Origin of the sequence: Photobacterium indicum (assembly GCF_003026215.1) — a bacterium.
Taxonomy (GTDB): Bacteria; Pseudomonadota; Gammaproteobacteria; order Enterobacterales; family Vibrionaceae; genus Photobacterium; species Photobacterium indicum.
Window position 1 is genome coordinate 1,211,098 of sequence record NZ_PYOC01000001.1, and the last position, 54,827, is coordinate 1,265,924.

The window sequence follows — 54,827 nt, forward strand, 5'->3', positions numbered from 1 at the left end:
CCATGAAGCAGGGTGCACAGTGGGCATCTTTTGCTGTGTCGACGCAGAGTTCGATACCGGGGAAAGCGTTAAAAAATCATTTGGAATAGACTATTAATAAAATATAAAAAAGGCGCTGATAACTTTTCGATGACGAGAAAGTTATAACAGCGCCTTTTGTCATTGGTTGAATGACGAATTACTTTTTAAGTGTCGTGATTTTTGCTTTGCTTTTGATTGCTTGGCGAAGACGTACACGACGCTCTGATGAACTTTGCTGCTCACTAGGGTTGTTTGTACGACTTTTACGATCCTTAAATGCAGCTTTGGTGTTCATTTTCTGAACGAAAGCATCACGATTTGTTGGTTCATAGCCAAGAAGCTGCACACGGTGAATACGTTGGCCAATAAGTTGTTCAACTTGAACCAGTGTCAATTCTTCTTCTTTACTAACGAAAGAGATGGCATGACCTTTCAGACCTGCACGACCAGTACGACCAATACGGTGAACATAATCTTCTGCTAGGAATGGCATGTCGAAATTGACAACGTGTGGCAGGGCTTGGATATCAAGACCACGAGCCGCAACTTCAGTTGCAACCATTACACGTGCTTTACCTTCTTTGAATTCATCAAGTGCACGACGACGAGCACTTTGTGCTTTATCACCGTGACAAAGAACAGCTTTGATGCCGTCTTTTTTAAGTTCTTTTACAAGTTCGTTAGCTGTTTCTTTGTAGTTAACGAAGACAAGTACTTGCTTCCAGTTTTTCTTACCAATGAGTTCAGACAGTAACTCACGCTTACGTTCTTGATCAACAGGGTAAACAACGTGAGCAACAGTATCAGCCGTTGTATTCTCGCGATCGACCATGATGCGCTTAGGTTTACGAAGAATATCGCTTGCCAGTGCATTCATTTGTTTAGAAGACGTTGCAGAGAACATCATGATTTGAGGGTTGCTATTCACTTCACCCATTACTTTACGCATGTCAGTAATAAAGCCCATATCTAGCATACGGTCGGCTTCATCGAAAACAAGGAATTCAATGTTAGTCAGTGATACATTTTTTAGATCAACATGCTCAATCAGGCGGCCTGGTGTAGCAACAAGAATATCAACACCTTTCTCTAGCGTTCTTTCTTGAGATGACATCTTAGTGCCGCCGTAAATTGCAGCAGTCTTAAGATCGGTGTATTTCGTGTATTCTGCAATGTTCTGAGCAATTTGAGCGGCTAATTCACGTGTTGGTGCAAGAATCAGTGCGCGAACATTAAAGCGACCACGTGATTTTGGCTTATCAAGGATTTGTTGAATAATCGGCAAAGAGAATGCTGCCGTTTTACCAGTACCTGTTTGCGCATTGGCAAGGATATCCGACCCACGACGTGCGTGAGGGATTGCTTGTTGTTGAATCGGAGTTAATTTCTCGTAACCACACTCAGTAAGTGCGCGTACGATTTCTGGAGAAAAATTTTGTGATGCAAATGACATTCTTTGTTCCTAAACAGTCGGCTGATGCCGATTACATTCATAAGCCTTAACGCTTATGAATGTAACCCATTAGCCAAAAAAAAATTGGTCGCATATTATAGATTATTAATTGTAGCCTGTGGGGACTAATTTTCTATCATCGCTGATTATTTAACCTAAATGGCGTCTTTAAAGTATTTAAAGTGTAAGATTCTTGCCAAATATTATGGTTTTTCAAAGATAAAAACAGTTTTGTTTACTTCTTGCCCTGTGACCAGTAATGAAAGCCTGTATTGTGCGATTAAGAATTATTCTCGTTGATAATTCAATTGAGTATCAGATTGTATTGAAAAGGGGCTGAATCTTGGAATTTGGGTTTGATGGGATTTGTTGATGTGGCTTAACTCTCAATCTAAATAATAAAGCCGATACCCACCAAATAGGTAAATTTGGTAGGCATCGGCTTTTTGTTTTATTTCGTGCTTTTACCTTGTTTGGATATTCCTAGTAAACCAACGCCGAAAGCGGCTAACAGGCCAATAAAGGCGATGATCATATGGTGATGGTGAATCCAGTACATATTTGCTCCTTAGTAACCTGTTTTTTCAAGTTCTTTCGCTTTGTGAATCATAGGGGTAATGGTTGAGCCTTGAACAATAATCGAGAATACAACCACGGCATAAGTCATTAATACGATAATTTCTTTAACATCTATTTCTGGGCTGTACCCTGTTGCAATGCCTGATGGAATTGCCATCGCCATCGCTAGTGCTAAACCACCACGTAAGCCACCCCAAGTAAGAATTTTGACAGATTCTGGGTTATACGTGCGGTATCGATTAAAGCCTAGATAAGCTATTTTTACACTGAGGTAGCGACTGCACAGCACTAGTGGAATCGCGATAGCGACTGCAACAATATCGATATAATGAAAACTGAATGTCAGCATAATTAAACCGATTAACAGGAACAGAATGGCGTTTAGAGTTTCGTCTGCCAGTTCCCATAGGTGATTGAGTTGGTGTGATTCATCTTCAGCTATACTGTTACGTGTCCAGTTTCCAATCATGATGCCAGAAACAACCATAGCAAGCGGTGCAGACACCCCTAAGTGCTGACCGACAACATAACCACTTGTTGGAATTAGCATGGTGAGGATCAAGCGCATCATTCCGTCGTGTGGATGCTTGATTAAGTAATGAAAAACTAAACCCAGCACTAAGCCGAAAGCGATACCGCCTAATGCTTCATGAGTGAAAAGTGCAATTGTGCTAGATACCGTGGGGGCACTTTCCCCAAAAGCGACTTCAAACAAGGTCACAAAAATGACTAAGCCAATACCATCATTAAATAGTGATTCGCCTTCGATTTGAGTTGAAATGCGTTGTGGTGCATTCATCTTTTTGACAATGGCTAATACAGCGATTGGGTCGGTAGGTGAAATAAGTGCACCAAATAAACAACAATGAATAAAGGCCATGTTGATGCCGACTAACGAGAAGAGTAGCCATAACACCGTACCAATGAAAAATGTTGAAAAAAGGGTACTGGCAAGTGCAAGAATGGTAATTTCGAATTTTTGATCTTTAAGGTGCGATAACTTTATATTTAATGCACCGCCAAAAAGTAGAAATCCAAGAACACCTTTTAACAAGAAGTCATCAAATTGAATGTTTTGAATTATGTTAATCAGCTCGTGTTCTTCATTGAGCGGAATGTAATTCATATTACTTAAAAACAGTAACGCAAGTGAGATGATGACAGACCAGCCTGTAATAGCGATGGTAGTTTGAAACTTCCCCACACGGTGGTTGAACATCGAGATGAAGACGGCAACTGCAGCGATAATGCAGATGGTGTCGTAAACTGACATGTATTATGTGCTCCTAATATTCTTAGGCTTTTCGTGAATTATTATTTACCTCAATTGTGGTGAAATATAAGAGCATTGAGGCGTGGGTGCATATAATAGGCAATTTTGAATAATTCCCATCATTATGATTTTGTAAAGTAATGATGCGGAAATGGGTGTTGATGACGTGCTAGAAGTAATGTAGAAGCACGTCATTTACCCTAAAGTGGTAGGTGTTTTATATTTAGCTAAAATACGTTGGGTTTATCTGTGATGATGTTATTAACACCCCATGCTGTAAACTTGTCGACTTTCTTTGGATCGTTTAACGTCCAAATCATTAATGTTAACCCTGTTTCTTTGATCGATTTAGCTAGTTTTTCATTCAGTATGCGGTGATCAATATGAAGGCTATAAAGATCGAGTGGTTTAATCGTATCTAGCATATTGGATGGTTTGTGTTCTGTAATAAAACCGCGACGCACTTCAGGATACAAGGTTTGGCAGTGCACTAATGCATTTTTCGAGAAACTGGAAAATAGCAACTTTTCGATCGGAAAATTCAGGTGCTTAACCGTTTCCACTACCTTTTCAACCAAGGGCTTTACTTCATGTTCGTTATGAATTTTTATTTCAAGATTCATATTTAAATTATGTTCTTGGCAAGCTAAAAGGGCTTCTTCCAGTGTTGGTATCGTTTCACCTTTGAATTCATTTGAAAACCAGCTTCCTGCATCTAACACTTTTAGTTCAGCAAGCGTTAAGTCACCCACGCGACCTTTACCATTAGTGCAACGTTTCACTGTTTTATCGTGAATAATGACAGGGATTTTATCCGCACTAAGCTGCGTATCTATTTCGATCCACTTAATACCAGATTCGACTGCCTTTTGAATGCCTGCAAGCGTATTTTCTGGCGCGAGTGCTGCCGCGCCACGGTGACCTGTAATCATAATGCTATCCAGTAAATGTTCATTTAATATTTATACCTAAGTTACATCAAGATAGCTTGGTATAATAACAATTAAGTCTACTCGCTGTTAACTGCTGCTAATTGTGCTATTAAAGGTGTTAATGATTTTAACTTATTCAGAAAGCTTGGTGATGTTTTTGCCGAATTTGCTTTAAGTATTAGAGGTGTATGAAATGAATTCGGTACAAAACGAATTAACTCCTGACTGGAGTAATGTGGAATGGGTATTAACCGACGTTGATGACACACTAACATGGCAAGGTAAATTACCGCCAGAAACCTTGATTGCGTTGGCTGAATTACAGCAAGCCGGTATAAAAGTGGTAGCTGTTACAGGTGCTTGTGCAGGGTGGTGTGATCATATTGCTCAGCTATGGCCTGTTGATGCAATTTTGGGCGAAAATGGTGCTTTCATTATGGAAAAGCAGGATGGTTATTTAACTCTCCGTGCCGATCGTACAATGAATGAAATAGAGCAACAGCAAACGAAACTAAAGCAGCAAGTTCTCGCGATTTTAACTGACTATCCAGATCTTAATTTAACACTCGATCAGTCATACCGTTTATGCGAAGTCGCGATTGATATAGGGCAGAATCGCCCGCGTGTTGATGATACGATTATTGAAGAAGTGGTTGCTAAAATTCATGCGTTAGGCGCACATGCAACAGCCAGCTCGATTCATATTAATGCGTGGTATGGCGAGCATTCGAAAAAAGCGACGTCGTTACAATATTTAGCAGAGAAGGGATTATCAAAATACGAGATACTAAACCTGTCTTGTTATGTGGGTGATTCAATGAATGATCAACTTATGTTTGAGGCATTGCCTAAAACAGTTGGGGTTGCCAATATACAACATTATTGGGATAAGCTGAGTCATCACCCTTCTACAGTCATGAGCCAACCTGGTGGTTTTGGTTTTGCCGAGTTTGCCAAGCAGTTACTTGATATGAAACGTCGTTAACCGACAATCGCGCAAATTGTACGAACTATAAACGGATAGAAAAATACGCTATCCGTTTTATTGCTCTTTGTTATTTAAGTGACCGCTAGCGCTGTATTTCTATGCCAATAGGCTTTGTATATGAAGGCAGATTCCATTAGTATTCCCTTCTTGTTAGCGAGTTAGATGTTGAATTGTCAGTCTAGCTTTTATTGTCTATTGAGCTCATTTCAATGGCAGCTACGCTTATCTTTGAAACAAGGAACCTTGAATGAAACTCTCTGTGCTTGAACAACCCCTTTATGACCACCTTTACCGTGACATTCATGAGTTTCGCAGTACTTTCGATTTAGATATTGAATCGCCAGAAACAATGAACGACAAAAGCGATACCTTGCACACATCATTGGCCGTTGAAGAGCTAACTGAATTAGCAGAAGCTGATTCATTGGTTGAGCAAGCAGATGCGATTGTTGATTCAATCTATGTATTAATGGGGCGTTTAGTTCATCTTGGCGAAAAGAAAGTAGAAGACAATATTGGTATTAGCTACCTTATTGATTTACTTCTTCAAGTTGCAGAACGTTTAGAGATCGATTTTGTCGCATGTTGGGATGAAGTGCATTCAAGCAACATGAGCAAAGTGTGCCGGAATGAATCTGAATTTACAGATACTCAAAAACATTACGCGACGCAAGGTGTAGAGATTACGGGCAGCCAGAAAGGCGCATACATCATTGCTAAATGTGCAAAAGACATTGATTTAAATGGTAAAATCATTCGTCAGGGTAAAGTGTTAAAATCTGTTTACTATCGCCCAGCGGATCTCGTTAAGTTAGTTGTTCGTTAATTCAACGATTAAATAACGCTGCTATTTCCTTCTACTTACTCATTTTGATGATAAGTAGAAGGCGTTTCTCTTTTATTTCTTCTTTAGGTATTTCTTCAAACCCCGTAAACTACCCAGCTAATTCTTCCCCAGTAATAAAACCATGTATTCACAAACGGTATCATCAGCGCCAATCTCTCAGTCTGAACTTGCTCGTCAGCTATTTAAAATGACATGGCCAATGCTATTTGGCGTACTTTCGTTGTTGAGTTTTCAGCTTGTTGATAGTGCGTTTATCGGTCAGCTCGGTGTACTACCTCTTGCAGCTCAAGGTTTTACCTTACCGATGCAAATGGTGATTATTGGTCTTCAAGTCGGTTTAGGTATTGCAACAACTTCACTGATTTCTCGGGTGTTAGGAGCCAATGAACCAGAACGAGCCAAACAACTAGGTGGGTTAGTTGTGATAACGGGTGGTATTGGTGTATTTGCCATTTGCTGGCTTATTTGGTTACTTCGTGGTCCAGTATTAAGCCTGCTTGATGCCCCTTTGAATGTTTACCCTGTTATTGATGCTTATTGGCCAGTATGGCTAGGCAGCTCTTGGACTGGGGCGATGCTTTATTTTGCTTACAGCCTGTGCCGTGCTAATGGCAATACCATGCTACCTGGCATAATGATGGTGGTAACCAGTATTTTGAATATGCTGCTGGATCCTCTGTTTATATTCACCTTTGATATGGGTTTAGTGGGGGCTGCATGGGCTACGATTGTTGCATTTGGTATTGGAATGCTAGCCGTTTTCCCCTTAGTCATTAAACGCCATTGGATGAGCTTTCAATTTGAAGGGCTCGATATTCCCGCATCAATAAAAGAGCTGGGTAATATAATGGCACCTGCAATGTTAAGTCAGCTATTACCACCACTGTCTTCGATGTTTGCGACGAAATTAGTCGCCAGCTTTGGTGCGGCAACGGTTGCCGCATGGGCTCTAGGCTCGCGGTTAGAGTTCTTTTCCATTGTTGTGGTGTTAGCTCTCACTATGTCGATGCCCCCAATGGTCGGTCGAATGCTCGGCGAAAAAGACATTCATCGAATTAAAGCGTTGGTTAACATTAGTATTAAGTTTCTATTGGGCTGGCAGTTGGCCGTTGCAGCGGTATTGTTTATTGCTTCACCTTATTTAGCAGAGCTGCTTACAAGTGAGGAATCAGTGAGAAGTGTGTTGCTCATACATCTGACTTGGGTGCCTATCAGCTTAGGCTCATTGGGTATTTGTATGTTGATGGTATCGATTTGTAATGCACTTGCATTGCCAATGCGTGCTTTATTGATATCAGGTTTACGCCTATTTGTTTGTTTCTTACCCTTACTGTGGCTTGGAACGCAATTGTTGGGGCTTAATGGCTTATTCATCGGTGCTATGGTGGGCAACTTTGCTGCTGGCATTATGGCATGGGTTCTTTACCAACAAGGTATTAATGTCGCTATACGTAAGTACTGTACAGAATAATGTTTGAAGATTATTAATTAGAGAACCGATGAGTTTTTTACTGTTGAGCTGCTAGTATGTGCTTAAAATAAATAACAAAATGACAAGAAAAAGGATTAGCTAATGAATACGTTCACTATTGACACCCAAACCATGCATTATGTGGATATAGGTGAAGGTCCTGTTCTGGTTTTAGGTCATAGTTATTTGTGGGATAACGAAATGTGGGCACCTCAGTTAGAGGTATTGAGCCTGCATTATCGTTGCATTGTTCCAGATCTATGGAGCCATGGTCGCTCAGATGCAGCACCACAAAAAACACAAAACTTACAAGATTATGCCCGCGATGTGTTAAGTTTACTTGATCACCTTCAGATTGATTCATTTTCAATTATAGGCTTGTCTGTTGGCGGTATGTGGGGGGCAGAATTAGCGCTTATTGCACCAGAGCGTACCAAGTCATTAGTATTAATGGATACTTTTATTGGTTTTGAGCCAGAAGTGATGCATGCGAAATATTTCGCTATGTTAGATACTATTGCTCAGGTTCAACATGTTCCAGAACCAATGATCGATGTAATTACGCCAATGTTTTTTGCACGTAATGCTGAACAAGCAAATCCAGCGCTGGTGGCAAAATTCCGTGAGCACTTATCATCAATCAAAGGTCAACAGGCTGTTGATGTAACCAATATTGGTCGTATGGTGTTTGGCCGTCGTGATACGTTTGATGATGTTGAGCAATTAACCTTACCAACGCTTGTTGTGGTTGGTGTACAAGATATGCCACGTCCTCCACTAGAAGCTCAGCTTATGCATGATGCGATTGATGGCAGCCAGTTCTTTGTTGTACAAGATGCGGGGCATATTTGTAACTTAGAACAGCCAGCTGTTGTTACTGAGAAGCTATTAAGCTTTATGAATGATGTGCATGCCTAGTTTTCTGTAAACGTCTAAAGCACATATAAGAGATAAGCAAGCGCAGCGACTAGTTATCGCTGCGTTTTTATTCTGGTTATGCTGATTGGGTGTGATTAGGCTTATTTCGAATCAGAAAGCGGGATAAAGAAGGCAAAGACCCACGCTGGACCAATTAATAAAAATTGTAAATCTTCGAAAAACGACGGTTTTTTCCCTTCAATTTTGTGCCCAATAAACTGTAAAATCCACAAAGCAATAAATAGGCCTAAGCTAAGGCTTAATATATTGATGTTCAGCTGGAAAAGTATCTCTATACCGATCACACAAGCAAGAGTAAACAAAGACATGATGGTAAATACTTTCCGTGATAATCCGTAGTAGAAGAAAAGAACAGGCATCAGTATTAACCATAGCCACTCAAGGTCTACGCCAGAAAACCGGAATGACGGTAAGCACCATATTCAGTGAACCATTGTTCAAGTGTTTTCATTCATTCCCTATTTAGCAAGCTATTCGCATATAACGAGATTATATACCCAAGTTATCGAAAGGTGGATGTTTCTGGTTAGTGGTCTTTAATTAGAGGAAGGCTTTTTCTGGGAGAGCGACAATGATACGGGCATTATTTATCACCTTACTGTTTTTACTACCTTTTACAACGCAAGCGACAACAAGCAGTACTAAGGCTCAAATTGAAAAATGTGAAACGAAATACAAATCAGATACAAAAAAGAAAACTGATTGTATTAATAGCGTAAAGAAAAAAGCGAAAGAGACCGCAAAAAAAGACGATGTAACCAAACACAAAACGGCTAATAATGATTCAAGGCAAAACACCAGTACCAAGATGCACGGTAATACTGAAAGCCGCCAATTAGAAGATGCACAGAAAAAAAGTGCAGTAACCAAAAACTTAAAAGCCGTTAATGTTAATTCGGCATCTGCGAAAGATCTGGCAGCTTCACTACCCGGCATTGGAGATGCGAAAGCTAAAGCAATTGTTGATTATCGTAAAAATAATGGGAAGTTTAAATCAGCAAGTGATTTAGCTAAAGTACCTGGGTTAGGTGATAAAAGCGTGGGTAATATGAAGAAATATCTGAAGTACTAATACTTGGGTATAGTAGTTTAGAATGAAAAACGCATCAGATTATAAGTAACCTAATGCGTTTCATTCAATTAGCTAAGCGGAGCCGTGTTGGGTGCATACGATATTACGTGGCTACCTTTAATTTTCTTGTATACGTGTTTTTATAATACTTGCACACGGTCTACTTCGATTTCAGGGGTATTTCCACCTTCGTATTCACCAAACAATCGTACTTTTGTCGTTGCATCAATTACTTGTGGTAAATGAATATCATCATCTAGTTCAACTTGAATTTCTTTCGTGCCATCACTGAAAATGAATGTATCGGCATTGATTTGCTTAATCAACTTACCTTCAACAACTGCATTTCGCTCTGTAAACATGCTTGTGCTGTCGAGTAGTTCGGCAACTGTTACCGTATCAATCGGGCCTGAGTAAGAAATAACAGCGCCTTTCTGTTCATTATGATCGCCTGCAAAAGCGAGTGTTGGAACTAAGATCATTGCAGATGCGATTGCGATAACAGTATTTTTTACAGAAATTAATTTAGTCATGAGTTCGTCTCCTTGTTTTGATGTTGCTATTAAACAACACTTCAACTGAACCATTCGTGAGGCGGTTATTCAGATTTCGTTCATATACTCATTATTTAGATATTATTTGCTAATGGGTAGGTGAAAAATAATAAATGCACCATGTTAAAACCAAAGTGAATAGCAATCGCGTAACTTAACTTTCCTGACCAGTAATAGGTCAAACCATAAAGAAGACTGGCTAAACTCGCGACAACAATGAATAGTGGGCCACCTGCGAAATGTGCAGCACCAAATAAGAGGCTTGCGATGCCAATACCAACAAGAGGATTGAAACGTTGAGTCAGTAATCGCTGAATGTAGCCACGAAAGAGTGCTTCTTCTGCAACACAAGTGAATAGCAGGTTGTTTAATGCAAATACCCACCACCAACTAGGCACTGATAATTCAGGTTTTACTAAACTTAATACGAGTGGAACCACTGGCAACAAAATGAAGCTAATAGCTAATATCGATATTTGTTTTGAAGAAAGTATGTTTCGTTTTCCCAACATAGTTGGTACTAACAGTAATAAACCAAAGAAGATCATTGGTTTATCTAAGTTTAAATAAAGCGTAAATGGAATACTTTCGGGGCCTGTAATCACCTTATCAAGTACTAATAGGTTGTTGAAGCCAGGTATAAGATGTAATACCAAGGCTAGACACCACATAACAACCAAGCAGTGGCATGCTACTTTCCATTTTCCCTTAGCTTCTTTTGCTAGTGCAGAAACTATTAAACCAGCGCTAATGGCTAATACACCCACGAAATTTACGTTATTGAAATATAAGGCACTGGCAAAAGTGATAACAAGAAGGTGTAGCCAGTATCGAGGTTGAATAAACGCAGTAATAACCGTTGCTCCAAGCAGCAACCAAGTTATAGCTTCTGGTAATAAGTTGTTGGGAAAAGTCATAGTTAATCAATGTGTTAGTGTAAGAATACAAATGATAACAATTTTATGTCTGATGTGAAGCGTTTAGTGCCGATAAACCGTTGAATTGTTTGAATCAAAATCTCCGCTTTAGAAAAATAGGGTCATTTAATAACGAGGTTCGCTGCTAACAGAGCATACATTTTTGAGCTAAACAGATAATATATTGATGCGTTTAGCAATGAGACAATATACCAGTGAGTATTCAAGATAATTTTCAAGGAATAGAACTTATATTAGGTGGTGCTAGGTCGGGCAAAAGTAGCCTTGCTGAGGCTCTTGCGGAATCATCAGGCCTCACTGTTACTTATGTTGCGACAGCAACTGCGGGTGATGATGAAATGACGGCTCGAATTGAACAGCATAAAGAGCAGCGCCCTCACCAATGGCCAGTAATAGAAGAGCCATTATATTTGGCTGAGGTTATTCGTACCCACAGTAAAAAGGGCACATGTTTATTAATCGATTGTTTAACACTCTGGTTAACGAATTGCCTATTTGGCACTGTTGAACAATCTGAGCATAACGATCACCATAAGAACGCTGGCTGGTCTGATCGAAAGGAAGGCTTTTTAAAGGCACTGATTGAAGCTGAAGGGCGTGTTATTCTGGTCAGTAATGAAGTAGGACAAGGCATAGTGCCGCTTGGTGAAGTATCAAGGCGCTTTGTCGATGAGAGTGGTTGGTTACATCAAGCCATCGCAAAACAAGTTGATCGTGTTGTATTTGTGACTGCTGGTTTACCTCAAGTGTTGAAAGGTCCTGCGTTAAATTAGCTTTCTAGTATTCACAGAGTTTGTGCAGGAATAAGTGCGATGTAGTTATAGTCGTTAAGGAGATGTAGAAGATGACAACACAGCAAACACGGATTGATATATTACGTCATGGGTTGCCAGAAGGAGATGGCTGCCTAAGAGGGCATACAGATTTTCCAATTACCTCGACAGGTTTAAGTCAAATGGCGACGGCAATCGCTGATCTTGATAGTGTAGATGTGGTCGTTACTTCTTCGTTGCAACGGTGTAGTAATTTTGCTCAATTAACGGCCAATCAGCACTCTGTTCCTCTTCATCAGCTCGATTGCTGGAAAGAAATGGATTTTGGTGACTGGGACGGACAATTACAGAAAACGTTATGGCAAGAACATAAGGAAGTCTTAACTCGCTATTGGCAAAACCCTTGGTTAGAAACCCCACACGGTGGTGAAGCATTAGTGGATTTTGACAAACGGATTCATCAAGCTTGGTTAGATTTAGTTGAACAGCACAAAGGTAAAAAAATACTGCTGGTATCGCATTCAGGTGTAATGCGACAGCTGATGCGTATTTTATTAGAAATGCCAGAGAATGCGAGTTATCTACACCGAATACAATTGCCTTATGCTGCACGTTACCGTGTCACTATTTTTCATGATGAACAAGGAAAAGATTGGCCTCAGATCCAATGGCCAACACAGCAGCAATTTTAGATTTTCAGTATTGTGTACCCATTTACTACTCGTATTAACGAGCGCTTTCATTATATATGCTGAAAATAAACCTTAAATATTAAACGAATACATAATGAGAAACAGATGCAACTAACCACGCAAGCTTTAATGGTTCAGGGAACAACATCAGACGCAGGTAAAAGTGTACTTACAGCGGGTTTATGCCGTGTACTTGCGCGAAAATGTATAAAGGTAGCGCCATTCAAGTCTCAAAATGTGGCGGCTGTATCTATTGCATTGCATCGAACACCATTTAGTTATAATTATTGCTAAGTTATGCCTTAAATAACAGTGGCTTATGAAATATTTTTTGATTTTATAATGACAGTAAGTACCAATTTGTAATACCCTAAAACAACGAGATTTAAACAAGAAAGTGTACCAAGTGTGTACCAAATCTTGATGTGTTTTAGGGGTGGCAATGAATATCACAGATGCTTTTTTGAGAAATGCTGTAGGTAAACCATATAGCGGTGCACCACAAATTGCGTATGGGAAAGGGCTATCTATTCGCATTAGTCCTAAAGGTAAAATTACTTGGGTTCTTAGATATAACTTCAATGGTGCCCCTGCTCGGGTGAAGCTGGGGGAGTATCCAGCCATGAAGATCAAAGAAGCTCAAGACCAACGTGATGAATACAAGGCTTTAGTTTCTAAAGGCATCGACCCGAGAAGCGATCACATCAAACTTGGTGTTAACTCACCCAAAACCATATCGGCACTTATTGAGTATTATGTCGAACACTCACTGATGGAAACTAATAAACAATGGCAAAGTATAAATAGTTTGCTACAACGCTCTGTTGTTCCTCATATTGGTGATTACAAGGCTGGTGACATTGAGCTTTCTGATTATGTGCGTATGTTTCAGATCGAGAGAGAAAGAGCAGGGGCAAAACATGCTACTCGTTTGCTGTACCGCCTAAAGAGTGTTTTGAATTACGGTATTCGACATGGTTTTCTCAAGCAAAATCACTTAAACCATTTAAAGGGACGTGATGTTGGAGAAATAAGTAAACCAGTGAAGCGTAAACTTACCGAAGTTGAAATTGGTGCCATGTGGGTTTGTATTGATACGCTTCCGTATCATGAGACAATGAAAAACTTATTAAAACTCACTATGATTTTTGGTTCTCGAATTAGTGAGCTAAGACTGTCTGAAAAGTCACATTTCGATTTTGATAAAATGGTTTGGACGGTCCCAGTTATTAATAACAAGATGGGGAGTAAGCTAGAAGCTGAAATAACTCGTCCTATCCCTAAAATGGCAGAGTCGATCATTAGGCAGCAAATAGATATAGCTCCTGATTTTAAATATATGTTCCCTCGCTATTATATTGTTGCTGATAAGCCTATTGATCAAAAAACGCCATATAGACCATCATTGGTATTGGGCCAAATGATGTCAGGTTTAGGTTACACAGAAACTCGTAATCATGACATGCGTAGAACAGCGAGAAATGCATGGGAACAACTCAGGTTTCCGCCCTACGTAAGTGAAACAATGCTAGGTCATAAAGTCCACAAAGGTGTTATGGCGCATTATGTGGATTATGATTATTTAGAAGAACAGCGTGAATGCTATGACATATGGTGTGAATATATCCAAAAGAAAGTAAGTGATTTTTTAAGTAACCAAAGACACATTTCACAGCTAGGATCTGCATCATAACTCTCTAATAAATAGTGAAGCGGATTAATTGAGTTTTAACCTGTCAGGGTTTGACTAAACCTGACAGGTTACATGCACTCGCACAAACAGGTTTATGCCCCTTTTGAAGTTATCTAGATTTTACTGTTTAGTTAGCCAAATCATCATTTGACCCACTCTCCCTTATAATAAGGTATTTATTAGAACGAGAGAGCATCAAATGTTAATTTGCTCTAGTAACAGATAAAACGTTGTCATTATTTGTTTTGATAATATACTTTATCGCATTAATGGTAATTATATTATTGATATTTAATACATTTCATCTTATTCGAGAGTGATTTGTTAGATCTTTGTGTATGATTATTGAGACATAAGGTGTTATTCTATCGCGTGTAAGGATATATGAGCTAATATCTTATGACAGGTATTAATAGATATGACTCACATGAACGATACTAGTGAAAAAGCAACTGATGTAACTGTTCCAGATGAAAAAAGAAAGTACTCAATTGAAGAAAGTAGAATAAATTTTTTATTTTTCATTTCATTTGTGCTTTTTTTGATTATTTCTCTGCTTTTATTATTTGTGACAAATGTTTATAAGGAAGAATTTAATAGAAATGTATTTGAGCCAATCGGGGTTTTACTTTTGGGCGTTTCTGTTTGTGGTATGCTTACCATTATGTTTGCAAATTATATGAATTCATATGGTCACCTTGAGTCACATGGTGCATATATTAAAGGTGCACTAGCAATGTTCGTTATTTTATTTTTTTCAATTGGTTCATCATATTACCTTCTTTCAGAAGATGTAAAAAATACCGAAGAAGAAATAAACAAAAAGGTTAATGAGATTGTTAATGAAAAGATTGATGAGAACCATGAAAAAGTTATAGGACAGCTCAAGGAGGTCATACCTAATCTAGGAAAGATCGGTAATTTATACTTTGTTACTCAGTGTAGTAAGTTGCCAACTGACAAAATAACATATGAATCAATTTCATTTGATAATAAGGAGGATGATATTGTCTCGACATCTAAGGGGATTCAAGTGAAAGCTAACACAAAAATTAATAAAGATATTTTAATTAGCGCTAAATCTTTACTTGATGATGGCTCATTACTTTTTCAGATTATATATAATACTGCTGAAAGCTTGGTTATAATAAAATTCAATGATGTTGAAGAGCTTTTAAATATATGTCAAAAACAAAGAGCTACCTCAGGTAAAGTCACGCAAAGTGTAACACCAACCCCTTAAAGGTAATAAGTACGATGAATATAATTAAGCAAATATTCACGCTGTGTTCTCTAGCTTTGGCTTATAATGTACAAGCTGAAGATGTAATAGATTTATGTTTGTTACCACAAAATATAATTAGATGTGAAGAATTAGCTAACACTGAGCCTTATGATAAAAATAGCTTTTTAAAAGCGTATAAATTTATAGAACTTGTATCAATAAAAGGGATTGAAAAAATTTCAAGTGAAAATAAAATAACTGAAAAACATTTGATTAGAGTTATATATATACTGGATGAATATATTAATAATTACCCTGGGCTTATGGATGATGCAAGTAAGATAAGTTTAACAAACGAATCGAGTAAAAATGAGATAATTGAGAAGATCGATATATATAAGAATGTCATCAATGAAATCCCTTATAGTAGAAGTGCGGTAATTTCTATACTTGGTGTGGTTTTTTATAATTTATCTTTGTGTGAGTATCAAGAAAGGAAAAATTGTGACTCATATCTTAAGGAGGCTAGGGAGTATTTAAATGAAGTTAATAGTGTCGATTCTAGTTTGTTAAATAAATCTAAGTTTTCATGGAGATGGTATAATGACATTCTTGTGATGGAGTTTATTTTGAATTTATATTTGAATGATAGTAATGAGGCGGTTCTAAGTAAGTTAAAAGAATACAGTAATAAGAGTGTGGTTGATTTTTTCCCTACTGCAATTAACTCAGAGGGGTATATTAATGATGATTATATCGATCAAATATGGATTGGTACTGTTTTGCCTAGAGGTGGTGTAAATAAAGGATATTATACAAATAATGTCGTTCTTTTTGCTCTTAATGATATAGAAGAACACCCAAAAAAAGAGAGGCTTGATGTATATAGCAATAAAATAGAAGGTATGGAGAATGATGATCTTACAATAGTTATAAAGAGTTTCAGTACAGAGCGTGAAGCAAGTATTGAAATGGTAAAAATAAAAGACAAATATAAGGACTATGTTCTATCAAATGTTATATATCCAGAGATGTTTACACTGGAGTTTTATTTGAATAAGTTAAAAGTTACCCGGCCAGATAAAGGGAGCCATTATGGTGTGGGTTTTGGTTATTTAAGTGAAACTCAAGTTAATATTTTTTATGAAAATTATGAAGGATGGGGGTTTAACAATGGTTTTTTTACCATCCGACCTTTAGTTCCAAAGTTTTGACTCAGTCTATCACCATAGCATGGTTAATTCAGAGTGAGATCACGAACATTTTTGATCTGAGATATCTCTTTAAACGAACCAAAGAGCACTTTATGACACTTAAGTTAAATACAAACACGGAAGGTGAACTGATGGTGGAAGTGCGCGCGTGGCTATGCCGGGAAAGAGATAATGAAACAGATAAGCCACTTGAAGATTGGGACACACCTATTACTTTTACACTTAAGTAGATCAACGTCGAACCTTTGTATATTCACTTTTGTCTAGATTTGTGCCGGCGGCGATGCGACAAAGAAATACCCAAAGTAGCATAAATATGTAGCTTAACGCTTCAAGCCCCCCCAATTTTACTAATGGTACTACTTCTGTGAGATAGCGCGTAATGTACATTTTGGCATTGCAATTATGCTAGTTTGATTCAGTGCACGAAGATCTGGTGATGTGACCGTTGCCTCCAGCCATATTGTCTCCCCATCTACCGATAGACTGTTACTTATCATTACAGTAAGCATATTGTTGTGTATTGGTCGTTCATTATATTTATTTGGCATAAGTAAAAAATAAGTTTGCTACTCAATTAAATTTTGACCTACTTTATGAGTGTTGATGCAATCTATTATTTAATGGATAAGATCTTGTGCCGCCAATAACGGTGGGCAGGATAGTGCTCGATAGGCTTATCTCACTGTGAGGGACGATGATGCTGAGAACTAACATGGAAAGGTTGAAGCAGATACAGCGTAAGTTAATGGTGGAGGCTGACGGTGTCCTCGGCCCACAAACCCTCACCGCGATAGAGAAGAAGCTTGGTCTCTCATTTAAGCCTATTTTGATGGATAAGGGAGGTGTAGTGAAGTTTGTGTTATCACTCTCCGGTATCGAGCACATCATCCGTTATGAGATCAGTTCGCCTGCATACTATGAGACCAAGCTTAAATCGCCAACTTGGCCGGGCGGAGACTCCGGGGTCACTATCGGTATTGGGTATGATCTCGGTTATGTCACTCCAGACAAATTCCGTTTTGACTGGCAGACAGAGCTATCCGCATCCAGTTTAGATAGACTCACCAAAGTCTGTGGTAAGAAAAAAGGCCGAGCGAAGCGTACTCTGTCGCGCCTATCTCACATACAGATCTCTTATCACGCTGCCCATAATGTTTTTATCGAAACCTCCATCCCTGCGTATTGCCAAAGAGCACAACGAGCATTTCCCGGCTTAGCGCAGCTGCAACCCGACGCGCAGGTTGCCCTACTTTCACTGGTATATAACCGCGGGAGCAGCATGAAAGGAGACAGTCGTAGGGAGATGCGTGCTATTCGTGATGCCGTCACAGTGAAAGACTACGCCACAATCGCAGATCAGATTGAAAAAATGAAGCGCTTATGGGCTGGACGTGGACTTGATGGATTACTGAGCCGTCGTGACCACGAAGCGGAGCTGGTACGTAACTGTAACCGCGTCTATTCACCTGATGAGCTGGTATGCGTATAGGCTAGGTGTGAGAATTATGCACTTTTCATCTGCCATATTAGTGCCATGCAGAAACTCACAATAGACAAGAAGTAAAAATTAGACGCCACATTAGCACAGTGGAACACCGTTTTTTAGGGAGTGTTCAGATAAAATGAATAAGGCTTAATAGACTTATATCCACCCCTCTTTGGCAGGTAGTTGACCGGTACCTAGTCAATAAATAGAAGCATAAAGCAAGGAGAGTATTATGGGACAGTTTAGAATGGCACTCGATAAAATGGCTGAAGGAATCAAGGATTTATCGTCTTTGGATGTTGTCACTTATGAAGGTCGTGTCACGCTGCAAAGTGGGGAGTCATTAGATAATGTTAACTTTGAAACGGTGCTACAAAAAGCCAAGGATAACCCAGATATCGACCTAAAAATCGTTGCCAGTACGCATGTGGAAATCGATGGTGATATAACAACCTTCTACGATGAAGATATCAGCGATGAACAAAAACAGGCGCATATTGAGCTCATAGATATTGGGGCAGAGAACCGTAATGCCACCGTTGAAATGATCATGGGAGTTATTGGTGATGTATCGACGATATAGCACCTAGTAATAGAGTATTGCGATGAGAAATGAATTTTCACTTGAGGTGCTAGGGGATCAGCTAGACGACGCGCTGGCAAAAGGGCAGTTACCTGATCCCAGCGCACCAGTAAAGATCGGCACCCCCAACGAGATGGATTCAGCCGCCTACCGTAAAGTGGTGCGACAACGCTTGATATCACTTGGTTATCTAAAGCGCGGATACTTATGTAACAGCTCCAGCTGTAGAGTAGATGAGCACTTTATCATCGCTGTCAAACAGTTCCAGCGCGAGATAGGTACCCGCTCGGACGGTTGGCTCGGCCCCAAGTCTTGGCGTATGCTGGATAGTTTAGTAAGCTTTGAAAACGAACAAGATCCAGCCTTATGGCTACAAAGCTGGCGAGGGACGGTGGTGCCCCCTTCCCATCGGCTCGATATAGCTACTAATAGTGCTGTGCAGCGTGCGACTTATTTACGCCTCTACACTATGGGCTTTTTTGATTCCACCCCAAATCGAAAGCATCGGCTAAAGCCAAACACCAAAATCGACCCAAGCAACAATGCAAGCTACCGTAAAGCGCTAAAAAATTTTGTACTTTTTGCCAAGTCAATAGGGTTAATCCACACATCTCTCCCTAACCAATTAAGTATGCCGCTTTTGCAATTGATCTTTGGTTTTGATGTCATTCTCAGCCAACTCGCCATCAAGGAATACTATCGGCGTACGGTACGAGAATACTACCCACAAATGGAAGCCGTTGCCCGTATCGAACTCTGGCTAAGTGGCTACGACGTGCAACCCATAGCAAACGAGTCAGAAAGACTCACTCATTTAAAATTTAGAGAAATAAAAAGTGCCAACCAGTTAAAACAGGCGATTACTGACTTCTGGAGCGATACCAACTCCAGAGAAAATCAACCAAAGGCGAAAAAGAGCATCAGCTTCAAATTATTTACCCAGTTTAATATGTATTTACAACAACCTAGCGAGGTGATTAATGGGGAGAGTGAGGATGAGATTAAATTTGAGCGCGACGTTGAACGCCTACTGAGAAGCAAGCATGATCAAAATGCGCTCTCTCAGCAGCTAAAGCGTATCGCCAGTACCATCTGGGATGGGGTAAAACGGGTTGCTCGGTGGCTTTTTCGTATAGTAACGGGAGTCGTCAAGAGGACCATCAACCTGTTTACCAACTTGGCTCGCTATATTGCAAATAAAGCCCGAGAGGCTTATATCTGTGTTGTGCGCGTCATCGATATTGTTCAGGGAGGATTGCACTATTTGCAGGGACAGGTAGCCCAGAGTAGCCATATAGGCACAGTGATACTCAGTCAGGAGATAGATTTTGATCAACACTGTATATTCGACCCAAATGCTGCAGCCGACATCCTTGCAACGCATATGGCACAGTATCGAACATACTCTAAAGTCTACATTGCTGCGACAAGGATACTTTGTCATTTATTCGCTATTGCCAATAGAGTATTCCGAGCAGCCATTTCTCCAATTGGTTGGTTAAGTGCGCTATTAGCTCTCTCTCTACTTGCCAATCACTTTCGAGCAATACAGCAAGAAGTAGATCAGTTACGTAGTTATAAACTCAACACAGCTCATCCATTGGCAAGCTTTCAACGTGAAGTAACCTAAATTTAGTCTCTGATCATCACTGCTTGTTAAGATACAAGAGTTTTAGCAACTTAGAGTAAACCTTCCAGTGATAACAAGCTTGGGACGTCTATTTTATATGACGATATATTTTTTACAATTTGTCTGATGTCGTCAATTTATAAGAATCAAAGTATCTGAATCGTATATGAGCCAGTACAAGTGAAGGGCTTAAACAAGCCCTTCACTTTTGCACCATTCATCAAATTGTTTTCTGGAATATTTACCTCTCCCTTTTTTCTCTGGGAAGTTTTCTGTTCGATAAATAAAAGCATCTAGAGTTGTTGGTTTCATGCCTAAAACCACGCAAATGTCTGAGCGGGAAATAAACAGAGGTTTGAAGGTTTCTTGTTCTAATTTGTTAGTCATGATAATTCATCACATCCTTAATTGAGCGTTGCATATTGGAAAGTATTCTTTCTGATTTATTGGCTCTTTGCCTTTGTTCAAAGAGCTGGGATTTGGTTTCTTCAAGTTCGCGCAAAGTTACCTTTAAAGCTGCACAGCCTTTTAAGATTGCTTTGCTTGATGACTTCTCATCGGTGATCAGCTTAATATCTTCAATGAGCTTTTCTTCGTAGGGGGTAGGTCTGAGAGTGAGTGCCATATAACACCTATTGATTGCAGAAAAGTTTGTACCGGTTACTGCAGGAATGACTGAGTGATAGCAAAATAATTCCCTGGTCGACCTCGAGGGAAGGCAAAGTGATTGCACTTAGAACGGGATGTAGAAATCATTGCAGTTTGGACACTTGAAACCTTCTACACCAAGGTCGTATACACAGCGGCACTTATCGCAAGTGTGAGAGAGTTCGGGTTGAGTTTGTATCGATATTATCTTCATAGTAATTGATCGCCATATAGCTGATTATGGATAGCCAAATTAAGACAGAGATGATTGATAGGGCGGTGACGTATTTTTTATTCATAGTCCTTCATTTCAATAGCCATGATTCTTTCTTGCAGTTCATTTGAAGAACAACTTCCATCCCACTTTAAATCACAATCTTTGCAGCCAATAACATTGCAGGTTTGAGTTATCACTATTCGCCAGCGTTCGCGTAGGTCGTTAAGTTCTTGGTTATCCATCGTTCACCATTCCTTTATATTGGTTCAGGCAATATTCGATTTCACCTCTGTATAAGCTATGTTCATTCTTAATGAAGAACGTGGGATTTTTTATTTTTATCAATTCGAGAAGGATGAGGTCAGCACTTTGCTTGTTGAGTTCCCATGGGAAAGCATCTATGACTTTATTGCGGATAGCGTAGGCTTTTTTCTTTTGCTGTACTCTGTAACCTCTTAGAACTGGAAGCTTTACCATTTATTAGCCTCATGAGTTAAAAGGGAACGTTGCTTGTTGAGCACTTAGGACAACACCAATTATGCTCTATCAAACAGAATTCATACATACAATAATCACAGATTTGTATGAGTATTTCTTTTTCGGGTTTGTTGGATTTGTAGAACTCAAGAGCTTTGAAATAAAGCCCGAGGGGGATAATCCACAATCCATGTTTCAATTCAATGAAGTGTGATAATTCAGGGGTTTCTACGTGGTTAATAATATAAGGTTGTTTAGTTGAGCAACTTTTCACAACCTCGTACTTATGAGCTTTCAAAAACTCAATAAAAGAGCCCCACAAATGAGGCTCCATTCTTAGTTGTATAGTCATTAAACACCTTACTTTCTGCGGATAGATAGCGACTCAGGGCTGGTTTCAATCCATGCGCCTTCAACTTTTATATCGTTCTCTAAGTCGGCTTTTATTTGCTGCTTATTGAGCGTTTTAACCGTATCGTAAGTCCAGTATTTATCGTCAATCTTATCGTTATCGACTTTTACTGACTCTCGTCCTTTTAGCTTTGCAATCGTACCGTGTGGGGCTTTTATGTTTTGCTTGTCGAGCTTGTTAAGCATTTCAAGTAATACACCTTTCATTCGCTTTGATTCATTACCGAAAACCTTTGAGCGTTCGTTGAGCGTTTTGGATTCTTCTTTCAAGGCAGATTCTGTCGCTTCTTTGTTAGCGATTATTTTAAGATAATTATCAACCTTATCTTCGAGTGGTCCCTCAAGCCCCATAAGCGTGTCGGCAATAGTTTGATCATCCCAACCTTCTTTTTCAGCGTTTAACAAAAATTCCTGAATTTCATTGGTTATCGAGTAGATAGATTCTTTGCTCATGCGACTGATTCCTTTTTGGCGGCTTGCAAGTTTTCAGAGGCGTTATTGAAGGCAATATCCACATTTTTAATAGCCTTTGATTTCTTTTGTTTTTGTTCGTCAGTACCAGTAGGTAGGGCTGATAATATTGCCAGTGATTTTTGTTTGAGAATGTTTATCTCAGAAAGATTAAGCGCGGTTTTCATTTCTTCGACAAAACCACCTGCTTGGGTAAGAGCTTTTTGCGTAATTTCTTGCGTTTGCTCTATCGTGCGAACTTGCTTATCAGCTGCTTGGGCTACTTCTGCGCGGTGTTGTATAGTCGTATCATCGTAAGAGCCAAGATAAACATCGGCACATATACCAGTGAGTGACATTGCTTTACCTAAAGCATCCGAGAGTGATTTCTTTTCACATTCATCGTCATGAACAAAATAACCACCTTGCGCCATGTAGAGCTTCTTGGTATCGCCATATGAGGTAAGCGTTGCTTTAGCACCTTCGTGCATGTACCAAAATTCAATTTCGCACTTATGAACTTGAGTAAATAATTCTGAAATACTGCCATTCATGATTATTGGAGCGCCTTGCACTGTCCATTCACGTATGACTTTGTAACCCCAACCAATACCAACTGGCCCCCATATTTCAGTCGCTTTCTGTATTCGGTATTGGGTTTTTATTGATAGGCGATTGTTATTATCAAGCTTGGTAAAATTAAGGTCTGTTTTAAAACCTTTTGCCCATAAGCCCATGTTGGGGTTTTCAATCAGTTCAGGGGAGAGCTCAATAACTGTTGGTTTTTCCGTTTCTGCATTTCTGCTTTCGTTCTCCGCTGGTGGATCTTGTTTAAGATCTTGCGGTTGTTCGTTTGTATTCTGCGATTTCTCTTGATCAACTTGTTTTTCCTTGGCTGGTGGTAAGCTTTCCGGCTTTTCCACTTTAACCTTAGGTTGTTCGTTGTCAGGTTTGTCATTTACATTTTTAACCTGATTACCTAAAGGATCTGTTTTCGGTGGCGTTTCCTGTTTTGTATCGTCATTGGAGGCGGGTTTGTCTGTATCTCCAACGCTTGTGATGCAAAGTGAGTCATGCTTTTTAACTGGCTTTTTAATACATTCATCTTTAACGAATGCGCGGAGCATTCTAAGATTAAGCATCGTTTTAACGGCTGTGTTTGCATCGTCCCACTCAGTATCAACAAAAGCTTTTATTGCATATTCAACATCTATGTTTTTATCAAGCTCACCAAATACAGCCATTAACTTTTCGCCCATTTCCTCGTATTGCTCTTTTGAGTAATCGGCTTTATCTAATCCAGTTAATATCCCGTAAGCTCTTTCTTCCCAAATGGTGGCAGGGGTGTAAGCTGGAGCTTCTTTAAATACCTTTGCAACGCTGTTTACTTTTCGCTGCATTTCTTCTGATATTAACGATCCCGCTTTATCTAAGTTAATAACAATTTGATGGCTTATATTTGTATCAAAAGTTTCTACAGCATTTCGTTTAAAGAACTTCATGCCTTCTTGCATTTCTTTTAACTCGTAAAGCCAATTTCCGACCATCCCCATTGCATGGGTAATTGCGTTCTTTCGGGTTGATTTTGCATCTATCGAAAAATCTCTAACGTTGCCTTTATCTTTAGTTCTATCTTCGGTGTTTTCAAGTTGGTAAGAAAAGAACCATTCATTAGGTTTTTTTTCTATAACAGCTAATTGAGCAGAAAGGGAATCTGTTATTTGCAGTAAGCAAACATCAATATCAATTTGTCCTTCAAGTGTTGAGCCTATTTGATCATCAATACTTAGTTGATCTTCGCTTTCATCATCGATTTCAAGTTGGCTGAGTATTTCCGTTTCAAAGTCGTAACTCATAACCTCGTTGGCAAAAGCTTGATCGCTTTCTGCTCCGTGTTCAGCTTGAAACTCTGCAATGTTATTGATGGTTTCTACTGCGGTTTGTAAGGCTTCCTCAATGTTAGGGTATTCACCATTATCATGACTGGTCGGTTTAACTATTGATTGCGGTCCTGACATGTAACGGTATCCGTAAACAAAAACATCTTTCTTTGCTTCGAGTGCGGCAATTTCCGCAATGTTATCGTTTAGCGTGAATGATGCTCGAAGTAAGCCTTCTGTTTCTTTCGGATAGAATCCAGAGCTATTGACGGTTGGCCACTCTTTATCATCTTCAACTACTTTTTCGTTTTCAGCTTCTAAATCACTCGACTCATCAACGATAGTAAGCTCGTTATATTCCTCTTCGGTGATTTTCTTTAGCGCTGGAATTTGGAAGTATTCAGAGTTGCCGTGTTCGTCTGCGGCGGCTAATTCACCCCAAACAATCTGTTTACCCTCTGCCATAGTGTTTGCTACGACTGGAATGTTAATAATGATTTCACCATCTGGGTGTTTGGTTTTTTTTGAGCGACAAGATGCGATGAAATGCTTAATAGCCATGTGCGTTTCTCCGTTACTGGAATTAAATTAAGTGACTGCCGTTATCTTCTTTAAGGAGTTTCTTAATGAGAATATGCATTCGGATTTGGCGCTTTTCCTCGCTGGTTAGTTGTGGTGCGTAACACACGAACTTTCCTTTAGAAAAAACGAGATATAAACCGTTTTGAGTTGGTACGTATTTCATGATTTCCCTCTTTCAAGGCAGTCATTAAGAAGAGCGCAATATTTTGGAGTTAGCGGTGGGGATCGCTTGATGGGGTGTTTGGATAACGCTCTTTAATGACCCCTTAATGTGGGCACTAGAATTAATAAACGCACTAACCAAACTCTGACTAAGGACTATTGCTAGTAGCACTAACTAATAACAATTAAAGATCAGTGCGCTTATTGATTGCCTCTAATCCACTAAGATACTGGTGAGGCTACCAGCTCAGTCACCACACCGTAACGGGCGACCGTGTTACTTTCGTTACTACTCTTTACCTTCATTCGGTAAAGAACTTAGCGCCACGATAGCAGGGCGCATGATTTAAAAATTTTGTCCGTAATGTTAAAGAGCTTTGTCGTGTTGACGAAGCTTAATGTATTCCAAATGGAAACCTTGATCAATACTTTGGGTAATAAATATTCCAAAAAGATTTTATACGAGCAAAAAAAAACACCTCAAAGTGAGGTGTTTTCAACAATTCTTAATGTTATCTCTTTTCTAAAATAATCTTCATTGCTTCATCAAGAGCTGCTTTCTCAACTCTCAATAGCTCGTCATCATTCAAACCAAGCTTATCAAGCGTGTCTTCAAGGTGACTTAGCTTTAATAGTTTTACGGTACTCTTTTCTGGTGAGCCAGACCCAGTACTAAGCCAGTTTATATCAACGTTTAAGCACTCCGCCAACTCAACAAGCTTGGTTGTGCTCTTTAGAGCGCCGCTTTCTATTTTATTGATAGTAGCTGGTGTTACGCCAATTAATTTGGCTAGAGCTTTTTGTGATAACGCAGGATTAACCTGCGTTCTTGCCCATTTTGTACGCTCAGCAAATGTATTTAGGTTCATGTGTTTTCCTCTTGGAAATACTATACATGGTTAACCATTTATCTTGCAATTTCCACTAGGAACATTTAAGTTAACTTTAGTTAATTTATTATTGTTTTTGGTTAATTGTGGAAATTTATGGAATTACTAAAAGAACTTGATAAGTCAATGAGCCGCCTTGAAATAGCAGAAAAGCTTAATTGTAAGCCAGCGGCTTTGAGTAAGTGGATGAATGGGAAAACCAAACCCAGCTCAAAACACATACTTCATTTATCTCAATTGATTGGTGTTAGTGCTGAGGATTTATTGATCGATTTATACCCTGAACAAAGTGAGAGTAAGCAATGAAAAAAGGTGAGATCAATGAGTTTGATTATTCGGTAACGCAGCGTGTCCGGATTACTGCTCCTATTGAAATTGAGGTGAGAGGTGGCGGGAAAATTATGACGCTAGTTATTGCTGGTCAGCGAGTAGATGTCTTTAAGGGGATGTGCATCCATCTCTTGAAAGCACAAAGAGAATACGAAAAATCCGCCTTTTAGCAGAAGACGGTTTTGGGGTGTCGCATCATTTTAAATTGCGCAATTACTTTGCGCGGGAGAATTAACAATGTCAAGAAATCATGACATAAGGAAATTACTTTTTGTTGATAAACCTTTGGTTGTAAATCCTAGGTTAGCTAGTGAAATCGGTTTGAATGAAGCGATAGTTTTACAGCAAATTAGCTATTGGATTGATCGTGCTCAGTATGAGTATGAAGGTAAAGCATGGATGCATAAAACTGCTGATGAGTGGGAGGTCGAATTTCCGTTCTGGTCAATCCCTACAATCCGTAGAGTATTAAAGTCACTTGAGAAGTCAAAATACATAAAGTCAGACAGGTTAAGTTGGAAATTTTTCAGTAATAAAATGGACCAAACAGCTTGGTATTCCTTGTGTAGCCCATGTGATCAAGTTGACAACATGCAAGAATCACAACAAGAAATTGCAGGTGATCAACTTGCGCACTTCACATGTGATCAATCTGCGCACTTCACATGTGATCAATCTGCGCACTTCACAAGTGATCAGATTGATCACTTGTTAACAGAGAATACAACAGAGAATACAACAGAGACTACAGAGCTATTTTCGTCGCAGAATTCTTCTGCCGACAACCTCAAGCCAAATGCTGTTATTCAAACTCCGTTAGGAAAGAAATGGGGCAGGGCTGATGACCTCACAACGGCTCAGTGGATTCACAAGCGGGTGCTTGAAGTTAATCCTGTAGCGCCTGATCCAAATTGGTGTGAATGGGCTAACGATATTCGATTGATGAATCAATCAAAAAAATACTCATATCGAGATATTTGCGATTTATTCAACTTCGCAAATAAACATCACTTCTGGGCTGAGAATATCCAGTGCCCTAAAAAATTACGTAAGCAGTGGGACACACTTACTGCTCAGATGGGAACGAATAAACCAGTTCGCCAAGGTGAAATCGATATTTACAGCAAGGATTGGGCTGATAACGGATTAGGGATGTAGCTATGAAATCAATAAGCGAGCTTACTCAAGAAAACCCGATTGTTAGAAACTACGGTACACAACATGAGATCGATAGTCGTCATGAGGCAGTCCCTCGAGTAACAAGTTCTGATGCAATAAACCATATCAATTTTATTTTTGCTGAATTATGCGCGGCTTTTCCTGCGTGGCGTAATACCTTTCACAATCAAACAGAGCTCAATGATGCAAAGCGTTCATGGGTGAAGGGATTGATTGAGGCTGATGTGACGGATTTGGTACTAATCAAAAGCGGATTGAAGAAAGCGAGGGCCTCAGAATCTGATTTCTTCCCATCTGTAGGTAAATTCATTTCGTGGTGTCATTCGAATGATGATTTTTTGTTACCTGATGCAGAGTTCGCATTTCGATCATTGCCAATCTACATGGCTGGATTTAGAAATGAGATACCAGCACCGACCTTAGCTGCATTCGATCAAATTGGTAAACCTGCAATCCGCAAAAAAAACGAGCGTGATGTTTTCAAGCTTTTTAAATACTCATACGAAATCGTGTGTAAGAAAGTGAAATCAAATAAGCCCATTGATGACCTTCTAATTAAGCCGCTGCCAAAGCCTAAATCTAAAAAGCTATCTCCAAAAATGGTTGAGGCAAAACGTAGCCGTGTTTTAGACCAGATTAAAGCTCGTAAAAAGGAGTTATGGGGATGACTCAATCAATTCAAAAGCGAACAAAACCCAATGAGATTTTAGCTGTTATTGGTGGCGGTGGTTTTGTCAGCTATGCAACGAATGAAGATCAGGAACAAGCCAAGAATCTTACTGGTCGTGTCGTGGCGATTAAACCGAAGAGTAAGGCTAGAAACTTGAAGCATCATCGTAAATTCTTTGCACTGATGAAGCTTGGTTTTATGTATTGGTCTCCGTATATGCGGTTAGTTAGTGAGCCAGAGGATTGGATTGCGCGAGAAGTTGCCCGTGAGTTCTGCAAGCAAGCAGGTAAGCCAGAGTTGTTCGATCAGTTCGGTAATGACATAGCTCAGCATGTGATTGACCGAATGGCGAGAAAGCGCTCACGTCGTGCTGATCCAGAGGCATATAAGTGTCCTGATAATTATCGCCATAAAATCATGGTTGACGCTGGTTTTTTTGAAACGGTCACATTGCCAAATGGTGGTGTGATTAGACGCCCCTGGTCTGTCTCTTTTGAAAATTTGGCTCAGGAAGATTTCAATAAGATTTATAAAGGTTGCTTTAACGTTGTATGGAGTGAAAGTCTTTTTCAGATTTTTGACGATGAAGCTGAAGCGGAAAATGCTGTAAATCAGCTAATGAGTTTTGTATGAAGCAGTCAAGAAGCTATCAAACAACTCAAGCTGAATTGTACTTCAACCGATTTATACGACTTAGAGATTATGGCGAACCATGCCCTAGTTGCGGCCGTTATTTTCGTTTTGAAGAAATGGATGCTGGGCATTACCGATCAAAAGGGGCGGCTCCTGAACTCCGATTTAATGAGGATAATGTTCATGCTCAGTGCCGTGATTGTAATAGTGGCTTTGCATCGGGAAATCGTATTGCGTATCGACTGGCGTTAATTATAAAGATTGGTATAAAGCGAGTAGAAGCACTTGAGTTGTACCAAGGACCAGTGAAATATGATGTAACTGACTTGTTTGAGATAAGAAAGGAATACGAAAGAAAGTGTAATGAGTTAGAAGGGGAACTGATGTATGCATAATCAAGTATTAGAGCGCATTAGCAAAGCTGGAGTTAAAACCGTTAAGTTTGATACTGGAATGGGAGGTGGGACACCGCTATATACATCTTGTGATTATGCGGCTGCGTTGTCTGGGTTGAGCCGAGATGCCACCGCTTGGATTATTTATGCGTATAGTAATACAACCGATCCAAAATCATTTAATTATTTAGCATTGCAACTGGCGCGAGTCGCTATGAGCGTGTGTGATAATGTAAGTCATGATTTTTCAGTTCGTATTGCAAAATTAGCCATGGAAGAACATGTTCGTGGTTTTTGCCAATGTAAAGGAAAGGGGTGTGAAAAATGCCTTGATACAGGTGTTTTGATCTTTAGCGGCAGATTGCGTGCGTCTGTTTTGAGGCTGCCAAAAACAACATATTTCAATAATCGTCATGATTATGATTTCATCATCAAGATATTGCACTTAATATTGAGTGGGTATGAACGAGATGCTGTTATTAACATTACAAGGTTTCTTTCATAGTCAATGTGGCAGTGTGTTCCATCATTTCAGCAATAACTTCGCTGCCATATTTTTTCATTGTTTTTTCAATGATGAATTTTCTGATTTCTTGATTGCTAATATTTTTCTCAATTTTTTTAATTAAAAAAAACAACTCTTTTGCATCATTGTTCATCATGGCGAATTTCTCTGTTTTCACTTTCGTATATTTTAATCGTTATAGCTTTAATATTCCCTAGGGTATTACCCTAGTTTTTCGAATCTTAGCGTATGGGATATTATATATTATGACTGATGATGACTTTATTCGTGCACTTGAATTCCACTATTCAACAAAATCGCATCCATGCGGTATAAAAAGTACGTGTGGTATATTTATTTATGGGAATGATAAATTTAAAAAATTAGTAAATATGGTTGGTCGGGACATTGCTGGATTGAAGGATTCAGATATGAATTGCCGTACATCTGATTTTGCAAATGAGTATCGAAAGCAGGATATGACTGTGATTGAAACTGGGAACTCTCAGTTTGTATTGGATGTTAATCATTTTTCACATGGAGATGATGCATACGTTACGCACAAAAAATTAATGACGGGCCCAAGTGGCTATAGCATAGGTGTTGAGTTTCACATGTGGCATGTTTCAACACTTATGAGCGTATTATCAAAGCCATTGATGAGTGCAATGCTGTCACGAGGTGATAATTCCTACGTCGTTGGCAGTGATATGATGATTGTAAAATTGACTAAAAAAATGGAAATGTATTTATATTTAATAATGATAGGCAATTCAAATAAGGAGATTTCGGAAAAAATCAATGTTTCAATAAAAGCGGTTGAATTTGCAATTTCAAAATTAATTAATTTGTTTGGCGATCTTGGTGCATATAATAGTATCTCACTTCGGGAGGTTTCTTTTAAATATGGGTATAGTCGAATGATTCCAAGAATATTATTAAAAAATCATCGTTCACTTATTTTACCTCGCTCGTTTGACAGTTGGGACACTTTACTATAGTATTTTTCTAAGCTGGTTATTTTAATATCTAGTTATACAAAGTCGCATTCGTGGCTTTTTTTATGTCTGAGATTTAACATGTCAAATACAACAAATGTAGTTACGGGTGTAACATCCGGCTCAGTTGTTGGCGCGTCTGTATATAGTTCGTCTGCTAATCCGAATAGTTTATTAAGCTCACCTATTTTAGATATATTTAATGGGAATTATGTCTTATTAGTTTCGGACGTGACAACAATAATTGGTTTATCTGTTGGGCTTGCTGGCGTTGCATTGGGCTTGCTTCGACTTATTTACGAACGGAGAGGTTAATGTTTTTACCAATTTATTATTTATTTTTCAAATTGCTTATTGCGGTTTCATTGTTATTTCTGATCCCGCGTGGTTTTGATCGATTGTCTGGAAAATCATTTAATGATGAAATTTTGGAAAAAATACTACTCAGCCCTAAAGCGACTGCGCTTTATGCTGGTGGTCGCTTGCTTGCTATTGCCGTCCTTTTGTCAGGCGTACTCGGGTTATGACAAGCTGATAAAGGCTTATTGGTCACAATACAATCCGTCAGTACCATGGGGGCTTGGTTGGGCTCAAGTTAAGCAAGAATCAGCGTTTGATTGTAATGCTGTATCACCAGTCGGAGCTATGGGCTGCGCTCAGTTTATGCCTGCTACATGGCAGGATATGATTGAAGCTGGTGTCGTGCCTAAGGACAGCACTCCGTTTGATACTCGCTATGCGCTTGAAGCTCAGGCTTACTATATGCGTACACAATTCAACGGGTGGCAAACAAAGAATCGAACATTTGAAAGCTGGGTTAAGCTTGGCTTCGCAGGATATAACGCTGGGCGAGGCAATTTATATAAAGCTCAAAAGGTTTGTGATGGTGGTATGGAGTATTCGCAAATAATGGAATGCTTACCATCTATCACGGGTCGTCATGCGAAAGAAACATCAGGTTATGTTTCAAAAATAACCGAATATTTCTATCGTCGCTTTGGGGTGTAAGTTGAATCCATTAATTACGCGAATTGTAATTTATGGCTTACTTGGTTTGCTTGCCAGTGTCGTGGTGTTTTCAATGAGCAACTATGATTCGGTAAATATTATTCTTTATAATTTAAATGGTTGGGCGTAGCAAATAGTCATAATGCGTTTGATCAATTAACGGCATTGATTGGAAAGAAAATAGCAACATTAACAATAGAGAGGCACTAATGAAGGGAATTATAGTAGCTGGTATTAAGGGCGTTTTACGCAAGGTAGCAACGGAGACAGTTATTGATTTGCTTCAATGGCTGGCTAAATTGTTAAAGGAACGTCCAGAAAGCACAATGAATAAGGACGCAGACAAGATTATTCAGTTGGCAGGGCGTAATCGATAAATGTATTTTTTGCTTTATGGGCTGTATTTTATCCAGTTCATTTTCGTGTATTGAGTGGTATAATGAAAAACTCGCTACTTGTAATAGCGAGCTTAGTTGTCTAGCGTTTAAAGTGTTTGTATGCTTTAAATGCTAAGGCTGCAACAATGAAAACTATGGTTAACGTTTGCCCGTCAACATTCAAGTTTTCGATATAGATCATCTGGTTCATAAGCTTTTCCGTATTGACCAGTTAGGCATTGTTACCAATGCCAATCCCCCTTATTTGGTGCGACAACACCAATAAGGGCTGCGTAATTGAGTCTCTAGGGTCATCTATCTTGTAGGTGGCCCTTTCTTTTGCGCCAAATACTCCCCAATGTTTAATATCGATTGCTTGAGATACCTCAGAAGTTATTGATGTTTTAGCCATTATTAATGCTCCTTTATGTTTGTTGTAATTCAAGCACAACAAACACAGTTTAATGCTTAATCCAGACTGCATAATGTTTACTTAAGTGCCGATGTTGGGCTGTCTCTTATGCTGATGCGATAGATGAAAACACAATATATGATGATCTTCTAGTCTTGACTGCCACTATACCTGCGATTGTAAATGTAGTGTTAAGTGAAACGATCTGACTTGTTTTTTCAGTGTCTTATACCTGTGCTTAGTCAAGAAACAGCAGAGGGATAATACAAAGTGTCGAGAAGAAAAGGTGTGATTAGAAGAGTTTTTTGAAACAAATAATCTGATTGAAAAAAACAACAACCCTCAGTCGTTGTTATTCCCGTTATTTGCAGGAGGTTACGTTGAAATCAATCATCCATAAAGTTCATATAGACATATACAAAACAACTGTATTTGTTTCCTTTGATAAGGAGGCACTGGTAAAGAAGTTCGATCTGGATTTTTCTGATGATGCTGGTGGTTCGGTCTTTATATTGAAAAATGGGAATTTAGCTTTGTGGCTCCCTCACAGAAGTTACACGTTAAATGTATCTGATGCTGCTCATGAGTGTTATCACATAGCTGATTTTATCGCTGATAGAGTTGGGTTAGTTGTTCAGGAAAATACGGGTAATGGGCATATAGCTTATTTGGTTGGTTACATGATGGATAGAGTGTTTGATTGTGTAGCGGCAGAAGAAAAGATGTTTAGTTGAGTTGTTTTCTCACAGCGTTCAAGTTGAGTGCTGTTAAAAAGCAATTGAAGCCTACAGAAAGTTGCTTTACTGCAAGAAAACCTTATTTTTCATCAAAATTCGATTGCATACCGTTAGTTGTGATGTGAGAATTTCGCAAAATTTTGGTATTGGGCTAGTATGTCTATAGTTGCAATCAAACGGATGGAGATTGTTATGGTTAAAAAATTCCTTAAATACATGCTTGATCCTGAGAAGCTAACGAAAAAATTAGAAGCTAAATTTTCAGATAAAGAATGTGACGAAAACCCAGAAATGCTTATTGATGATGATGGGAATATGTCTCTTAACTTTGAGAATGAGGAAGTCTACAAGGCGTTTAATAGTCACTTGGACGCAATAGAAGCTCAAGAGGAGAAAGCAAGAAAAAAGGTAAACCTCTCAAGGGCTGAGGTTGCTGCCTGATGGGAGTGTTATATGTAGTTTTCTTGTTAATCTGCGGCTTTATTTTTACTAACATGCACCTACCAGCCAGAATTAGACAAAAAAGGTCTACTGGCTGGGATTCATACTTCCATGTGGCATCTTGGGGGTTATGGTTTGTTATGAGCGGAATGGCTTCATGCGTGGCGCTCTATTTATTTCTAGACGTTTTGTCTTTTGTGTTTAATATTCCGCAAGTCTTCATGACTTATGATAGTTTCGATTTCTATTCTGGTTTATCAGAAGCTAGATTTTTTGATTTTAGGCTAGATATGCTTATTATCGGATTCTTATCAGTAGCGTATTCGCTTGTTGCTGGCATTCACTCGAAGCGCAAAATGAAAGTAAAGGAAGAACGCCTTAAAGAAATGCGTAAAATTGCCAATAGTGACTTAATGGAAAAGGTGTTCTTTGACGCAATGACAAGAAAGATGCTTGTTCTGGTCAGCTTATCCTCTAGGAAGGTTTACGTAGGTATGGCAGCATCGACAAGGATTGAGCATGGTGATTTTGAGAACGTTGAGATAATCCCAATCATGAGCGGCTATAGAGATAAAGATACGCTTGTGTTTAAAGAAGTGCACAGTTACATAAATCATTATAAAGATAATGACATTGGCCCTAAGAGTAAGCCTTTATCTATATATGATTTTCGTAACGTTATTCCGACGTCACAAATTGAATCTGTTTCACTTTTTGATCCTGCTACCTTTGATAAATTTCAAGGCTTAATGGATAGTGAGCCTAAAGAGTTAGATAAAGCTGCTTAGTTAGTAGTTAGTTAAAAGTTAAAGCCCGCCATTGCGCGGGTTTTTTTATACCTGTTGTTTTTCTAGTTGCATTCATTGAGTGAAACTAGAAAAGCAATTGATTGCAAAATCACTCCCTGGTTAAAGCCGGTACCGCACATTTTGATTGCTACGGTTGGATTGTCACGCCTTGGGGTATAAAAAATTTGATTGCAAAAGGTTTAAATCATGGAAAGTGGGCGACTGTTAAGTGCTGGAACACCTAACAGCCACCAACCCACACTATGCGTCATGGGTAAGATTAAAGCCCACTGCTCTCTGCGCAGAGTGCGGTGGAATTCTAGAGAAAAACTAGGAATATCACCATGACAAAAAACGCAAAAAAAGAACAATTCCACGAATACGTACATAAATCTGTGCATGATTTGCAGGAATACGAAAAAAATCCCAATATCCATGATGAAAAAAATATCAGTGAACTTGCAGCATCAATAAAAGAATGGGGATTTACTAATCCTATTTTAATTGATGAATCTGACATGATCATTGCGGGTCATGGTCGCTGGGAGGCTGCGAAATTTATCGGGATGGAAGTTGTGCCTTGCATCATTCTAGCTGGCTTGTCTGATTCTCAAAAAGCAGCCTATGTGATTGCTGATAACTCACTCCCGTTTGGTTCTAAGTGGGACGAAGATTTGCTTTTACAGGAAATTGAGCAATTAGAGGCTGATGGTTTCAATATTGATTTATTGGCATTGGATAACATTGAAGATCTTGATTTTGCGGAATTTCAACCGTCTAGCTTCACTGATGGACACGCTAAAGACGGTGACGAAACAGTAAATAAAGCTGACACAAAGTTAACCATTGGCGAATATTCAATCCCGATCCCGAGAGAAATGTACATACGCTGGCAGGACGACATTAGAAACTCTGCTGGTTTTTCCAAAGAAAATGTAACCGAAGAAATTAAGCGGAGGTTGCAGCTATGGTAAAGCTAGTTTCTATTGATGACGTAAACCCGTCAACGTATAACCCGCGCAAGGCAGATCCTCAGCGTTTAGACATTTTAGAACTATCGCTAAGAAAGCTCGGTTTTCTACTTCCTATATTTTGCTCGAAAAATGGTGAAATATTATCAGGGCATCAGCGGCATTATGTATCAGAAAGAATGGGGTTAACTAAGATCCCGTGTGATTACACTGATGAAATGTCACTTGCTGACCGTAAAGCGATAAACATTGCCTTCAATCGTGGTACCAATGATTTAGGTGCGGCAGACACGCCAGTCAATATGACGGAAGCACTAGCCAGAATTAACCTAGAATCAGCCGCGAGTAAGGTCGTGGATAAAGATCCCACCTCAAAAGATTTTTACCGTTGTTTACATGCTAGGGCTGTATCGGTTCTCAAGCTAACTAATGCTAATACTGGTTGCTGGGTAAATTACGCTCGTAACATGGCCCGACTGCTTTATGGCAAAAAAATTAAGATGCCTATCGTGTGTACACCTGACAACAAGGTAGTAAATGGGATTGGTCGCTTGCAGTATGCGGCAGAGAAAGGCTGGAAAACGATTGAAGTAGTTTATATCAGTTATGACGAGGCAGATTTAAGCCACGCCATGCTAAACATGCTCAGTATGGATTTTGATATACACAATCGTTACGAGGATCTATTGCGCTATAACTCGTTTAGGCGGGCAAGGCGTTCACGTTCTGAGTTAGGACAGGGGTTCTTATTCACTGTGGCGCCATCATCCCGTTCAAAAGACTTTGATGTCACTAAGCCAGAAAACGCAAAATTATGGAAAAGAACGCATGGGCGATCAGTTGTTGATTTTGGGGCTGGGCATTTAACGGAAACCAAAATTCTACGATCTATAGGGGTAAACGTAACGCCCTTTGAACCATTCCGCCTTGGTGAGAATAACGAAATCAATAAATCCGAAAGCGTGAAAATTGCGCGAGAATTTATTGATACCGTAAAAAGCGGGAAAAAATTCACCTCGGTATTTATTAGCTCAGTATTAAACAGTGTGCCATTTGAAGGTGATCGCCAAAAGATCGCTTGTTTGTGTGCTGCGCTATGTAGTGACAGTACTCGGTTATACGCTTGTGCGAGTTCAGCAACTGGCAGTACAAGTTTAAAGATGACACAGGGCATGGATGCACTAGCAGAACGTCAATCAACCTACGCAACGTTTTCCCTTGATTACGAAGGGGGAATAACAATAGGTGATTTTCAGGAAAAGCCGAAAGTGCAGAAGTACCATACTCCTACTGAGTTTTATGCGTTATTTAAGCGATATTTTAAAACCGTGAATGTGGTGGATAAGCTGAATAACGTTAGAGCCGTATGCATGACACCTGATCGAGCCTCAATTTTAGAGGATCTTCGAGGCGCTATAGAATTCGAGTTTAATTTACCTTATCCCGATGATTCACGTATGGGGCTGGTGGATGACGCTATAGAGGCATATAGCAAGCGTTTAGGTGTAGAGCTATGAAGATACCAAAGGAATGGACATTTAAAAGCTCAGAGATTGCCGAGGGGTTTGATAATCACGTAAGAGAACAACTCCCCTGGTATAACATCGCTACAAGCATGACGGCACACTTCACTAGGAACTATTTACCAGACCATGGCGTATTGCTGGATTTAGGGTGTTCAACGGGAAATATCACAAAAGCATGCAGTGAAGAAATTGAAGCAAGAAACGCCAAAGTGATAAACGTGGATAATTCAGAGGAAATGGCTAAGTGCTTTGATGGTGTAGGGATAGTAACCATTGCTGATATAGAGAACTTCGAAATACCGGAATTTGATGTTTGTGTAATGTTCCTCTCGATGATGTTTGTACCAGTAAGTAAGCGTTCATCTTTGATTATCGAATTGATGAAAAAAACGAGAAAAGGCGGATTGGTCTTAATCGTTGATAAAATCGAATCATTTTCAGGGTATAGCGGTCAGGTCATAAATCGCCTTAATTTAGTGAATAAACTAGATGCTGGGTGTAAGCCTGATGACATATTGAGTAAAGAACTATCCCTAAGTGGAGTACAAAGGCCAGTTAACCCTGAGTTACTGAGATCATTTACACAGTGGTTTCAGATAGGTGAGTTCTGTGGTTATTTGTTTGAGGGATAATGATGTCAAAAGATAAGAAAACCACAATTTTAAATTTAGAATTGGCAGGTATGAAAAGAGCACTGCTTGAAGTTGATCAGGCAATACAACAGAACAAAGAGTATGTACATGAATCCAAAGGAAGCCTCATTCAGTTTTTCAGCACTTCATTAAAATGTCGAAAATCAACGCTTAAAGGTTTTAAGCAAATTTTGTTGATTGAGGTTAAATGGAGAGATGATGAGTTAAAACATGTAGATAAGTAGAATTAAAGCGTTAGAGAATCGATCCTTTTGGGTCGATTTTTTTTGACATAAATCCAGACAACCCAGACATGATAGCCATGGTGATTTTATTGGTTTTTGTTTTTAGGAGATTCCGGTGTCGAGAAGAACCAAAAAGACAAGAGCACGAGATAAGCGTTTTTTTGAGGCATTGGAGAGCAGTCCATTAGTTTCTGTTACCAAAGCGGCAAAAGCTGCGGGTTATTCTCGTCCTAGTGTCTACGAATATAAAAAGAAAGATCCTGATTTTGCTGCTCGGTTTAATGGAATCATGGATGAGCGTATAGAGGAGCTTGAGTCTGCTGCTTATGAGATGGCCTATATTGGAGAAGTTGATTACAAAACAGTAATTGACCCTAAAACAAAAAAAAAGAAAACGATACCAGTCAGAAAGAGACACGCTGGTATTTTGATGTTTTTACTTGGTGCGGGAAATCCTGAAAAATACAGAACCAACTATAAAACAGCAGGCACAGAGTCTTCTGAAATAGAAGAACTGACAGATGAGGAATTAGCGGCTCTTGATGCTGAGCTTGATGCCGATATATCCCGTTACGAGGTGATGTGATGGGGGATCTTGTTCAATTATCTACAATACGTAAAAAGAAGCGCTTACTTGAAGTAAAAAGGGAACAAGCCCGCAGACGATTAATTAGCCTGAGGGAAAAATTTCTAATTCCTCAAATTTATCGGGATCTTTTCGGGGATCTTGCTGCTAAGTATATTGTGCTCAAAGGTGGGCGGGGTTCTGGTAAGACGTTTGCAATAGTGTGTTTTCTAATAGAGGAATCATTTGATTTAAAATATGAGAATTCACTGTTTTTGTTTTTACGTGAAATTCAAAATTCTATTGATGATTCCGTCTATTCGGTAATTGTTGATTTAATCGATCAAGCGAATTTAACGAAATTCTTCAAAATTGATAAGAACCGAATTCGTAATCGTTTAACTGGTGTTGAGTTTGGCTTCACTGGTTTGCGCTCTACGGGTGGTAAAACACAATTCTCTCAAGTGAACAAGATAAAGGGTAAGCATAAGGTTCGCTTTGTGTTTATGGATGAGGCGCAGGATGCGTCAGAGGATTCGCTCAACGTTCTTTTCCCTACCGTTAACCGTAAGGGCTCAGTTAAGTTCACAGATGAATACCAGAAAGTGCTTGATGCATTAACTGGTGGTACCGAGATTGATATTGCTGAAAGTCGATTCTTGTTTGCAATGAATCCCAACTTTGCGGTCGATCCTATCCTGTCAAAAACACGGACGTATGGTGATGCCACTCGTGAAGTGCACATCAATATTTTCGATCTGCCTCCTGAGTTTCAAGATCAGCAATTGCTTGAACAGGCTATGGCTGAATTTGGCGAGATTTATTACGACCATGTTTGGCTAGGTAAGCCGTCACCTAAAATTTCAGGTTATCCATTTATGGATGTGCCGTTAATGACTGCTGCAAATGATGATAGATACAAGCTTCCCTGTGTAGCCTTCTTGGACCCAAGTTTCAAAGGTGGTGATTACACGGCATTGACGTTTATATCTCAAATAGATGGTCGTGTGTTTGCGTGGGGGCATTGTTGGCATCAAGCATGGAATAACGCTAAAGATGAAATCGCAGCAAAAATAAACGAGTTTGAATGTCATGAATTTTATTATGAATCAAACGGTGTTGGCAGTGTGCCTATTGAATTGTTTGAGCCTTATGGATTAGTGCCTATTGGTAGGAATACCTCAGGTAACAAAGAGGATCGGATATTTCGTGTAGGTGCGTTTCTGACAATGCTTAATTTAACGTTTGTTTCAAATTGGAGTAATCAGGCATGGCTTGAGCACTGTATCAAATACAACATTGAGGCTGATTATGATGATGCTCCCGATTCACTCACTAACGCAGCCGTTCGTGCTGGTATCGTATCTGACAAAATGAAATTTAGGAGGGCTGCGTAATGGGGCTATTCGGCGGTAATAAAGCTGAAAAACCAAAAACTAAAAGCGCGACAGGAAGTGATAGCTGGTGGGATAGGATTAGAAAGAAAGATCCTAGTTCTCTTCCTATTGGTACAGAGGTTAGCCCATGGCGAATGATCCGTGAACGTTATGTTGAAATCGCTATTCGTGCCCTATATTCACGCATTATTTTCTCAACGCTGGATATTGTTGATATTCCGAAAGAGATTTCGCGTTCTGACTTCTCACGCACGGTTTACGATTCGCATACACCAAAGCTTAAATGTGGGCTTGCTCATTACATCGTTGATGCTATGGCGGATTCTAGCTCATTAATCTTGCGAAAGAAGGCAATGCAAGGTCGAACAAAAGCTTATTTCTTTAGTGAGTTACCAAATAAGGGGGAAGAGAAAGACGCTGACTTGTTAGAAATTGATTTCACCGATTATGAACGCACTGAGTTACTTGAAGAATATTACGGAATGGTATTTGACTCGATTATCGGTATGGCTCGGTTGATTAAGGTCGGTGGTGCAATCTTGTTTAAGGTGTCTGACCTGAGTGATTTGATTGCAGATAGAGAAGTATTGCTAGCGGTTGAAACACAGTTAAAGCAAGTTAACCAAGCTTTAGAGGAAGGTCGAGCAGGTTACATTGATTCAGAGTCAGAAGTAGAAATGCCAACCGTTGATACAAAGCCTGCAGTTAGTCAGCTTCATTTTGCATTTTCGCTTATCTGTAATGCGACAGGGCGACCAATGTCATTTGTTAACGGTGAGATTGCCGCCAGTCTAGGCAGTACAGGGGAAGGTGATCGTAAGCAAAACAGGAATGCTTCGATTTATGAATTTAACTCAATTTTACGGGGGGTATTTGAGTCCGTATTCGGTGCTGATTTTGATGTGAAACCAGACATTGAAAATTTGCCGCAATTGTCTGACTTCATGACATCTATCGAAATGTCATCACTGATTAATGATGATGAAAAGCGCAGGATATTATCTCAATACATGTCTTTAGATGATTACGGTATTTCCCTATCTAATAGCACAAAATCTTCTTGAATTATTCGGTGTCGATTTTCAGCGGATATATAACGAACGTGGAGGGATGCAAAGAGAGCAGTTAAAAGTAATATCAAAATATAAGGTCCTCACTGGCGCTAAGTCTAACGCGTACAAGACCATCAGACGGCTTGATAAATCGAAAAATAAGCAATCTATCGATTTTGCTGCAAACCTAAAAAACACCATGGCTGGAACGATTAGTAACGAGGTTATGGATTCATTGGCTAATTCAAAAAAAGCCGACGAAATCATGGTTAAGTGGCTACCTTCATCAGCGACCGAGCATCGGGTTAATCACGCATTACAGTACGGTAAAACAATGTCCATCAAAAAAGCTCGCAAACTAGGCCTTGGTGTCGATTACGGCTGTCAGTGTGGGATGCAAATAATATCCGGTGATAAACATATTCAAAACGAATTAAAGAAAATAAACAGAGGGAAATAAAATGAATGAATTATTACTTAAATTGCTGAGTGCTCAATTGCAGTCACAAAATAACAATGAAAATCCACTGGCTAAATTATTATCTGGCCAGCAAAGCAATCAGCAAGACACATTGATGCAGTTGTTAAACGGTGGTCAGCAAAACCCACAGCAACAATTACTGAATATGTTGAGCGGCGGTCAGCAAAATAACCAACAGGTAGATTTGTTGAAACTACTTAGCGGCAACCAGCAACCTGATGTGAATCAGCAGCTATTAGCATTGCTAGCTGGTGGTTCTCAGCCAAACAGCCAGCCAGACGTTAATACCCAGTTGTTGCAGTTATTATCAGGTAGTCAGTCACAACATACTGAGCAGCCTGACGTTACTAAATTGCTTGAGTTACTTAAAAGTTCGGGTGATGTATTGAATGTAAGTAAAGACACAAAAGAGAAGTCAATTATTGAGCAGCTTGAAGAGCGGCAGTTAAATAAGCAGACGGATGCTGAAAAACAAAAAGCACTAGAGGACCTTATTCGATTAGAAATGACATTTGATAAGTTCGTTGATGAAAATGAATCCAGTTTCCCCGATTTCTTTAATATCGCAGATATCCGTACTGCTGTAGATAAGTGGGCAAAAAATACAGATGAAAAAACACAGGGCATTACTGCTGCGATTGCTCAAGCGTTTTTCAAAAATGAAGCAAACGTTGATGTGCTAGAAGAAAAAGATCGCTTATGGGTGAAAAAGAACATCGTTGATGCATCAGAGCGTTCGATTAATCGTGATGAAACATGGCCTGTAGTTCAGCGAGCTGTGTTTAATAAAACACGTTTAGCGGAAGGCGATAATCAATCAAGTGGCGGTAAAGGGGACTCTGTTATTGAAAAATATGAGCAGCGTTTCAGTCAGGGGGAAAACGTTAGCGGTGCCGCTGAATAACAATAAATTGGATTAAGCATTTAATGGCGATCGTTTGGTCGTTTTTTTATATCTGGAGAAAAATTATGTCTCGTGTTGTACCTCTTGGAATGCCGAAGTTACGCGGTAACAGCGATGTTATTCGCTCAGTAATGTTTACTGGTGCGTTGAAGGCTGGATGTGCCGTATCGTCTGATACAAAGCCTAGTCAGCAAATGAATGTAGTGCCTTTTGATGGCACTAAATTCTTTGGTTTTGCTGTTTCTGATTTAGATAACACTCGTGGTGTTACTGGCGTTGTTCGTAAGGCTGAGGCTGTATGCCTTCGCGTTAAAGAAGGTGAAGTCTTAGCTGAAGGTAATGGGTTCGCTGTTGATAACGCCACTGGTGAGCTAGTTCCTATTGGTGCTGCGGATTCAACACCTGTTAGTGGTGACATTGAGGAGTTAGATATTACTGGCCTTGATGAAAATAGTAATGAAATTCCTAACTGTGTATTGGTGAACGTATATGGCGGATTGGCTCCTGCAGGTAGCTCTGGTGGTGTGTTGTCGGTGAATGGTCAAACTGGTGCGGTAACACTTGATGCAACCTCTGTTGGTGCAGTTGAAGAAGCTCCTGAAAATGGAGCCCCACATGGTCGTCAAGATGCTGGTTGGGTTGAGGTTGCACCAAAATCCGCAGCACCTAAACCTCAAGCGTCTGAGCAACCTTCCGAAACATCAAAAAACCAAGCTAAGCCAAAGAAGTAAATTAGCAATCATTAATGCCACCTCGAACGATGTGGCCAACAACTTATAGCAATCAAAAAGAGCTGTGCCGGTTTCCCTGGTATGGCTCTTTTGCAATCAACAGGAATTACAAAAATGGCTACAAATATCATCACAAAAGGCAAGGTTGAGCGTAAGTACAACGGTGCTGTAATGGGCTCAAATAAACTCACATATAACCCGTACACATCAAATCTTGCAGCAAACACAGTTAGCTATTATGACGGTAAGTTGCGTCAATCTTCTGTGGTCCATATTAACTATGATTTAAACGGAAAATTTCCAGAAGAGGAGTTTGCGGAAGCGTTGACACCATCGAGCACAGAATACACACAGGCGTCAGGACGTGAAGTTGAGTTCAGCTACCATCGCCAACCAGTGCATGTTGAATTCACACTTTCAAACATGCAGGAGGTGAATGATGTAAATATTAACGCTGGCATTCTTAATCGCATGTTGATGCAGTATGACCGTGAGCACTTCCTTGGTAAGTTTGGCAATGCTGGCATGTTCAACAATAAAAACTCTATTGAGCATGATTCAAGTAAGCCAATCCCAGTTAATAATTTAAGTGAGCTTATTGCGCTTATTGATGTTCTGTACAATGAAATGTCAACTTACTACGGTATCCGTGAGTCGGAATATCCAAGCATTACGCTAAGTTACTCAAGCGATGTCGCATCAATCATCCGTAAGCCGATCACAACGAGCAGTGATAATGTTGTTACTGGTAAATCAGTGGTCAACGAAACCTATAAAGGCATGACGCATGAAGAAGTACCAACAATCATTGGTGCGGGTTCTCATGTCTCGCTTACGTACCGCCCAGCGATTAATAACCACCGAAGTGCGTTACCGGGCATTTATAGTCATGCGAATGGCGATGCTCATGGGTTAACTAAGAAAACGTTGTTCACCTATGAGAGTGCAGCGAATGAAGTTGAAGGTAAGGGCGGTTATGTGTTCCAGCGTACCGAAACACCCGCTTCAAAATCGCTAAAAGCTAGCTTGGCTAAAAAACACAAACAATAAAATAGGCAAACTAAAGGGCTGGTGAATATCAGCCCTTGTTTCGGTGATCCTCATGCTTACTCAAGAAAATATTGATGAAATAAACCGTGTCTTGCCATTAACTGGCTCAGTGCGGCTTACTAAAGATGAAATTGATTATTTAAACGCAATAGATACAACTGTATATCAAGACTCCGATATTTATTTGATTACCCAAACAGTGCTTTTATTGCGTTTGCGTAATCAGAAATGCGGTGGCGATGCATTGTCACGCTTGCATAAGCTCGCACTATCGAAGGGTTTTGAGTTAAAAGAGAAAAAACCAAAACCAAAAAAAGCCATCATTCCGATTATTGGTGGGATGGTTGGCGGGATTAGACCTGTTACTGGGGATTTTACGCTAGAGCTTCCAACACCAATTCCGCCAGAAGTAATAAAACAGCCTAAGTCGATGACGATAGATGAAGAGCAAAGCGTTTCTTTTTCTGCTGAGGCGATTAATTACAATTCAGTGTGGTGGGAATATTCCAGTGATAGTGGGTCTACTTGGTTATATGCAGACGGAATCCCAAATTGGCAAACTACTATGCTCGGTCCGTTTGTTACTCCGCTTATTGCTGACGGGTACAAGTTTAAAGCAATGTTTGACGGTGAAGGTGGCGTAACTGCATCTAACATAGCCGTGTTAACTGTGAAAATGATACCACCTCAAGTTACGTTGCATCCTGTTCTTGCTGACGTTGATGAGTGGGAGATGGTTACGTTCACTGCTGGCGCTAATGAGTATGATAGCGTTAAGTGGATGCGTTCTGCTGCTGGTGTTGCATGGGAGGACGCTAACATGCTCCCAAATTGGCAAACAGAAACTATTGGGCCACTTGAGGCCGTTTTCGATCTTGATGGCTATTCCTTTAAGGCTGTTTTCTCAAATGATGCAGGTGATAGTGAAACTACGTCAGCATTGTTAACAATCCATCAAATAAAGCCTGTCATTATATTGAATCCAGAATCTTTTACGGTTACTGATGGTGGAATGGCTACATTTACCGCTGTTGCTAAAGGTTATGATTCTGTCGTATGGAAAGTGAATGCATGCGGCTTATCACCTTGCTGGGAAGAGGCAATAGACTTACCGAATTATGATACGGCTGAATTGGGTCCATTTAATGTGGATAGGAATTTAGATGGTTATGAATATATGGCTGTGTTTTCGAATAACGTTGGTGATTCGATGACTTCTATTGTCGTACTTACTGTTGACGATGTTTTGCCGATTATCACTGAACAGCCAATATCACTATCAGTTGATGAGGGAGAGGAGGTTTCGTTTAGTTCGCTTTCAAGTAATTTCGATAACGTTAAGTGGATGAAGAAACCTGTTGCTGGTGATTGGATTGAAGCCAGTGATATTGATGGGTGGAACACTGTATTACTTGGACCGATTGGCGCGGTTCTTGAACTTGATGGTTATTCGTTTAAATCAGTATTTGATAATAAAGCAGGTGAGACAGAAACAGATCATGCACTACTGTCTGTGTCGCTCCCTCAAGTGCCACCAGTGATTATTGATCAGCCATATGACCAATCAGGGAATGATAGTGACACTGTCACCTTTGATATTGATGGTTATAATGTATTGACGTACAAATGGCAGGAATCAAGTTGTGAGCCTACCCCGTGTTTTGTTGATGTACCTTCTTTCATCGGATGGGAGACAAGATCGCTTCAAGTGCCTGTTGAAAAGATTGGCCACAACTTCCAATACCGCTGTGTGCTTGGTAATGATTATGGTGAAACCATGTCAGATAGTGCGATCCTTACCGTGAATACTGATCAGCGTTACATTGTGCCGAAGGTTTTCAGTAGTACATTTGCTGGATATGAGAAAGGAGCGGTAGGTGGCGATAATACTTATGGCATTTTCAACCCAACATTATTTGAAGGTGTTGATGTAACGAAGCTTGTAGCTAATTCATCCGCAAGTAACTACATCATATTAGCTCTTAGCGATGAAATTGAATCGACCAAATTAACCATTTCAATTGATGGGAAAAACTTCAGAGTAAACAAAGTTACTGATACTGGTTATACAAACAGTAACTCTTCTGACGTTGACTCACTGATGAGTACTTTTTCAGGCAATGATGGGATACCAATAGATTTAGACATATACATTAATGGTAATACTGATTTTATAATTACCCCAGCAGCCATATCAGCGTCATCCGCTGGTTATTACGCATTTAATGCAGATGGTGGAAGTCTTAAACCTATCTACATTGATGGAATTGCTATTTTCTCGATTCTTGCAAGTACTTCTGGCGGGAAGATCACCGTTGAGCTTAACAGTGAAATCGATAGTAAATCAGAACTGTCAATTAAGTTTAATGGTGAGACGTATGACGGATTTATAGCAAGGCCAACAAGGTTAAAAGATTTAACCAAAGCAAGTAGCTATAAATATGAGTTAAGCAATCAAGCCAAGGCCGATAAATTATATGCTGACTTTACTGCGGTAATTGGTGTTGAGTCACCTATGACGATTGAGGTTAGACAAACATCGTTCGCGTACACACTTACCGTTGGAAAGAGAGATACTGGTGAGCAAGTATTTATTGGTAAAAATCATTCTTATAGTATTGGTTTTTTAGAGCCTACAGAAATATTAGACGGTTCTATTGAAGATATATTTATGAAGCTAGATAGTTACGGTGATTATAAGCTTCACTTGGTTTTAGATTCTGAGCCTACAGGTTGGTATAGTTATAAAAAAGAAATCACCATTGGAACACTGGCCCCAATAACACTTAATTCCTCATCTACTAGTGCTTATATAACCGTTACGGAGTTTAATTATCTTGATGGTGAGGTAGGCACTGATTTACCTGTGAGCATTAAACTACTACCAGTTTTAACAAAAGACATTACAACTAAAGGCGGGGCAACGCTGGAGGTCGGCAATGTTCAAGATCGAGATAAAACTGCCTGACAATTTGCTTGAAAAAGAAATTGATGAGTTTGAATCACAGCGAGTACAGGTTGGCGTTTTAGATAAAGCAAAAATGGCAAGCATCCCGAGAAGCAGAAAAAAGGGTCTATCAAGAATTAAGGGGACATCTTACCCAAGACGTAAAATTCATAAAAAAAGCAAAACACTTACAGTCACGAAACTAGCTGAATATATGGATGAATATTACGGCTTTATTTCTGACGCCCCATTGGTGCCAAGCAATACAGACCTGATAAAAGTTACGAATGAATTAATAAAAATATTCAACGGTGATCTTGATCCTCGTCGTGTTGAAAACGCAGCCATAGCCATTATTCGGAATCCAATAATTCGAATGGACTATGGTCGAAATGCTGCGTCGACAGAAAAAGAAAAGGGGTTTAATCGCCCTTTAGTTGATAGCGCAACGCTATTCAATAACATCACTGCAAAATACTACATAAAAGGTGGCTAATGTTCTCTCACCAGCTCTGTGAGTTGGTTACTGTTATTTTCGACTTACCAGCTGAAATAGACCGTAGCCAATCTCACAGCGCGAATGAGGTCTATATAAGGGTCAATGATTACGATATTGCTATTGAAGATTCCACCAGCGTTTATTTCAACGTTGACGTCACTTTATCAATCACGTTCCCACCGTCAGATGATGATCCTTATGGCTTCATTACCGCGAAATTAAAGAATTACTCAGGAATTCCATTAACTCAAGATGATGGAAATAACCTGGCATCAATTAAAGATATTTCCTATCGAGAAGTGCCTGTTACTCAAACGTTGGAGAAAACTGTAATACAGAAGGATGTGACTTTTGCAATAAATGTTGATTACGACCGAGTAACGGAAGTTATCAAGGGTATTAAATATAACGGAGATAAAATATGAGTAATTTATTACTTGATTACGCTTTTAGTTTTGAAGAGGTTGAAGGCACACTTCAACCTGATTATTCGTTCTTGAGTAATGTTGCCGTGGCTGTTAAGTCAAATAATGTGTCGACACCGCCTAAGCCATTACCCTATCTAGTTGAAGTGTACAGCCCTGAGCTCGTCAAGGATCACACTGATAATGAAACTGTAAATCAGTTGTTTTCTGGTGGGCTAGGTGCGTTTTATCTACTTGTCTGTGAAACATTGGATAGTGTAGATCCACTGCTTGATGATACTGAGTTTTATACCTTTGGAATTAGTGACGACTTTGATGAAGATGCTGCGAGTGTATTCATACCGTCAAAATACGCTGGTGTCGTATACAGCACATCTTCAACACGATCAGACGCTAAGACGGTTGTTGCTGGCAACATTACTAAGCGACGAGATTTAAAGAGTCAGTTTTTAAAATCTCATGACTTATTGAAAAAGACAAAAGATAAAAGCCAGAGAACAGAGCTGTTAAAGGGTGCACGAACTGCAGCGGTTGATTTAGCCAAATTACCTCACCGCTGTTGCTTTTTAGATCTTGCTTACAATACAAGCGGGGCTCACTTTGCTTTTGGGAAATTGCTTAGTGCTGCATATTGGAGTGATCAGCAGTACATTCAGGCAAATGCAGATGACTGGTGGGCTACATCTCAACTAGGTGAGGCTGATAGCCTATTTAAAGATCGTATATCGTTTTATTTATCTGATAAACAATATGGCACTCGTCTGGCTTTCTTTGCTGCTGGTGGGGAGTCAATTTCTGCCCCGTACATCAACCGATTGGTTGAGCTTAGTATTCAAGGGGCGGGATTAAACTACATATCAATTAACCATCCTCGTAATACGGTATCTACGCGCATCAACCTAGAAAGTCGCCTTCAAGATGAGGTCGATAAGTATATGGTTGCGCCTTATTACTATTTAGATCCCGATGGTGATAACGATGTTCAGCTTTATGACTCCGAAGAACGCTACTACTTGAACGGTGCGTTAGCTATTAAAACGGCTGAGCCAATCTGGCGCGTGAATTTTCAAGTTAAACAGGAATCTTACTAATGAGCGATATGATCACACTCCCAAATGCAGAAGTAAGCATTGAGATTAATGAGCAAAATTATGTTTTCCGCCAAGCGATCAGTATTGAGGTTAATGACCCAACTATTGTTGATTTGTTATCGTCACCACAAAACAACAGCGACGGCATTATCCATGTAAGTAACTTGACGCAATCAGCATCAGTTAATTCAGTTGTTCGTGAGGTGCCAGCAAAGATTCAGATGTTAATTCAAAATACATTTAATAATCTTGGTCGGCTGAAATTCCAAGTGATTGACTTGAGCAATGGTAAAAAGTTAACAGCGAAAAAAGCTGTAATTAACTCAAACCCAATCAATGGAACGATTGATGAGAATGCAACGGTTCAAGATGTTCGCCTCCCGCTGAGAGTTACACCTAAAAACCTAATGGTTGAATTTAAGGATGTGTCATGAGTCTTGAGCTAAAAGGAATTCGCGGTTTTGCTTGTTATCAGGCATATCTATCAACTATTTATTTTCTTCCATTAACAAAAACATACCGTGAAAGCGAAATGAGTCGCTTCGAAATGCAGCATGATTTTACCGAATCCCCAATAGGCAGGAAAAAGGAAATTCTTGTTGAGGTTTTAAGTGTTACAACGATAAGTGAACGTGATGTAGTGCGTTTTATTTCTGTTCATAAAGATCCTAATGGAATTGATTATTCAGAAGTTAACGCCTCAAATTTAAGTATTGATAAAATGGTCGATCTTGTTTTTGAATCATTACTAGCATGCTCAAACGCAAGCAAGACGCTTTTTTTTTATCCGACACCGAGCTTAACAGCCTCAAAGAATACTCCATAGAGCCTCAATCTATTGCCATAGAGGTGTTAGAAAAAACACCTCATATGCCAACGGAAGATTTAATTCAGATCATCGTTTCTAGATCTAATTCTAAGCCAATAGACAGCAATGAATTATTAATGAAACTACTTATGAGGTGATATATGTCTGGAGAGGCTGATGTGATACTCGTACCTAAGGCTGATATGGATGCCATGCGTAAGGCGTCAAAACAGTTTGAAGAGGCATTGGAGAAGTCATCAAAGCAAGTATCTGCTGATACAGAAAGAGAGCTTGAGAAAGGCGTAAAAAAAGGAATTGAAAAAGGTTCTAATGGTGGTTTTTCAATATTTAGTAGTAAGTTGAAAATGGCTGCTGCGGCTGTAGCTTTTGCTGCTGTATCAATTGTAAAAGATACCATGGAAAAAACATTAGGCGGTGCTGATCAGTATGTTGAAGAAGTGAAACGTCGAGCAGAAACCATTAAAGATATTATGGGGAATGCTGGTGCGTTTGGCATTGACCAGGGGGAGTATGCAGCTTTAACACTTGGGGCTAAATCTCTCGGTATTGAGGCTGATGATATTAGGGGCTTATTCGAGGGTTTTGCGTCTGCGCTAGATTCTGATGAAATGGGTAAATATCGCAAAGTCTCAGATGAAAAAGGGCTAGATACGGCCTTCTACAAACTACTGAACACTGCATCATTCATGGACCCAGCGAAAGCGCAAACATGGTTAGCCACTACTGCACAGCTTGGTGATTCTGACGCCACTTTTGCAAATAAGATCGCAGGTGTTATTAGGTCAATGCGAGAGGACGGTGACATGATTAATAGGCAGAATTTATTTAACCGCATGGCTGGGTTCGATATGTCTACTGGAGCCTTATCTGACAGTTTTGATCGTACCCGCATACAAACAGATAAATTAAATAAGAATGCAGCTCAGAATGAATACAGCACGCTACTGAATGGCGTCACAGCGACTCAGGCTGATAGCGCCAACAGATATGATAATAAACAACTTGAATTGGTTGAGACGCACTTGGGGGTTATTGCAGACAAGGTGACGTATGCCAATGTAATTGCTGATGCTGAAATACTACAAGTTAAAGCTGGAGCAGCAGCGCTTGAGGAATTGAAGGGGATGGTTGAAGGCATTGTTAAGTTGGATCATCAAACAGAGACAATAACGGACACATCAAATTTCTTTTCTGACCCATCGGTTGATAGCGCTAAGAACCTCCTTGGCAGCATGGATTCGACGGTTGTTGGAATACCAATGATGCTGACAATACAGGCATACAAACGTACCAATGAAATACTTGATGACATTAAATCTATGTTGGGTACAAAAGCCTCCAATGATCACAGCCAAGCTATTGCTGATGCAGATATTGAAACTGGAGGTGATTAGTGGATGATTTAATGAAAATTTACGGGCTTGATCCGATTATTGATTTCACGTGGTATAGCATTGGAAACCAGCAGCAATTTATTGATAGAAAATTACCTCAATTGTTTGATGAGTTAACGCTAAATAAACGACCAATACGGATAACAGTTATCTCTGATGATATGTCAGGATTCTTCACTCAACGGGTTGGTATTATTTATGAGGATGAGTTCTTACCCGTACTTAGCGATGGTGGTTATTTTGTTAGTGTGGGCCGCTCATACTCAACACGACTGTTTGATGGGGTTGTGTACATGGGGGTGAAAAATGATAGTTGATAAAGTCCCTCCAATATTAGTATTTACACTTGATCAGGGTATGAATACCGATGATAAAAAACGGCTTTCAGATCTGACTGCATTGGAAGATATGACAGAAGAACAGCAGGATGAATATGCATACCTGTTATCTTACAGCGACAGTATTGATAAAGGGTTCGTGCTTGAGAACTGGATACCAATTCCAATTGATGCGGATATTTTAGGCGCTCAGCCTGATGGGTACCAGACAGCAACAACGAAAAAAATTCAAATGGTTGGCAACGATCCGGTTTTAACAGGAACGTCAAACTCAGTCACAATAAACATCAAAACAAACAGTACTATTTTGATAAATACGCTACTTGCTTTTGCTGATTATATGTTTGCTTTAAATGATTCATATCCAAGAATGCGATATTTCTCTCGGGACGTTGTTGTTCTAGGTGGAAGGTTACTTAGTTTGTCTCGCTCAGTTAATGCTGACACAACAGAGCAGATTATTACCCTGAAAATCCAAAAGGGAGATATGGGGAATCCATTAAAAATAAGCACAAATAAAGGGCCAATTGAAGTTGAACTGAAAGATAGCCCTGTATTTGGGTAAGGTGTGGAAATGTTGGTTATAGCATCTGAGCATGACGATTACATGCTGACTCTTCAATATAGTGAAATCAAGCATTTAACTGGGAGGTTGAAAAATCTAGTTATAACAAACAAAGGAAGAACGTTTAAAGCTTATTCTGGAATACCTGATTATTTAATTAAGAATAGTTTGTTTATGGATGTAACAGTCAAAAGGACAACATTTGTAAGTAGTAAGACTGATTTTTTAAATGAGCTCGATTTATATTTTGATGTCAACTCTGGAAGTATTTTTGAAAAGTCAAAAATAAAGGTATTACCATCGAGAAAGATAAATTCGAAAAATGGCTTTTTTGTTGCTAATCATTTGCCGCAAATATTTTACCCGTTTATGGGTGGGTATATATCAGCTCTTGATGGTGATTATGATGTCGTAAATAAAATCTTCAAAGGTAGCTTAACTGTGAGGGCGTATGAGGATAATCCCAGCGAAAGTTAAAAATAAGAAGTTAATAGTAAATGGAATAGAGCCCGACGATATTACATTGCTATCAATGGGAGGTGGAGATAGTTCGGGATATCTATTAATTGGGAAGGATAATGTTGCTGCATATATCGTAAATACTCAACCGGATTTAAGTAATGTTATAGATCAGCTCACTTATATATGCGATCAACTTGTCGCTATTGGTGATCATGCTTATATCACAGCAGCGCAAGGTCAAGTCCTCTCAACTCCACTCAAGGCTGTATCAGAACAGGCTAAATCGATTAAAAATAAATTGGAAAAAATGGAGCTGATCTAATGGCATCTGAAAAACCATCGATAACAGGCTATCTATCAATGAGTCGTGATGTTGCGAGGTTTGAGAATCATTTGATGACTAACGCAGGTTCGCTGTATTACGCCTCACACCTAGGCTTTGAGCTTGATTATTGGATGAATCCTGATATCAAGTTTGATCCGCAATCTCTGAATATATGGGTTATTAACCAAGCAATGCTAAGAGAGATTGTGATTATAAATAGCAGTATAAGCATCATCGATAACAAGCTTAATTTGTCTTACACACTTGCTAGTGCTTACGAGCAAAGCAACAACTATATTTTTGGTGGGAAGTATGGCTTGGAATACTAATGGATATACTCCAGACGATTTTAACACTGTAATAAAAAGCTATTATGATTCTTTTATTTCTCAACCTGAATTTGAAACGGTTTCAACATCTCGATTTGAGGGTTCGGCTGAATATGCAGTATTTTATGGCTCCGCTCAAATTGATATGGCTATACAGTCTATTTATGCGGAAACCTTTCAAAAGGTTATGACTTACTTATCTACAATTAATTTAAAAATCCAATCACCAACAACGGTTCCAGACGCAATTTCAGAGAGTATAAAAAACAATTTAGGCTTCGATTCCAAGTGTAAACCAATGACGGAAGAGAACCGCGGTACGTCACATATAGCAATTGATTATGAAGAAAGCCCAGATGCAAATTTAGCGATTGCGAATTTGCTTAAAAAACACATTGTTGATGGTGTTATTACTGTTGGTTCAATAAAGCAGGATGTTGTTTTTTCAAATGGGAGTATTGGAACGTACTCATGGGTTAGCTCTGCAAATTCAGAAGTGCTATTTAAACTTACTGTCACGGTTTCAAGAAACTCAAGCTTTGCTGTCGATACTGCGGAAAATATTATCGCTAAGTTTAATGATAATTTTAGTGAGCTTTATAGCATGGGGTTAGATCTAGAGCCTGAGCGATATTATGAAATAGAGCGTGATGCACAGTATGCATCTGACATTCTTACTGAATATAGTTTTGATTCTGGAGTGTCTTGGAGTAGTGAACCGTTTGAATCTGAGTTCAATGTTAAATTCACTCCTGTTTTATCAGCCTCGAATATCATAATTAAGTGAAGGTTAAACATGACTCAGCTTTTCAATGATGATGAATCAAATGTATTTTTTCACAAAATTATCAAAGAGGCTAAAAGTAAAAATATAGTCGTTGATTTGGTTGCGATGAATAATGAAATTTTAGGATCGAAAGCACTTGGGTATGTTTTATATGACTCTGATGCAATAGAGCTTGGTTTTGAAATTGATCGTGAATTTTTTGCAGAACATTATATGAGTATCTTTGAGGCTATGGCTAGCAATGGCGTTAGAGAGTCTTGGATAAAACTTATTAAAGCTCTTTTGGGGGAAGATACTTTAGTTGAATTTGAAATACCAAACGCTGGTCATTTACGCGTGAATGTAAAAGAAAAAATAACGGAGCCACCACAAGGACTAATTCTTGAAAATGGTGGTGAGTATGGCGGTATTGCAGAAACAGCGGGTATTAACAAAGGAATAATGATGAATCGCGTAAGCAGTAATTACACGATAAACCAAGCGAGAAATGTATTAGAGAACTTAGCGGTTGAAGGAATCTTTACCGAATTTAATTTAGTGGGGTAAGTATGAATTACAAAGACCCAGCGTTTAAGTCTGCACTTGAAGATGCGGTGAAATCAGTGTTGGCTGAGCAGCAACCGAACTCAAAAAATATGAAAGCAGGAGTGCCAACAGAGTTCATTACATTTGATCAGTTGCGGGTGGCTGAATTTGGTGAAATATCAGATTTGCTACTGATGCCAG

The 54,827-nt window shown here is 39.4% G+C and carries 69 protein-coding genes and 1 pseudogene (2 of these 70 only partly in view); 55 read left to right on the forward strand and 15 right to left on the reverse strand.

Annotated elements, in window-relative coordinates; all coding sequences use genetic code 11:
• Positions 1 to 89: the end of a carbohydrate kinase family protein gene (locus C9J47_RS05370; RefSeq protein WP_107252567.1), read on the forward strand. 748 nt of this gene lie to the left of the window's left edge; 89 of the gene's 837 nt are visible here — the last part of the coding sequence; the start codon falls outside the window, past its left edge; it ends in the stop codon at positions 87 to 89.
• A gap of 89 nt (positions 90 to 178) precedes the next feature.
• Here the strand turns inward: C9J47_RS05370 and C9J47_RS05375 are convergent, their stop codons facing one another.
• From C9J47_RS05375 to C9J47_RS05385, 3 genes are all read right to left on the reverse strand, one after another.
• A complete protein-coding gene (locus C9J47_RS05375) occupies positions 179 to 1,474 on the reverse strand; it encodes a DEAD/DEAH box helicase (protein ID WP_006229797.1) in 1,296 nt (431 codons plus the stop codon).
• Between the two features lie 568 nt (positions 1,475 to 2,042).
• Complete coding sequence (locus C9J47_RS05380) at positions 2,043 to 3,326, reverse strand: cation:proton antiporter (protein ID WP_107252568.1); 1,284 nt, start codon at positions 3,324 to 3,326, stop codon at positions 2,043 to 2,045.
• A gap of 227 nt (positions 3,327 to 3,553) precedes the next feature.
• Positions 3,554 to 4,258: a glycerophosphoryl diester phosphodiesterase gene (locus C9J47_RS05385; protein ID WP_107252569.1), complete on the reverse strand. Its 705-nt coding sequence runs from the start codon at positions 4,256 to 4,258 to the stop codon at positions 3,554 to 3,556.
• A gap of 193 nt (positions 4,259 to 4,451) precedes the next feature.
• Between C9J47_RS05385 and C9J47_RS05390 the strand changes: the two genes are divergently transcribed.
• From C9J47_RS05390 to C9J47_RS05405, 4 genes are all read left to right on the forward strand, one after another.
• Positions 4,452 to 5,243, forward strand: a complete 792-nt coding sequence (locus C9J47_RS05390; RefSeq protein WP_107252570.1) for an HAD-IIB family hydrolase — start codon at positions 4,452 to 4,454, stop codon at positions 5,241 to 5,243.
• Between the two features lie 250 nt (positions 5,244 to 5,493).
• Positions 5,494 to 6,072, forward strand: a complete 579-nt coding sequence (locus C9J47_RS05395; protein ID WP_006229807.1) for a nucleoside triphosphate pyrophosphohydrolase family protein — start codon at positions 5,494 to 5,496, stop codon at positions 6,070 to 6,072.
• A gap of 142 nt (positions 6,073 to 6,214) precedes the next feature.
• Entirely contained in the window at positions 6,215 to 7,564 is a 1,350-nt protein-coding gene (locus C9J47_RS05400) for an MATE family efflux transporter (protein ID WP_107252571.1), read from the forward strand.
• Positions 7,565 to 7,666: 102 nt separating this feature from the next.
• Entirely contained in the window at positions 7,667 to 8,482 is an 816-nt protein-coding gene (locus tag C9J47_RS05405; protein WP_006229809.1) for an alpha/beta fold hydrolase, read from the forward strand.
• 101 nt (positions 8,483 to 8,583) lie between these two features.
• On the opposite strand, the gene C9J47_RS05410 is transcribed toward C9J47_RS05405, so the two are convergent.
• Positions 8,584 to 8,862: an Mpo1-like protein gene (locus tag C9J47_RS05410; protein ID WP_245903294.1), complete on the reverse strand. Its 279-nt coding sequence runs from the start codon at positions 8,860 to 8,862 to the stop codon at positions 8,584 to 8,586.
• A 212-nt stretch (positions 8,863 to 9,074) separates the two neighbouring features.
• On the opposite strand from C9J47_RS05410, the gene C9J47_RS05415 reads away from it, so the two are divergent.
• Positions 9,075 to 9,575, forward strand: a complete 501-nt coding sequence (locus C9J47_RS05415) for a ComEA family DNA-binding protein (protein ID WP_107252572.1) — start codon at positions 9,075 to 9,077, stop codon at positions 9,573 to 9,575.
• A 140-nt stretch (positions 9,576 to 9,715) separates the two neighbouring features.
• Here C9J47_RS05415 and C9J47_RS05420 read toward each other — a convergent pair whose 3' ends face one another.
• Complete coding sequence (locus C9J47_RS05420) at positions 9,716 to 10,108, reverse strand: YgiW/YdeI family stress tolerance OB fold protein (protein ID WP_107252573.1); 393 nt, start codon at positions 10,106 to 10,108, stop codon at positions 9,716 to 9,718.
• 95 nt (positions 10,109 to 10,203) lie between these two features.
• Positions 10,204 to 11,046, reverse strand: coding sequence for a CPBP family intramembrane glutamic endopeptidase (locus C9J47_RS05425; RefSeq protein ID WP_107252574.1), 843 nt, complete (start codon positions 11,044 to 11,046; stop codon positions 10,204 to 10,206).
• Positions 11,047 to 11,261: 215 nt separating this feature from the next.
• On the opposite strand from C9J47_RS05425, the gene cobU reads away from it, so the two are divergent.
• The 10 genes and pseudogenes from cobU (at position 11,262) to C9J47_RS05470 (ending at position 20,366) form a co-directional block, all read left to right on the forward strand.
• Positions 11,262 to 11,840: a bifunctional adenosylcobinamide kinase/adenosylcobinamide-phosphate guanylyltransferase gene (cobU, locus tag C9J47_RS05430; RefSeq protein ID WP_107252575.1), complete on the forward strand. Its 579-nt coding sequence runs from the start codon at positions 11,262 to 11,264 to the stop codon at positions 11,838 to 11,840.
• Positions 11,841 to 11,911: 71 nt separating this feature from the next.
• Complete coding sequence (locus C9J47_RS05435; protein WP_107252576.1) at positions 11,912 to 12,532, forward strand: histidine phosphatase family protein; 621 nt, start codon at positions 11,912 to 11,914, stop codon at positions 12,530 to 12,532.
• 105 nt (positions 12,533 to 12,637) lie between these two features.
• Positions 12,638 to 12,775 (forward strand): annotated as a pseudogene (locus C9J47_RS05440) (nucleotide-binding protein); the annotation flags it as partial.
• Positions 12,776 to 12,974: 199 nt separating this feature from the next.
• Positions 12,975 to 14,225 carry a tyrosine-type recombinase/integrase gene (locus C9J47_RS05445; RefSeq protein WP_107252577.1) on the forward strand — a complete coding sequence of 417 codons (1,251 nt, stop codon included), beginning with the start codon at positions 12,975 to 12,977 and terminating at the stop codon, positions 14,223 to 14,225.
• A gap of 427 nt (positions 14,226 to 14,652) precedes the next feature.
• Positions 14,653 to 15,468: a hypothetical protein gene (locus tag C9J47_RS05450; RefSeq protein ID WP_146150834.1), complete on the forward strand. Its 816-nt coding sequence runs from the start codon at positions 14,653 to 14,655 to the stop codon at positions 15,466 to 15,468.
• Positions 15,469 to 15,482: 14 nt separating this feature from the next.
• A complete protein-coding gene (locus C9J47_RS05455; RefSeq protein ID WP_107252579.1) occupies positions 15,483 to 16,664 on the forward strand; it encodes a hypothetical protein in 1,182 nt (393 codons plus the stop codon).
• A 92-nt stretch (positions 16,665 to 16,756) separates the two neighbouring features.
• Positions 16,757 to 16,894, forward strand: coding sequence for a hypothetical protein (locus tag C9J47_RS26985; protein ID WP_170107426.1), 138 nt, complete (start codon positions 16,757 to 16,759; stop codon positions 16,892 to 16,894).
• 602 nt (positions 16,895 to 17,496) lie between these two features.
• On the forward strand, positions 17,497 to 18,156 hold the full coding sequence (locus tag C9J47_RS05460) for a glycoside hydrolase family protein (protein ID WP_146150835.1): 660 nt from the start codon (positions 17,497 to 17,499) through the stop codon (positions 18,154 to 18,156).
• A gap of 229 nt (positions 18,157 to 18,385) precedes the next feature.
• Positions 18,386 to 18,736 carry a hypothetical protein gene (locus tag C9J47_RS05465; protein WP_107252581.1) on the forward strand — a complete coding sequence of 117 codons (351 nt, stop codon included), beginning with the start codon at positions 18,386 to 18,388 and terminating at the stop codon, positions 18,734 to 18,736.
• A gap of 22 nt (positions 18,737 to 18,758) precedes the next feature.
• On the forward strand, positions 18,759 to 20,366 hold the full coding sequence (locus C9J47_RS05470; RefSeq protein WP_107252582.1) for a hypothetical protein: 1,608 nt from the start codon (positions 18,759 to 18,761) through the stop codon (positions 20,364 to 20,366).
• A 189-nt stretch (positions 20,367 to 20,555) separates the two neighbouring features.
• Here the strand turns inward: C9J47_RS05470 and C9J47_RS05475 are convergent, their stop codons facing one another.
• From C9J47_RS05475 to C9J47_RS05505, 7 genes are all read right to left on the reverse strand, one after another.
• Positions 20,556 to 20,753 carry a hypothetical protein gene (locus C9J47_RS05475; protein WP_107252583.1) on the reverse strand — a complete coding sequence of 66 codons (198 nt, stop codon included), beginning with the start codon at positions 20,751 to 20,753 and terminating at the stop codon, positions 20,556 to 20,558.
• Complete coding sequence (locus C9J47_RS05480; RefSeq protein ID WP_107252584.1) at positions 20,746 to 20,991, reverse strand: hypothetical protein; 246 nt, start codon at positions 20,989 to 20,991, stop codon at positions 20,746 to 20,748. The genes C9J47_RS05475 and C9J47_RS05480 overlap by 8 nt, the downstream gene beginning before the upstream one ends.
• A gap of 314 nt (positions 20,992 to 21,305) precedes the next feature.
• The gene (locus C9J47_RS26990; protein WP_170107427.1) at positions 21,306 to 21,473 is read right to left on the reverse strand and encodes a hypothetical protein; all 168 of its coding nucleotides are present in this window, start codon (positions 21,471 to 21,473) and stop codon (positions 21,306 to 21,308) included.
• Positions 21,466 to 21,708, reverse strand: coding sequence for a hypothetical protein (locus C9J47_RS05485; protein ID WP_107252585.1), 243 nt, complete (start codon positions 21,706 to 21,708; stop codon positions 21,466 to 21,468). The genes C9J47_RS26990 and C9J47_RS05485 overlap by 8 nt, the downstream gene beginning before the upstream one ends.
• A 360-nt stretch (positions 21,709 to 22,068) precedes the next feature.
• Positions 22,069 to 22,572 carry a siphovirus Gp157 family protein gene (locus tag C9J47_RS05495; RefSeq protein ID WP_107252587.1) on the reverse strand — a complete coding sequence of 168 codons (504 nt, stop codon included), beginning with the start codon at positions 22,570 to 22,572 and terminating at the stop codon, positions 22,069 to 22,071.
• Entirely contained in the window at positions 22,569 to 25,010 is a 2,442-nt protein-coding gene (locus tag C9J47_RS05500) for a hypothetical protein (protein ID WP_107252588.1), read from the reverse strand. Before C9J47_RS05500 ends, C9J47_RS05495 begins: the two co-directional genes overlap by 4 nt.
• 695 nt (positions 25,011 to 25,705) lie before the next feature.
• Entirely contained in the window at positions 25,706 to 26,062 is a 357-nt protein-coding gene (locus tag C9J47_RS05505; protein WP_107252589.1) for a helix-turn-helix domain-containing protein, read from the reverse strand.
• Between the two features lie 117 nt (positions 26,063 to 26,179).
• Between C9J47_RS05505 and C9J47_RS05510 the strand changes: the two genes are divergently transcribed.
• The 7 genes from C9J47_RS05510 to C9J47_RS05540 all read left to right on the forward strand — a co-directional run bounded on the left by C9J47_RS05510 (position 26,180) and on the right by C9J47_RS05540 (position 29,795).
• Positions 26,180 to 26,389: a helix-turn-helix domain-containing protein gene (locus C9J47_RS05510; RefSeq protein ID WP_107252590.1), complete on the forward strand. Its 210-nt coding sequence runs from the start codon at positions 26,180 to 26,182 to the stop codon at positions 26,387 to 26,389.
• Complete coding sequence (locus C9J47_RS05515) at positions 26,386 to 26,583, forward strand: hypothetical protein (protein WP_107252591.1); 198 nt, start codon at positions 26,386 to 26,388, stop codon at positions 26,581 to 26,583. Before C9J47_RS05510 ends, C9J47_RS05515 begins: the two co-directional genes overlap by 4 nt.
• Positions 26,584 to 26,650: 67 nt before the next feature.
• Positions 26,651 to 27,571 (forward strand): hypothetical protein, encoded by a 921-nt coding sequence (locus C9J47_RS05520; protein ID WP_107252592.1) that lies wholly within the window; start codon positions 26,651 to 26,653, stop codon positions 27,569 to 27,571.
• Between the two features lie 2 nt (positions 27,572 to 27,573).
• Positions 27,574 to 28,260, forward strand: coding sequence for a replication protein P (locus C9J47_RS05525; RefSeq protein ID WP_107252593.1), 687 nt, complete (start codon positions 27,574 to 27,576; stop codon positions 28,258 to 28,260).
• Positions 28,257 to 28,895 (forward strand): DUF1367 family protein, encoded by a 639-nt coding sequence (locus C9J47_RS05530; RefSeq protein ID WP_170107428.1) that lies wholly within the window; start codon positions 28,257 to 28,259, stop codon positions 28,893 to 28,895. Before C9J47_RS05525 ends, C9J47_RS05530 begins: the two co-directional genes overlap by 4 nt.
• On the forward strand, positions 28,892 to 29,290 hold the full coding sequence (locus tag C9J47_RS05535; RefSeq protein WP_107252595.1) for a recombination protein NinG: 399 nt from the start codon (positions 28,892 to 28,894) through the stop codon (positions 29,288 to 29,290). The genes C9J47_RS05530 and C9J47_RS05535 overlap by 4 nt, the downstream gene beginning before the upstream one ends.
• Positions 29,283 to 29,795, forward strand: coding sequence for a hypothetical protein (locus C9J47_RS05540; RefSeq protein WP_107252596.1), 513 nt, complete (start codon positions 29,283 to 29,285; stop codon positions 29,793 to 29,795). The genes C9J47_RS05535 and C9J47_RS05540 overlap by 8 nt, the downstream gene beginning before the upstream one ends.
• Here C9J47_RS05540 and C9J47_RS26995 read toward each other — a convergent pair.
• Positions 29,776 to 29,952 (reverse strand): hypothetical protein, encoded by a 177-nt coding sequence (locus C9J47_RS26995; RefSeq protein WP_170107429.1) that lies wholly within the window; start codon positions 29,950 to 29,952, stop codon positions 29,776 to 29,778. The two genes, C9J47_RS05540 and C9J47_RS26995, sit on opposite strands and share 20 nt — an antisense overlap.
• Positions 29,953 to 30,061: 109 nt before the next feature.
• Here C9J47_RS26995 and C9J47_RS05545 point away from each other — a divergent pair, with 109 nt between their 5' ends.
• The 3 genes from C9J47_RS05545 (at position 30,062) to C9J47_RS27000 (ending at position 32,178) form a co-directional block, all read left to right on the forward strand.
• A complete protein-coding gene (locus C9J47_RS05545; RefSeq protein ID WP_107252597.1) occupies positions 30,062 to 30,796 on the forward strand; it encodes a helix-turn-helix domain-containing protein in 735 nt (244 codons plus the stop codon).
• A 414-nt stretch (positions 30,797 to 31,210) separates the two neighbouring features.
• Complete coding sequence (locus C9J47_RS05555) at positions 31,211 to 31,801, forward strand: lytic transglycosylase domain-containing protein (RefSeq protein WP_107252599.1); 591 nt, start codon at positions 31,211 to 31,213, stop codon at positions 31,799 to 31,801.
• Positions 31,802 to 32,010: 209 nt separating this feature from the next.
• Positions 32,011 to 32,178, forward strand: a complete 168-nt coding sequence (locus C9J47_RS27000) for a hypothetical protein (RefSeq protein ID WP_170107430.1) — start codon at positions 32,011 to 32,013, stop codon at positions 32,176 to 32,178.
• A gap of 232 nt (positions 32,179 to 32,410) precedes the next feature.
• On the opposite strand, the gene C9J47_RS05560 is transcribed toward C9J47_RS27000, so the two are convergent.
• Positions 32,411 to 32,590, reverse strand: coding sequence for a hypothetical protein (locus C9J47_RS05560; RefSeq protein ID WP_107252600.1), 180 nt, complete (start codon positions 32,588 to 32,590; stop codon positions 32,411 to 32,413).
• A 380-nt stretch (positions 32,591 to 32,970) separates the two neighbouring features.
• Here C9J47_RS05560 and C9J47_RS05565 point away from each other — a divergent pair, with 380 nt between their 5' ends.
• From C9J47_RS05565 to C9J47_RS05705, 29 genes are all read left to right on the forward strand, one after another.
• A complete protein-coding gene (locus C9J47_RS05565; RefSeq protein ID WP_107252601.1) occupies positions 32,971 to 33,324 on the forward strand; it encodes a hypothetical protein in 354 nt (117 codons plus the stop codon).
• Between the two features lie 195 nt (positions 33,325 to 33,519).
• Positions 33,520 to 33,768 (forward strand): hypothetical protein, encoded by a 249-nt coding sequence (locus C9J47_RS05570; RefSeq protein ID WP_107252602.1) that lies wholly within the window; start codon positions 33,520 to 33,522, stop codon positions 33,766 to 33,768.
• A 140-nt stretch (positions 33,769 to 33,908) separates the two neighbouring features.
• Positions 33,909 to 34,556 carry a hypothetical protein gene (locus C9J47_RS05575; protein WP_146150836.1) on the forward strand — a complete coding sequence of 216 codons (648 nt, stop codon included), beginning with the start codon at positions 33,909 to 33,911 and terminating at the stop codon, positions 34,554 to 34,556.
• 344 nt (positions 34,557 to 34,900) lie between these two features.
• Positions 34,901 to 35,530 (forward strand): ParB/Srx family N-terminal domain-containing protein, encoded by a 630-nt coding sequence (locus tag C9J47_RS05580; RefSeq protein WP_107252604.1) that lies wholly within the window; start codon positions 34,901 to 34,903, stop codon positions 35,528 to 35,530.
• Complete coding sequence (locus tag C9J47_RS05585) at positions 35,524 to 37,044, forward strand: ParB N-terminal domain-containing protein (protein WP_107252605.1); 1,521 nt, start codon at positions 35,524 to 35,526, stop codon at positions 37,042 to 37,044. The genes C9J47_RS05580 and C9J47_RS05585 overlap by 7 nt, the downstream gene beginning before the upstream one ends.
• A complete protein-coding gene (locus C9J47_RS05590; RefSeq protein ID WP_107252606.1) occupies positions 37,041 to 37,685 on the forward strand; it encodes a methyltransferase domain-containing protein in 645 nt (214 codons plus the stop codon). The genes C9J47_RS05585 and C9J47_RS05590 overlap by 4 nt, the downstream gene beginning before the upstream one ends.
• Positions 37,686 to 37,687: 2 nt before the next feature.
• Complete coding sequence (locus C9J47_RS05595) at positions 37,688 to 37,930, forward strand: hypothetical protein (RefSeq protein ID WP_107252607.1); 243 nt, start codon at positions 37,688 to 37,690, stop codon at positions 37,928 to 37,930.
• A 115-nt stretch (positions 37,931 to 38,045) separates the two neighbouring features.
• On the forward strand, positions 38,046 to 38,516 hold the full coding sequence (locus C9J47_RS05600; RefSeq protein WP_107252608.1) for a hypothetical protein: 471 nt from the start codon (positions 38,046 to 38,048) through the stop codon (positions 38,514 to 38,516).
• Positions 38,516 to 39,892: a phage terminase large subunit gene (locus C9J47_RS05605; RefSeq protein WP_107252609.1), complete on the forward strand. Its 1,377-nt coding sequence runs from the start codon at positions 38,516 to 38,518 to the stop codon at positions 39,890 to 39,892. The genes C9J47_RS05600 and C9J47_RS05605 overlap by 1 nt, the downstream gene beginning before the upstream one ends.
• Positions 39,892 to 40,956 carry a hypothetical protein gene (locus C9J47_RS05610; RefSeq protein WP_107252610.1) on the forward strand — a complete coding sequence of 355 codons (1,065 nt, stop codon included), beginning with the start codon at positions 39,892 to 39,894 and terminating at the stop codon, positions 40,954 to 40,956. Before C9J47_RS05605 ends, C9J47_RS05610 begins: the two co-directional genes overlap by 1 nt.
• Positions 40,913 to 41,404: a hypothetical protein gene (locus C9J47_RS05615; protein WP_107252611.1), complete on the forward strand. Its 492-nt coding sequence runs from the start codon at positions 40,913 to 40,915 to the stop codon at positions 41,402 to 41,404. Before C9J47_RS05610 ends, C9J47_RS05615 begins: the two co-directional genes overlap by 44 nt.
• Position 41,405: 1 nt before the next feature.
• Positions 41,406 to 42,329, forward strand: a complete 924-nt coding sequence (locus C9J47_RS05620) for a hypothetical protein (protein ID WP_107252612.1) — start codon at positions 41,406 to 41,408, stop codon at positions 42,327 to 42,329.
• A gap of 65 nt (positions 42,330 to 42,394) precedes the next feature.
• Positions 42,395 to 43,060: a hypothetical protein gene (locus C9J47_RS05625; protein WP_107252613.1), complete on the forward strand. Its 666-nt coding sequence runs from the start codon at positions 42,395 to 42,397 to the stop codon at positions 43,058 to 43,060.
• A gap of 114 nt (positions 43,061 to 43,174) precedes the next feature.
• Positions 43,175 to 44,110 (forward strand): hypothetical protein, encoded by a 936-nt coding sequence (locus C9J47_RS05630; RefSeq protein ID WP_107252614.1) that lies wholly within the window; start codon positions 43,175 to 43,177, stop codon positions 44,108 to 44,110.
• Between the two features lie 52 nt (positions 44,111 to 44,162).
• Positions 44,163 to 47,078 carry a hypothetical protein gene (locus C9J47_RS05635; protein ID WP_107252615.1) on the forward strand — a complete coding sequence of 972 codons (2,916 nt, stop codon included), beginning with the start codon at positions 44,163 to 44,165 and terminating at the stop codon, positions 47,076 to 47,078.
• The gene (locus C9J47_RS05640) at positions 47,050 to 47,553 is read left to right on the forward strand and encodes a hypothetical protein (protein WP_107252616.1); all 504 of its coding nucleotides are present in this window, start codon (positions 47,050 to 47,052) and stop codon (positions 47,551 to 47,553) included. The genes C9J47_RS05635 and C9J47_RS05640 overlap by 29 nt, the downstream gene beginning before the upstream one ends.
• Positions 47,553 to 47,981: a hypothetical protein gene (locus tag C9J47_RS05645; RefSeq protein WP_107252617.1), complete on the forward strand. Its 429-nt coding sequence runs from the start codon at positions 47,553 to 47,555 to the stop codon at positions 47,979 to 47,981. Before C9J47_RS05640 ends, C9J47_RS05645 begins: the two co-directional genes overlap by 1 nt.
• Entirely contained in the window at positions 47,978 to 49,072 is a 1,095-nt protein-coding gene (locus C9J47_RS05650) for a hypothetical protein (protein ID WP_107252618.1), read from the forward strand. The genes C9J47_RS05645 and C9J47_RS05650 overlap by 4 nt, the downstream gene beginning before the upstream one ends.
• Positions 49,072 to 49,506, forward strand: coding sequence for a hypothetical protein (locus C9J47_RS05655; protein ID WP_107252619.1), 435 nt, complete (start codon positions 49,072 to 49,074; stop codon positions 49,504 to 49,506). Before C9J47_RS05650 ends, C9J47_RS05655 begins: the two co-directional genes overlap by 1 nt.
• The gene (locus tag C9J47_RS05660) at positions 49,503 to 49,898 is read left to right on the forward strand and encodes a hypothetical protein (protein ID WP_107252620.1); all 396 of its coding nucleotides are present in this window, start codon (positions 49,503 to 49,505) and stop codon (positions 49,896 to 49,898) included. The genes C9J47_RS05655 and C9J47_RS05660 overlap by 4 nt, the downstream gene beginning before the upstream one ends.
• Before the next feature lie 143 nt (positions 49,899 to 50,041).
• Positions 50,042 to 51,295, forward strand: coding sequence for a hypothetical protein (locus tag C9J47_RS05665; RefSeq protein ID WP_107252621.1), 1,254 nt, complete (start codon positions 50,042 to 50,044; stop codon positions 51,293 to 51,295).
• Positions 51,296 to 51,306: 11 nt separating this feature from the next.
• Positions 51,307 to 51,612 carry a hypothetical protein gene (locus C9J47_RS05670; RefSeq protein ID WP_146150838.1) on the forward strand — a complete coding sequence of 102 codons (306 nt, stop codon included), beginning with the start codon at positions 51,307 to 51,309 and terminating at the stop codon, positions 51,610 to 51,612.
• A complete protein-coding gene (locus C9J47_RS05675) occupies positions 51,602 to 52,198 on the forward strand; it encodes a hypothetical protein (RefSeq protein ID WP_107252623.1) in 597 nt (198 codons plus the stop codon). The genes C9J47_RS05670 and C9J47_RS05675 overlap by 11 nt, the downstream gene beginning before the upstream one ends.
• Positions 52,199 to 52,207: 9 nt before the next feature.
• Entirely contained in the window at positions 52,208 to 52,675 is a 468-nt protein-coding gene (locus C9J47_RS05680; protein ID WP_107252624.1) for a hypothetical protein, read from the forward strand.
• Complete coding sequence (locus C9J47_RS05685) at positions 52,650 to 52,982, forward strand: hypothetical protein (protein ID WP_107252625.1); 333 nt, start codon at positions 52,650 to 52,652, stop codon at positions 52,980 to 52,982. Before C9J47_RS05680 ends, C9J47_RS05685 begins: the two co-directional genes overlap by 26 nt.
• Complete coding sequence (locus C9J47_RS05690) at positions 52,982 to 53,314, forward strand: hypothetical protein (protein WP_107252626.1); 333 nt, start codon at positions 52,982 to 52,984, stop codon at positions 53,312 to 53,314. Before C9J47_RS05685 ends, C9J47_RS05690 begins: the two co-directional genes overlap by 1 nt.
• Entirely contained in the window at positions 53,298 to 54,101 is an 804-nt protein-coding gene (locus C9J47_RS05695; RefSeq protein ID WP_107252627.1) for a hypothetical protein, read from the forward strand. Before C9J47_RS05690 ends, C9J47_RS05695 begins: the two co-directional genes overlap by 17 nt.
• Positions 54,102 to 54,110: 9 nt before the next feature.
• Positions 54,111 to 54,647: a hypothetical protein gene (locus C9J47_RS05700; RefSeq protein ID WP_107252628.1), complete on the forward strand. Its 537-nt coding sequence runs from the start codon at positions 54,111 to 54,113 to the stop codon at positions 54,645 to 54,647.
• 2 nt (positions 54,648 to 54,649) lie between these two features.
• A protein-coding gene (locus C9J47_RS05705) for a tail fiber protein (RefSeq protein WP_107252629.1) crosses the window boundary here: on the forward strand, positions 54,650 to 54,827 show its start. 518 nt of this gene lie beyond the right edge of the window; 178 of the gene's 696 nt are visible here — the first part of the coding sequence; the start codon lies at positions 54,650 to 54,652; its stop codon lies beyond the right edge, outside the window.

What these genes read in the sequence shown, in the direction of transcription:
- C9J47_RS05375 (WP_006229797.1), bottom strand. Translation starts at nt 1,474, where the DNA reads ATGTCATTTGCATCACAAAATTTTTCTCCAGAAATCGTACGCGCACTT.
- C9J47_RS05380 (WP_107252568.1), bottom strand. Translation starts at nt 3,326, where the DNA reads ATGTCAGTTTACGACACCATCTGCATTATCGCTGCAGTTGCCGTCTTC.
- C9J47_RS05385 (WP_107252569.1), bottom strand. Translation starts at nt 4,258, where the DNA reads ATGATTACAGGTCACCGTGGCGCGGCAGCACTCGCGCCAGAAAATACG.
- C9J47_RS05390 (WP_107252570.1), top strand. Translation starts at nt 4,452, where the DNA reads ATGAATTCGGTACAAAACGAATTAACTCCTGACTGGAGTAATGTGGAA.
- C9J47_RS05395 (WP_006229807.1), top strand. Translation starts at nt 5,494, where the DNA reads ATGAAACTCTCTGTGCTTGAACAACCCCTTTATGACCACCTTTACCGT.
- C9J47_RS05400 (WP_107252571.1), top strand. Translation starts at nt 6,215, where the DNA reads ATGTATTCACAAACGGTATCATCAGCGCCAATCTCTCAGTCTGAACTT.
- C9J47_RS05405 (WP_006229809.1), top strand. Translation starts at nt 7,667, where the DNA reads ATGAATACGTTCACTATTGACACCCAAACCATGCATTATGTGGATATA.
- C9J47_RS05410 (WP_245903294.1), bottom strand. Translation starts at nt 8,862, where the DNA reads ATGCCTGTTCTTTTCTTCTACTACGGATTATCACGGAAAGTATTTACC.
- C9J47_RS05415 (WP_107252572.1), top strand. Translation starts at nt 9,075, where the DNA reads ATGATACGGGCATTATTTATCACCTTACTGTTTTTACTACCTTTTACA.
- C9J47_RS05420 (WP_107252573.1), bottom strand. Translation starts at nt 10,108, where the DNA reads ATGACTAAATTAATTTCTGTAAAAAATACTGTTATCGCAATCGCATCT.
- C9J47_RS05425 (WP_107252574.1), bottom strand. Translation starts at nt 11,046, where the DNA reads ATGACTTTTCCCAACAACTTATTACCAGAAGCTATAACTTGGTTGCTG.
- C9J47_RS05435 (WP_107252576.1), top strand. Translation starts at nt 11,912, where the DNA reads ATGACAACACAGCAAACACGGATTGATATATTACGTCATGGGTTGCCA.
- C9J47_RS05445 (WP_107252577.1), top strand. Translation starts at nt 12,975, where the DNA reads ATGAATATCACAGATGCTTTTTTGAGAAATGCTGTAGGTAAACCATAT.
- C9J47_RS05450 (WP_146150834.1), top strand. Translation starts at nt 14,653, where the DNA reads ATGAACGATACTAGTGAAAAAGCAACTGATGTAACTGTTCCAGATGAA.
- C9J47_RS05455 (WP_107252579.1), top strand. Translation starts at nt 15,483, where the DNA reads ATGAATATAATTAAGCAAATATTCACGCTGTGTTCTCTAGCTTTGGCT.
- C9J47_RS26985 (WP_170107426.1), top strand. Translation starts at nt 16,757, where the DNA reads ATGACACTTAAGTTAAATACAAACACGGAAGGTGAACTGATGGTGGAA.
- C9J47_RS05460 (WP_146150835.1), top strand. Translation starts at nt 17,497, where the DNA reads ATGGATAAGGGAGGTGTAGTGAAGTTTGTGTTATCACTCTCCGGTATC.
- C9J47_RS05465 (WP_107252581.1), top strand. Translation starts at nt 18,386, where the DNA reads ATGGGACAGTTTAGAATGGCACTCGATAAAATGGCTGAAGGAATCAAG.
- C9J47_RS05470 (WP_107252582.1), top strand. Translation starts at nt 18,759, where the DNA reads ATGAGAAATGAATTTTCACTTGAGGTGCTAGGGGATCAGCTAGACGAC.
- C9J47_RS05475 (WP_107252583.1), bottom strand. Translation starts at nt 20,753, where the DNA reads ATGACTAACAAATTAGAACAAGAAACCTTCAAACCTCTGTTTATTTCC.
- C9J47_RS05480 (WP_107252584.1), bottom strand. Translation starts at nt 20,991, where the DNA reads ATGGCACTCACTCTCAGACCTACCCCCTACGAAGAAAAGCTCATTGAA.
- C9J47_RS26990 (WP_170107427.1), bottom strand. Translation starts at nt 21,473, where the DNA reads ATGGATAACCAAGAACTTAACGACCTACGCGAACGCTGGCGAATAGTG.
- C9J47_RS05485 (WP_107252585.1), bottom strand. Translation starts at nt 21,708, where the DNA reads ATGGTAAAGCTTCCAGTTCTAAGAGGTTACAGAGTACAGCAAAAGAAA.
- C9J47_RS05495 (WP_107252587.1), bottom strand. Translation starts at nt 22,572, where the DNA reads ATGAGCAAAGAATCTATCTACTCGATAACCAATGAAATTCAGGAATTT.
- C9J47_RS05500 (WP_107252588.1), bottom strand. Translation starts at nt 25,010, where the DNA reads ATGGCTATTAAGCATTTCATCGCATCTTGTCGCTCAAAAAAAACCAAA.
- C9J47_RS05505 (WP_107252589.1), bottom strand. Translation starts at nt 26,062, where the DNA reads ATGAACCTAAATACATTTGCTGAGCGTACAAAATGGGCAAGAACGCAG.
- C9J47_RS05510 (WP_107252590.1), top strand. Translation starts at nt 26,180, where the DNA reads ATGGAATTACTAAAAGAACTTGATAAGTCAATGAGCCGCCTTGAAATA.
- C9J47_RS05515 (WP_107252591.1), top strand. Translation starts at nt 26,386, where the DNA reads ATGAAAAAAGGTGAGATCAATGAGTTTGATTATTCGGTAACGCAGCGT.
- C9J47_RS05520 (WP_107252592.1), top strand. Translation starts at nt 26,651, where the DNA reads ATGTCAAGAAATCATGACATAAGGAAATTACTTTTTGTTGATAAACCT.
- C9J47_RS05525 (WP_107252593.1), top strand. Translation starts at nt 27,574, where the DNA reads ATGAAATCAATAAGCGAGCTTACTCAAGAAAACCCGATTGTTAGAAAC.
- C9J47_RS05530 (WP_170107428.1), top strand. Translation starts at nt 28,257, where the DNA reads ATGACTCAATCAATTCAAAAGCGAACAAAACCCAATGAGATTTTAGCT.
- C9J47_RS05535 (WP_107252595.1), top strand. Translation starts at nt 28,892, where the DNA reads ATGAAGCAGTCAAGAAGCTATCAAACAACTCAAGCTGAATTGTACTTC.
- C9J47_RS05540 (WP_107252596.1), top strand. Translation starts at nt 29,283, where the DNA reads ATGCATAATCAAGTATTAGAGCGCATTAGCAAAGCTGGAGTTAAAACC.
- C9J47_RS26995 (WP_170107429.1), bottom strand. Translation starts at nt 29,952, where the DNA reads ATGATGAACAATGATGCAAAAGAGTTGTTTTTTTTAATTAAAAAAATT.
- C9J47_RS05545 (WP_107252597.1), top strand. Translation starts at nt 30,062, where the DNA reads ATGACTGATGATGACTTTATTCGTGCACTTGAATTCCACTATTCAACA.
- C9J47_RS05555 (WP_107252599.1), top strand. Translation starts at nt 31,211, where the DNA reads ATGATGAAATTTTGGAAAAAATACTACTCAGCCCTAAAGCGACTGCGC.
- C9J47_RS27000 (WP_170107430.1), top strand. Translation starts at nt 32,011, where the DNA reads ATGAAGGGAATTATAGTAGCTGGTATTAAGGGCGTTTTACGCAAGGTA.
- C9J47_RS05560 (WP_107252600.1), bottom strand. Translation starts at nt 32,590, where the DNA reads ATGGCTAAAACATCAATAACTTCTGAGGTATCTCAAGCAATCGATATT.
- C9J47_RS05570 (WP_107252602.1), top strand. Translation starts at nt 33,520, where the DNA reads ATGGTTAAAAAATTCCTTAAATACATGCTTGATCCTGAGAAGCTAACG.
- C9J47_RS05575 (WP_146150836.1), top strand. Translation starts at nt 33,909, where the DNA reads ATGAGCGGAATGGCTTCATGCGTGGCGCTCTATTTATTTCTAGACGTT.
- C9J47_RS05580 (WP_107252604.1), top strand. Translation starts at nt 34,901, where the DNA reads ATGACAAAAAACGCAAAAAAAGAACAATTCCACGAATACGTACATAAA.
- C9J47_RS05585 (WP_107252605.1), top strand. Translation starts at nt 35,524, where the DNA reads ATGGTAAAGCTAGTTTCTATTGATGACGTAAACCCGTCAACGTATAAC.
- C9J47_RS05590 (WP_107252606.1), top strand. Translation starts at nt 37,041, where the DNA reads ATGAAGATACCAAAGGAATGGACATTTAAAAGCTCAGAGATTGCCGAG.
- C9J47_RS05595 (WP_107252607.1), top strand. Translation starts at nt 37,688, where the DNA reads ATGTCAAAAGATAAGAAAACCACAATTTTAAATTTAGAATTGGCAGGT.
- C9J47_RS05605 (WP_107252609.1), top strand. Translation starts at nt 38,516, where the DNA reads ATGGGGGATCTTGTTCAATTATCTACAATACGTAAAAAGAAGCGCTTA.
- C9J47_RS05610 (WP_107252610.1), top strand. Translation starts at nt 39,892, where the DNA reads ATGGGGCTATTCGGCGGTAATAAAGCTGAAAAACCAAAAACTAAAAGC.
- C9J47_RS05615 (WP_107252611.1), top strand. Translation starts at nt 40,913, where the DNA reads ATGATTACGGTATTTCCCTATCTAATAGCACAAAATCTTCTTGAATTA.
- C9J47_RS05620 (WP_107252612.1), top strand. Translation starts at nt 41,406, where the DNA reads ATGAATGAATTATTACTTAAATTGCTGAGTGCTCAATTGCAGTCACAA.
- C9J47_RS05625 (WP_107252613.1), top strand. Translation starts at nt 42,395, where the DNA reads ATGTCTCGTGTTGTACCTCTTGGAATGCCGAAGTTACGCGGTAACAGC.
- C9J47_RS05630 (WP_107252614.1), top strand. Translation starts at nt 43,175, where the DNA reads ATGGCTACAAATATCATCACAAAAGGCAAGGTTGAGCGTAAGTACAAC.
- C9J47_RS05635 (WP_107252615.1), top strand. Translation starts at nt 44,163, where the DNA reads ATGCTTACTCAAGAAAATATTGATGAAATAAACCGTGTCTTGCCATTA.
- C9J47_RS05640 (WP_107252616.1), top strand. Translation starts at nt 47,050, where the DNA reads ATGTTCAAGATCGAGATAAAACTGCCTGACAATTTGCTTGAAAAAGAA.
- C9J47_RS05645 (WP_107252617.1), top strand. Translation starts at nt 47,553, where the DNA reads ATGTTCTCTCACCAGCTCTGTGAGTTGGTTACTGTTATTTTCGACTTA.
- C9J47_RS05650 (WP_107252618.1), top strand. Translation starts at nt 47,978, where the DNA reads ATGAGTAATTTATTACTTGATTACGCTTTTAGTTTTGAAGAGGTTGAA.
- C9J47_RS05655 (WP_107252619.1), top strand. Translation starts at nt 49,072, where the DNA reads ATGAGCGATATGATCACACTCCCAAATGCAGAAGTAAGCATTGAGATT.
- C9J47_RS05660 (WP_107252620.1), top strand. Translation starts at nt 49,503, where the DNA reads ATGAGTCTTGAGCTAAAAGGAATTCGCGGTTTTGCTTGTTATCAGGCA.
- C9J47_RS05665 (WP_107252621.1), top strand. Translation starts at nt 50,042, where the DNA reads ATGTCTGGAGAGGCTGATGTGATACTCGTACCTAAGGCTGATATGGAT.
- C9J47_RS05670 (WP_146150838.1), top strand. Translation starts at nt 51,307, where the DNA reads ATGAAAATTTACGGGCTTGATCCGATTATTGATTTCACGTGGTATAGC.
- C9J47_RS05675 (WP_107252623.1), top strand. Translation starts at nt 51,602, where the DNA reads ATGATAGTTGATAAAGTCCCTCCAATATTAGTATTTACACTTGATCAG.
- C9J47_RS05680 (WP_107252624.1), top strand. Translation starts at nt 52,208, where the DNA reads ATGTTGGTTATAGCATCTGAGCATGACGATTACATGCTGACTCTTCAA.
- C9J47_RS05685 (WP_107252625.1), top strand. Translation starts at nt 52,650, where the DNA reads ATGAGGATAATCCCAGCGAAAGTTAAAAATAAGAAGTTAATAGTAAAT.
- C9J47_RS05690 (WP_107252626.1), top strand. Translation starts at nt 52,982, where the DNA reads ATGGCATCTGAAAAACCATCGATAACAGGCTATCTATCAATGAGTCGT.
- C9J47_RS05695 (WP_107252627.1), top strand. Translation starts at nt 53,298, where the DNA reads ATGGCTTGGAATACTAATGGATATACTCCAGACGATTTTAACACTGTA.
- C9J47_RS05700 (WP_107252628.1), top strand. Translation starts at nt 54,111, where the DNA reads ATGACTCAGCTTTTCAATGATGATGAATCAAATGTATTTTTTCACAAA.